At 71.5% G+C, this 56,598-nt stretch carries 49 protein-coding genes and 2 pseudogenes (1 of these 51 only partly in view); 26 read left to right on the top strand and 25 right to left on the bottom strand.

All coding sequences use genetic code 11. The features are described 5' to 3' along the window. From ABH931_RS20570 to ABH931_RS20560, 3 genes are all read left to right on the top strand, one after another. Positions 1 to 757 carry the 3' portion of a carbohydrate ABC transporter permease gene (locus ABH931_RS20570; protein WP_370115285.1) on the top strand. Its footprint begins 92 nt before the window's first position, so the window shows 757 of its 849 coding nt (coding positions 93-849); the start codon falls outside the window, past its left edge; it ends in the stop codon at positions 755 to 757. Beyond that, on the top strand, positions 754 to 2,076 hold the full coding sequence (locus ABH931_RS20565) for an alpha-L-fucosidase (protein WP_370115283.1): 1,323 nt from the start codon (positions 754 to 756) through the stop codon (positions 2,074 to 2,076). The genes ABH931_RS20570 and ABH931_RS20565 overlap by 4 nt, the downstream gene beginning before the upstream one ends. A 577-nt stretch (positions 2,077 to 2,653) precedes the next feature. Further along, complete coding sequence (locus tag ABH931_RS20560; RefSeq protein ID WP_370115281.1) at positions 2,654 to 3,367, top strand: endonuclease domain-containing protein; 714 nt, start codon at positions 2,654 to 2,656, stop codon at positions 3,365 to 3,367. Between the two features lie 72 nt (positions 3,368 to 3,439). Here ABH931_RS20560 and ABH931_RS20555 read toward each other — a convergent pair whose 3' ends face one another. Together ABH931_RS20555 and ABH931_RS20550 are read right to left on the bottom strand one after the other, a co-directional pair. Beyond that, entirely contained in the window at positions 3,440 to 3,751 is a 312-nt protein-coding gene (locus ABH931_RS20555) for an SCO5918 family protein (protein WP_370115279.1), read from the bottom strand. Positions 3,752 to 3,880: 129 nt separating this feature from the next. Continuing rightward, on the bottom strand, positions 3,881 to 4,084 hold the full coding sequence (locus tag ABH931_RS20550; RefSeq protein ID WP_370115277.1) for a cold-shock protein: 204 nt from the start codon (positions 4,082 to 4,084) through the stop codon (positions 3,881 to 3,883). A gap of 604 nt (positions 4,085 to 4,688) precedes the next feature. Here ABH931_RS20550 and ABH931_RS20545 point away from each other — a divergent pair. Further along, the gene (locus ABH931_RS20545; protein WP_370115275.1) at positions 4,689 to 4,952 is read left to right on the top strand and encodes a hypothetical protein; all 264 of its coding nucleotides are present in this window, start codon (positions 4,689 to 4,691) and stop codon (positions 4,950 to 4,952) included. Positions 4,953 to 5,247: 295 nt separating this feature from the next. Here ABH931_RS20545 and htpG read toward each other — a convergent pair whose 3' ends face one another. From htpG to ABH931_RS20530, 3 genes are all read right to left on the bottom strand, one after another. Next, positions 5,248 to 7,194 carry a molecular chaperone HtpG gene (gene htpG, locus ABH931_RS20540; protein ID WP_370115273.1) on the bottom strand — a complete coding sequence of 649 codons (1,947 nt, stop codon included), beginning with the start codon at positions 7,192 to 7,194 and terminating at the stop codon, positions 5,248 to 5,250. Positions 7,195 to 7,316: 122 nt separating this feature from the next. Beyond that, positions 7,317 to 7,778 (bottom strand): hypothetical protein, encoded by a 462-nt coding sequence (locus ABH931_RS20535; RefSeq protein ID WP_370115272.1) that lies wholly within the window; start codon positions 7,776 to 7,778, stop codon positions 7,317 to 7,319. Between the two features lie 82 nt (positions 7,779 to 7,860). After that, positions 7,861 to 8,541 carry a type III effector protein gene (locus ABH931_RS20530; RefSeq protein WP_370115270.1) on the bottom strand — a complete coding sequence of 227 codons (681 nt, stop codon included), beginning with the start codon at positions 8,539 to 8,541 and terminating at the stop codon, positions 7,861 to 7,863. A gap of 123 nt (positions 8,542 to 8,664) precedes the next feature. On the opposite strand from ABH931_RS20530, the gene ABH931_RS20525 reads away from it, so the two are divergent. From ABH931_RS20525 to ABH931_RS20510, 4 genes and pseudogenes are all read left to right on the top strand, one after another. Beyond that, positions 8,665 to 8,808, top strand: a complete 144-nt coding sequence (locus ABH931_RS20525; protein WP_370115268.1) for a hypothetical protein — start codon at positions 8,665 to 8,667, stop codon at positions 8,806 to 8,808. A 226-nt stretch (positions 8,809 to 9,034) separates the two neighbouring features. After that, positions 9,035 to 9,250: pseudogene (locus ABH931_RS20520) on the top strand (Hsp20/alpha crystallin family protein); the annotation flags it as partial. A 170-nt stretch (positions 9,251 to 9,420) separates the two neighbouring features. Next, positions 9,421 to 9,768: a PRC-barrel domain-containing protein gene (locus tag ABH931_RS20515; protein ID WP_370115266.1), complete on the top strand. Its 348-nt coding sequence runs from the start codon at positions 9,421 to 9,423 to the stop codon at positions 9,766 to 9,768. Positions 9,769 to 9,808: 40 nt separating this feature from the next. Further along, positions 9,809 to 9,976 (top strand): hypothetical protein, encoded by a 168-nt coding sequence (locus ABH931_RS20510; RefSeq protein ID WP_370115264.1) that lies wholly within the window; start codon positions 9,809 to 9,811, stop codon positions 9,974 to 9,976. A gap of 137 nt (positions 9,977 to 10,113) precedes the next feature. On the opposite strand, the gene ABH931_RS20505 is transcribed toward ABH931_RS20510, so the two are convergent. Then, positions 10,114 to 10,494 carry a hypothetical protein gene (locus tag ABH931_RS20505; protein WP_370115262.1) on the bottom strand — a complete coding sequence of 127 codons (381 nt, stop codon included), beginning with the start codon at positions 10,492 to 10,494 and terminating at the stop codon, positions 10,114 to 10,116. Positions 10,495 to 11,512: 1,018 nt separating this feature from the next. Between ABH931_RS20505 and ABH931_RS20500 the strand changes: the two genes are divergently transcribed. Further along, positions 11,513 to 11,794 (top strand): MerR family transcriptional regulator, encoded by a 282-nt coding sequence (locus ABH931_RS20500; protein WP_370115436.1) that lies wholly within the window; start codon positions 11,513 to 11,515, stop codon positions 11,792 to 11,794. 609 nt (positions 11,795 to 12,403) lie between these two features. Continuing rightward, positions 12,404 to 12,634 carry an anti-sigma factor gene (locus tag ABH931_RS20495; protein WP_370115260.1) on the top strand — a complete coding sequence of 77 codons (231 nt, stop codon included), beginning with the start codon at positions 12,404 to 12,406 and terminating at the stop codon, positions 12,632 to 12,634. A 10-nt stretch (positions 12,635 to 12,644) separates the two neighbouring features. On the opposite strand, the gene ABH931_RS20490 is transcribed toward ABH931_RS20495, so the two are convergent. From ABH931_RS20490 to ABH931_RS20475, 4 genes are all read right to left on the bottom strand, one after another. Further along, on the bottom strand, positions 12,645 to 12,887 hold the full coding sequence (locus tag ABH931_RS20490) for an anti-sigma factor (RefSeq protein ID WP_370115258.1): 243 nt from the start codon (positions 12,885 to 12,887) through the stop codon (positions 12,645 to 12,647). After that, positions 12,884 to 13,549 carry an RNA polymerase sigma factor gene (locus ABH931_RS20485; RefSeq protein ID WP_370115256.1) on the bottom strand — a complete coding sequence of 222 codons (666 nt, stop codon included), beginning with the start codon at positions 13,547 to 13,549 and terminating at the stop codon, positions 12,884 to 12,886. The genes ABH931_RS20490 and ABH931_RS20485 overlap by 4 nt, the downstream gene beginning before the upstream one ends. A 193-nt stretch (positions 13,550 to 13,742) precedes the next feature. Further along, entirely contained in the window at positions 13,743 to 14,840 is a 1,098-nt protein-coding gene (locus ABH931_RS20480) for a hypothetical protein (RefSeq protein ID WP_370115255.1), read from the bottom strand. 149 nt (positions 14,841 to 14,989) lie between these two features. Beyond that, complete coding sequence (locus ABH931_RS20475; protein ID WP_370115434.1) at positions 14,990 to 16,507, bottom strand: ricin-type beta-trefoil lectin domain protein; 1,518 nt, start codon at positions 16,505 to 16,507, stop codon at positions 14,990 to 14,992. A gap of 328 nt (positions 16,508 to 16,835) precedes the next feature. On the opposite strand from ABH931_RS20475, the gene ABH931_RS20470 reads away from it, so the two are divergent. The 7 genes from ABH931_RS20470 to ABH931_RS20440 are packed head-to-tail and all read left to right on the top strand — an operon-like array spanning position 16,836 to position 25,536. Then, positions 16,836 to 17,132 (top strand): WXG100 family type VII secretion target, encoded by a 297-nt coding sequence (locus ABH931_RS20470; RefSeq protein WP_370115253.1) that lies wholly within the window; start codon positions 16,836 to 16,838, stop codon positions 17,130 to 17,132. Positions 17,133 to 17,163: 31 nt separating this feature from the next. Further along, entirely contained in the window at positions 17,164 to 21,600 is a 4,437-nt protein-coding gene (locus tag ABH931_RS20465) for an FtsK/SpoIIIE domain-containing protein (RefSeq protein WP_370115251.1), read from the top strand. Beyond that, entirely contained in the window at positions 21,600 to 21,878 is a 279-nt protein-coding gene (locus ABH931_RS20460) for a hypothetical protein (RefSeq protein WP_370115249.1), read from the top strand. Before ABH931_RS20465 ends, ABH931_RS20460 begins: the two co-directional genes overlap by 1 nt. A 21-nt stretch (positions 21,879 to 21,899) precedes the next feature. Then, on the top strand, positions 21,900 to 23,327 hold the full coding sequence (locus ABH931_RS20455; protein ID WP_370115247.1) for a WXG100 family type VII secretion target: 1,428 nt from the start codon (positions 21,900 to 21,902) through the stop codon (positions 23,325 to 23,327). A 17-nt stretch (positions 23,328 to 23,344) separates the two neighbouring features. Then, positions 23,345 to 24,118 (top strand): hypothetical protein, encoded by a 774-nt coding sequence (locus ABH931_RS20450; protein WP_370115245.1) that lies wholly within the window; start codon positions 23,345 to 23,347, stop codon positions 24,116 to 24,118. Beyond that, entirely contained in the window at positions 24,115 to 24,792 is a 678-nt protein-coding gene (locus ABH931_RS20445; protein ID WP_370115244.1) for a hypothetical protein, read from the top strand. Before ABH931_RS20450 ends, ABH931_RS20445 begins: the two co-directional genes overlap by 4 nt. Positions 24,793 to 24,816: 24 nt before the next feature. After that, the gene (locus ABH931_RS20440) at positions 24,817 to 25,536 is read left to right on the top strand and encodes a response regulator transcription factor (protein WP_370115243.1); all 720 of its coding nucleotides are present in this window, start codon (positions 24,817 to 24,819) and stop codon (positions 25,534 to 25,536) included. Here the strand turns inward: ABH931_RS20440 and ABH931_RS20435 are convergent. The 9 genes and pseudogenes from ABH931_RS20435 to ABH931_RS20395 all read right to left on the bottom strand — a co-directional run bounded on the left by ABH931_RS20435 (position 25,463) and on the right by ABH931_RS20395 (position 35,946). Further along, on the bottom strand, positions 25,463 to 28,354 hold the full coding sequence (locus ABH931_RS20435) for a BTAD domain-containing putative transcriptional regulator (RefSeq protein ID WP_370115241.1): 2,892 nt from the start codon (positions 28,352 to 28,354) through the stop codon (positions 25,463 to 25,465). The two genes, ABH931_RS20440 and ABH931_RS20435, sit on opposite strands and share 74 nt — an antisense overlap. A 191-nt stretch (positions 28,355 to 28,545) precedes the next feature. Then, on the bottom strand, positions 28,546 to 29,493 hold the full coding sequence (locus ABH931_RS20430) for a carbohydrate kinase (protein ID WP_370115239.1): 948 nt from the start codon (positions 29,491 to 29,493) through the stop codon (positions 28,546 to 28,548). A 17-nt stretch (positions 29,494 to 29,510) separates the two neighbouring features. Beyond that, on the bottom strand, positions 29,511 to 30,500 hold the full coding sequence (locus ABH931_RS20425; RefSeq protein WP_370115237.1) for a zinc-dependent alcohol dehydrogenase family protein: 990 nt from the start codon (positions 30,498 to 30,500) through the stop codon (positions 29,511 to 29,513). Beyond that, complete coding sequence (locus ABH931_RS20420; protein ID WP_370115235.1) at positions 30,497 to 31,333, bottom strand: carbohydrate ABC transporter permease; 837 nt, start codon at positions 31,331 to 31,333, stop codon at positions 30,497 to 30,499. The genes ABH931_RS20425 and ABH931_RS20420 overlap by 4 nt, the downstream gene beginning before the upstream one ends. Continuing rightward, a complete protein-coding gene (locus tag ABH931_RS20415) occupies positions 31,330 to 32,163 on the bottom strand; it encodes a carbohydrate ABC transporter permease (RefSeq protein WP_370115432.1) in 834 nt (277 codons plus the stop codon). The genes ABH931_RS20420 and ABH931_RS20415 overlap by 4 nt, the downstream gene beginning before the upstream one ends. A gap of 276 nt (positions 32,164 to 32,439) precedes the next feature. Further along, the gene (locus ABH931_RS20410) at positions 32,440 to 33,822 is read right to left on the bottom strand and encodes a sugar ABC transporter substrate-binding protein (protein ID WP_370115233.1); all 1,383 of its coding nucleotides are present in this window, start codon (positions 33,820 to 33,822) and stop codon (positions 32,440 to 32,442) included. Positions 33,823 to 33,967: 145 nt separating this feature from the next. Then, a complete protein-coding gene (locus ABH931_RS20405) occupies positions 33,968 to 34,729 on the bottom strand; it encodes a DeoR/GlpR family DNA-binding transcription regulator (RefSeq protein WP_370115232.1) in 762 nt (253 codons plus the stop codon). Positions 34,730 to 35,066: 337 nt separating this feature from the next. Next, a pseudogene (locus ABH931_RS20400) lies at positions 35,067 to 35,300 on the bottom strand (metallopeptidase TldD-related protein); the annotation flags it as partial. Between the two features lie 52 nt (positions 35,301 to 35,352). Continuing rightward, a complete protein-coding gene (locus ABH931_RS20395; RefSeq protein WP_370115230.1) occupies positions 35,353 to 35,946 on the bottom strand; it encodes a TetR/AcrR family transcriptional regulator in 594 nt (197 codons plus the stop codon). A gap of 124 nt (positions 35,947 to 36,070) precedes the next feature. Here ABH931_RS20395 and ABH931_RS20390 point away from each other — a divergent pair, with 124 nt between their 5' ends. After that, entirely contained in the window at positions 36,071 to 37,180 is a 1,110-nt protein-coding gene (locus ABH931_RS20390) for an FAD-dependent oxidoreductase (protein WP_370115228.1), read from the top strand. 21 nt (positions 37,181 to 37,201) lie between these two features. Here the strand turns inward: ABH931_RS20390 and ABH931_RS20385 are convergent, their stop codons facing one another. Then, positions 37,202 to 38,110 carry a LysR family transcriptional regulator gene (locus tag ABH931_RS20385; protein WP_370115226.1) on the bottom strand — a complete coding sequence of 303 codons (909 nt, stop codon included), beginning with the start codon at positions 38,108 to 38,110 and terminating at the stop codon, positions 37,202 to 37,204. Between the two features lie 136 nt (positions 38,111 to 38,246). Here ABH931_RS20385 and ABH931_RS20380 point away from each other — a divergent pair, with 136 nt between their 5' ends. Both ABH931_RS20380 and ABH931_RS20375 read left to right on the top strand, forming a co-directional pair. After that, positions 38,247 to 39,065 carry an inositol monophosphatase gene (locus ABH931_RS20380; RefSeq protein WP_370115224.1) on the top strand — a complete coding sequence of 273 codons (819 nt, stop codon included), beginning with the start codon at positions 38,247 to 38,249 and terminating at the stop codon, positions 39,063 to 39,065. 42 nt (positions 39,066 to 39,107) lie between these two features. Next, on the top strand, positions 39,108 to 39,704 hold the full coding sequence (locus ABH931_RS20375) for an NADPH-dependent F420 reductase (RefSeq protein WP_370115222.1): 597 nt from the start codon (positions 39,108 to 39,110) through the stop codon (positions 39,702 to 39,704). Between the two features lie 180 nt (positions 39,705 to 39,884). Here ABH931_RS20375 and ABH931_RS20370 read toward each other — a convergent pair whose 3' ends face one another. After that, positions 39,885 to 41,003 (bottom strand): fatty acid desaturase, encoded by a 1,119-nt coding sequence (locus ABH931_RS20370; protein ID WP_370115220.1) that lies wholly within the window; start codon positions 41,001 to 41,003, stop codon positions 39,885 to 39,887. Positions 41,004 to 41,010: 7 nt separating this feature from the next. Next, positions 41,011 to 42,066 carry a ferredoxin reductase gene (locus ABH931_RS20365; protein WP_370115218.1) on the bottom strand — a complete coding sequence of 352 codons (1,056 nt, stop codon included), beginning with the start codon at positions 42,064 to 42,066 and terminating at the stop codon, positions 41,011 to 41,013. An 87-nt stretch (positions 42,067 to 42,153) separates the two neighbouring features. Here ABH931_RS20365 and ABH931_RS20360 point away from each other — a divergent pair, with 87 nt between their 5' ends. Beyond that, positions 42,154 to 43,293 (top strand): PucR family transcriptional regulator, encoded by a 1,140-nt coding sequence (locus ABH931_RS20360; RefSeq protein WP_370115217.1) that lies wholly within the window; start codon positions 42,154 to 42,156, stop codon positions 43,291 to 43,293. Between the two features lie 101 nt (positions 43,294 to 43,394). Here the strand turns inward: ABH931_RS20360 and ABH931_RS20355 are convergent, their stop codons facing one another. From ABH931_RS20355 to ABH931_RS20345, 3 genes are all read right to left on the bottom strand, one after another. After that, the gene (locus tag ABH931_RS20355; RefSeq protein WP_370115215.1) at positions 43,395 to 44,522 is read right to left on the bottom strand and encodes a flavin-dependent monooxygenase; all 1,128 of its coding nucleotides are present in this window, start codon (positions 44,520 to 44,522) and stop codon (positions 43,395 to 43,397) included. 328 nt (positions 44,523 to 44,850) lie between these two features. Further along, complete coding sequence (locus ABH931_RS20350; RefSeq protein WP_370115213.1) at positions 44,851 to 47,385, bottom strand: glycoside hydrolase N-terminal domain-containing protein; 2,535 nt, start codon at positions 47,383 to 47,385, stop codon at positions 44,851 to 44,853. A 39-nt stretch (positions 47,386 to 47,424) separates the two neighbouring features. Beyond that, positions 47,425 to 48,432 (bottom strand): LacI family DNA-binding transcriptional regulator, encoded by a 1,008-nt coding sequence (locus ABH931_RS20345; protein WP_370115211.1) that lies wholly within the window; start codon positions 48,430 to 48,432, stop codon positions 47,425 to 47,427. Between the two features lie 298 nt (positions 48,433 to 48,730). On the opposite strand from ABH931_RS20345, the gene ABH931_RS20340 reads away from it, so the two are divergent. From ABH931_RS20340 to ABH931_RS20320, 5 genes are all read left to right on the top strand, one after another. Further along, entirely contained in the window at positions 48,731 to 50,035 is a 1,305-nt protein-coding gene (locus ABH931_RS20340; RefSeq protein ID WP_370115209.1) for an ABC transporter substrate-binding protein, read from the top strand. Between the two features lie 2 nt (positions 50,036 to 50,037). Then, on the top strand, positions 50,038 to 51,033 hold the full coding sequence (locus tag ABH931_RS20335) for a carbohydrate ABC transporter permease (RefSeq protein WP_370115207.1): 996 nt from the start codon (positions 50,038 to 50,040) through the stop codon (positions 51,031 to 51,033). Between the two features lie 89 nt (positions 51,034 to 51,122). After that, entirely contained in the window at positions 51,123 to 51,917 is a 795-nt protein-coding gene (locus ABH931_RS20330; protein WP_370115205.1) for a carbohydrate ABC transporter permease, read from the top strand. Continuing rightward, positions 51,914 to 53,800 (top strand): DUF5107 domain-containing protein, encoded by a 1,887-nt coding sequence (locus tag ABH931_RS20325; RefSeq protein WP_370115203.1) that lies wholly within the window; start codon positions 51,914 to 51,916, stop codon positions 53,798 to 53,800. Before ABH931_RS20330 ends, ABH931_RS20325 begins: the two co-directional genes overlap by 4 nt. A gap of 113 nt (positions 53,801 to 53,913) precedes the next feature. Then, positions 53,914 to 56,406 (top strand): RICIN domain-containing protein, encoded by a 2,493-nt coding sequence (locus ABH931_RS20320; RefSeq protein WP_370115201.1) that lies wholly within the window; start codon positions 53,914 to 53,916, stop codon positions 56,404 to 56,406. Positions 56,407 to 56,598 lie beyond the last annotated feature (192 nt).

Genomic DNA, 56,598 nt, shown 5'->3' with positions numbered 1-56,598 from the left:
CGGCGCCGCCCTGTGGCTCTTTCCGCTGATCAGCACGTTCCGCCAGTCCGTGCAGTACGGCGGACTGCACAACTACCTGACGGTGCTCACCACCGACTACAACGGCGTCAACCTGGTCCGCGCCTTCGGCAACAGCCTGCTGATCGCCGCGCTGACCGTCACCCTCACCTGCGGCGTCGCCGCGCTGGCGGCCTACGCCTTCGCCAAGCTCGATTTCCCCGGCCGCGAGACGCTCTACCACGCGGCACTGTTGCTGCTCGCCGTGCCCGCGGTCGCGATCATGGTGCCGGTGTACTGGATCACCGGCAACCTCGGCCTGTTCAACTCCCCGGTGGGGGTGGCGCTGCCGGAGGTCGTGCTCACCCTGCCGTTCGCGGTGCTGTTGCTGCGCAACTACGCTGACGGCATCCCGAACGAGCTGATCGAGGCCGCCCGCGTCGACGGCGCCGGACACGGCCGCATCTTCCGGCACGTCTTCCTGCCGCTGTGCCGGCCCGCGTTGGTCAATCTCGCGGCGCTGTGCGTGGTCTGGTCGGTGCAGGACTTCCTCTTCCCCTCGATGCTGCTCAACGACGCGGGCCAGACCACGGCCGCGCAGGCCGTGCAGACCATCAAGGGCGCGTTCGCGCCGACGCCCTTGCAGACCTCGCAGTACTTCGCCGCACTCATGCTGCTGGCGGTGCCCGCCATCGTCATCGTCGTCGTCGGGCTCAGGTTCATCACGCAGGGCATCACCGCAGGGGGAGTCAAGGAATGACCACCACACAGACGCAGCCGGACACGGCCGGCAGCGCCACCGACGCCTCGTGGTTCCGGGGCCTGGGCCTGGGTGTCTTCCTCCACTGGGGACATGCCAGCACCCGTGGCTGGGAACTGTCCTGGCAGATGACCGGCGGCGTGCTCCGGCAGGAGCCGGCCCTGGAGCCGGTCAGCTGCAACGAGTACTTCGACAACGCCGCGAGTTTCGACCCGCAGCGCTTCGACCCGACCGCCTGGGCCGATCTCGCCTGGCGTGCGGGCGCCCGGTACATGGTGTTCACCGCCAAACACCACGACGGCTTCGCCATGTTCGACACCGGCCTCTCCGACTACTCCGTCACCAAGCACGCGCCGTTCGGACGCGACGTCACCCGCGAGATCGTGGACGCCTTCCGGGCGCGCGGCTTCCGGATCGGGCTCTACTTCTCCATCATCGACTGGCACCACCCCGACTACCCTCGCTACACCGACGAGACCATCACCAAGCCGTACGTGATCGGCAGCTACCCGCGTGTCTCTCCCGACAAGTGGGAGCGCTACCGGGCCTTCATGCTGGGCCAGCTGGACGAACTGCTCACCGGCTACGGCGACATCGACATCGTCTGGCTGGACGGCGAGTTCGAGCACACCGAGGAGGAGTGGCGCTTCGACGAGATCCGCGCCCGCATCCGCGCACGTCAGCCCCGCGCCCTGGTCAACGACCGCTGCCTCGGCCACGGCGACTTCACCACCCCCGAGCAGCAACTTCCCATGGTCCCCCCGCAACAGCCTTGGGAGACCTGCCTCACCATGAACAGCAGCTGGGGGTACCATCCCGAGGACGACACCTGGAAATCGCCAGCACTGCTCCTGCACACCCTCATCGAAGCCGTATCCATGGGCGGCAATCTGCTCCTCAACGTCGGCCCGACCGGCGGCGGCGAGTTCCCGCCCGAGGCCGTCGAACGGCTGGAGACCATCGCCGACTGGCTGGAGCGCAACGCCGAGAGCGTCCAGGGCACGGAACCTGGCCTGACCCTGTGGCAGTTCCACGGCCCCTCCACCCGCCGCACCCGCCCCGACGGCAGCACCCGCATCTACCTGCACCTGGTCACCCGCCCGTACGAGCGCGTCACCGTCCGCGGGCTGCCGGTGTCAATGATCGAGCGAGTCACCCTGCCGGCAGAGGGGAACGATCTCCCCTGGAGCGTCCAGCCACGCCTCAAGGACGTCCACTCCGGCACGGACAACCCCACCGGCGAGCTGCACATCGACATCCGTGGGACCACGCTCGACCCGCTGTGCACGGTAGTCGCCGTCGATCTGCGGAGTTGCTGACGTTCCGGCGTGGCGGCCGACAGAGCTGTCAAGGACGGCAGTATGTCCGCGCTCGGCCTCGATGCGGACGACGTGGAGCTACCGCGATTGGGTGGGAGACGCGACGAACGGTCGATTCTCCACCACCGCGCAAACGGTCCGGTGACGGCTTCGAGGTCCGGCCGCTCCCGGTCTTGGGTGGCCGGACCCTTCGCGTGACCTGGCCTGCAACGGTCTCCGGCCGGATCCGCCATGCCATCTGTTCGGTGAACGTGGTGTCCTGGCAAGCCACGTCCTTGACCTGTCCGGTGAGCCGGCCGTTCCGGATCCTGTACGCCCGTTGTTGTGTGAACTGGAAGTTCCCTGACCACCTCCGGCGGTCAGGGTCGAGGAGCGGCGTGTGCGCAGGTCAGGGGGCACTTTCACAGCTGGACCATTCTCCCTGTTGATACCGGTGCATACCGGACTGTACGTGGTGCCGTGACGGCCTGGTGACGGCCTGAGTCTTCTGAGGTCGGCCGACCGCCGTCAAGCCTGAACTCGTCGAGTTCCGGCGAACGGACCGGCATGACCCTTTTGGGTTCTGTAGCGTGTCGGCATGCCGCACCGTGTCTCCTCGCCTCCCTCGCCGCGCCTGTACGAGGGGGAGTTGGAGGGCCATGTGTACGCGGTGCTCAGCAAGAAGCGCAGCTCCTCCTTGGAGGTGTCCAGGTGGCTGTGCGCCGTGTGCCAGGAAACACCCGCCCTCGTGCTCGACCACTGTCACGAACACGGCTACGTCCGTGCCCCGGTCTGCCAGTCCTGCAACACCCGCGAGCGGCCGAACTACCTCTACAGCAACGACGTACACGTCACCAGCCGCTATGCGCACCTCTTCGGTACCCACGCCGAGCACTGGCTGCGGCACTGGCATCGCTGCCCCGGCTGCCGCTCCCGCACCACACTGCCGCTCCCGCACCTGGCCGCGCTCACCGCACGCCTGGTCGGGGAACCACTGCGCCCCAGGCACCGCGACACTTCCAGTTCCCGCGGTCGCAAGCCATGTGGCGAGCTGCGCGCCTCCTGGAGCGGCAGTCCCACCGCTCCCGGCTCCTGCGTGATCACCGTCGGCGTGGACTTCTGCCCGAGCGGGGAACACCGCACGCTGGCGCAGATCCCCTACCGCGAGGCCGTCGACGGGTTCCGTACGTGGCTGACCGAGACGGCGCCCGTCGTGGCTGCCGTGGCCGGCCCCGGCCGCCACGACCATGTGCCCGCCCAGTTCCGGCCCGTCGTCGCGGACACCAGCAGCGAGGACCAGGCGCTCTTCTGACGTCCTTGCCCCGCCCTCTCCGGGCTGACGGCGCCGGAGAGCCTGGAGTTGAGGCTCCCGCCGGTCCGTCGGTCAGACGGTCGCAGCGGAGCCGAGCATTGCGGAGGCGTGTTGGAGCGGGCTGGGGATACGCCTGGGCGCGGCGGTCTGGGTCAGGCCGTGGCAGGTGAAGCCGAGCTGGGTCATGGCCCGAAGGATTTCAGCGGCGGTGAAATCGCGGCGGTCTTGGCGGGTGATGACCTGGCCGACCTGCTTGGCAGGGTAGGTGTGGCGGCCGATGACCACGGACTCGCCGATGACCTGCTCAGGCTTGACACCCTTCATGGAGTCCAGGACGCCGCTCTTGGTGAGGTCGAACGCGAAGCGGGCGATGACACAGCGCATGATGCCTCACAGAGAAAAGAAGGAGGAGGAAGTTCCGCCGCGATGAAGCGGTTCAGCGGGCAACGGCGATGATGCCAAGCGCGCTTTCTTGTTCGTCGAAGACAGGCATGAGATCCTCGGCACGGGCCATCAGGCGAGGACGATGTTCTCGGCCGTCGGGCCCCTTTGGCTCTTCGCGATGTCGAAGGTGACCTTCTGGCCTTCGAGTAGCTCGTGGAGGCCTTGGGTGGCGATGTTCGAAAAGTGGGCGAACACGTCGGCGCCGCCACCGTCTTGCTCGATGAAGCCGAACCCCTTGGCCGCGTTGAACCACTTCACGGTGCCGGATGCCATGCCGAATCTCCTTGGGGCAGTACACCAGCATCCGCACAGCACGAACACCGTGTCGCCGCGATGATGCCCCGCCCGGAAATGACCCGGCAATATAAGGCGCACTCCTGTGACACGGAGGCCGGTTGGAGGCGCTTGAGATTTTGGGAACCACGACTGCAACTGAAATCGACACTAGCACGCCGCATCAGTCTGTGACCGTTCACGTATCGCCGCGTGTTCACTGCGGCAAAATCCTCAGCTCGCCGCGCGTCAAACCCGTATCTCGCGGCCATAGATTCTGTGCCGGGAGCGCAGAAAACTCAGGCAAGGTGATGCTTCACCACTAGAAGAAATCCGTGCCGGCCGGTCCCCGCGCGCACAGGCCGCCGACATTACGGGCCGGCTGCGCAGCGCGTTGGCCGCCGTCTTCCAGGTGGGGCGGCCTCGCTCAGGCCCTCGAGATGCCGGGCCGTTGCGGCGGCGGGAGGGCGCGGCAGTGTGGCGCGACCGGTCCCGGGCGGCGGATCGATCGGGAGCGGAACCGCGCCGACGCGGACCCCCAGTGGATCAGCTGCCTGTGTGAACTGCGTTCGAGCGCAAGCGATTTCGTCTAATCTGTGGCGCTATGGCTAACAGCAATTGGTCCGTGCGCTACACCAATGTCGACGTCGCCATCGACCCGAACGCCCCGGTTCCCCTGGGTGGCAAACTGGTCTCCAGCCTCACCTCGGCGATGGCCGACGCGTCTGCGTCGCAGTGGATCTTCGAGATCGACGGCGAGCCCGTCGCCACATTCGAGGAGTTCCAAAGGCTCTACGTTGAGGCTCCCACGGTCGGGCCGGCCGAGTTCATCGCTCGCGCCCCGGGCGTGGTTGTCGAATCCGCGTAGGACAACGTGGCCGTGGCACGACCGGCGGCGCCGGGCGGGGCGACGTTGGGCGGCGTCGTCGATGCGGTCGGCCAGGGTGCGGTTCTTGCGGTCGGTGTACTCGTACACGCTTGAGGTCTGCGTGGTCGGTCGGGGGACCGTCGGCGGTGGCCGGTTCCGTTCTGGGTGCCGGAAACAGGAGTTGGGTTGGTGCTGCGGGCCGACGTGGCCAGGTGGGCGCCCACGGCGTCTGGCCCGTAGCAGGGGTGTCGGGCTCGGGGAGTGGGTGCGGCCGGCCGCACCCACTCCGCGGGGGTTACAGGGCTTTGGTGAGGCGTTCGGTCAGGAGGCGGGTGAACCGGGCGGGGTCGGGCAGGTCGCCGCCTTCGGCGAGCAGGGCGCTGCCGTGGACGAGTTCGGCGGTCTCCGCGAGCGCGGGGCCGTCGGGGTTGGCCTGGTGGGCCTGGCGCAGGGCGGTGATGAGGGGGTGGGTGGGGTTGAGTTCGAGGATCCGCTTCACGCTGGGCAGGTCCTGGCCCATGGCGCGGTACATCTTCTCCAGGGTGGGGGTGAGGTCGTGGGCGTCGCCGACCAGGCAGGCGGCGGAGGTGGTGAGCCGGGTGGAGAGGCGGACCCTCTTGACGTGCTCGGCCAGGGTGGTCTGAAGCCAGGTCAGCAGCTGAGCGAAGTCCTGCTCCTGCTGGGCCCTGGCGGCCTTCGCCTCGTCACCGTCGGTGTCGGTGTTGTTGTCGAGGTCGACCTGGCCCTTGGCGATGGACTGGAAGGGGTGGCCGTCGAAGGCGGGGACCTGGCCGGTCCAGACCTCGTCGACGGGGTCGGTGAGGATGAGGACCTCGTAGCCCTCGGCAGTGAAGGCCTCCATGTGTGGGGAGTTCTCCACCATGGCGCGGTTCTCGCCGGTCAGGTAGTAGATGGTGCCCTGGCCGTCCTTCATGCGGGAGACGTACTCGCGCAGCGTGGTCGTCTTCCGCGGGTCGTGGGTGGAGTGGGCGGAGACCAGCTCCAGGAGCGCGTCGGTGTTGTCGCGGTCCTCGATCAGGCCTTCCTTGATGACGCGGCCGAACTGGTCCCACAGCGTCGCGTACGCGTCGGTGCGGGTGGCCTGCATGCTCTTGATGGCGGCGAGCACCTTCTTGACGAGGCGTCGGCGCACGGCGGTGATCTGCCGGTCGTGCTGGAGGATCTCGCGGGAGACGTTGAGGGACAGGTCGTGGGCGTCGACGACGCCCTTGACGAAGCGCAGGTAGTTGGGCATCAGCGCGTCGCAGTCGTCCATGATGAACACGCGCTTGACGTACAGCTGGACCCCGCGCTTGGTCTCTCGGGAGAACAGGTCGAAGGGGGCGTGGGCGGGCAGGAACAGCAGTGCCTCGTACTCGAAGGTGCCCTCGGCGCGCATGTGGACGGTCTCGGCCGGGGGCTGCCAGTCGTGGCTGATCTGCTGGTAGAACTCGCTGTACTCGGCCTCGGTCACCTCGTTGCGCGGGCGGGCCCACAGGGCCTTCATCGAGTTCAGCGTCTCCAACTCGTCCGTGACCTCACCGTCGGCCTCGTCGCCGTCGGCTACGGCCTCGGTGTTGGTGGGCTCGGTGGCCATGCGGATGGGCCAGCGGATGAAGTCGGAGTACTGCTTGACGATCTGGCGGATCTTCCAGCGGGCCAGGTGGTCGCCGAGCCCGTCCTCGCTGTCCTCGGCCTTGAGGTGCAGGGTGACGGTGGTGCCGACCGGCAGACCGTCGGCCTCGGCGACGGTGTAGGTGCCCTCGCCGTCGGACTCCCACAGCGTGCCCTGCTCGGTGCCGGCGCGGCGGGTGTGGAGGGTGACCTTGTCGGCGACCATGAACGCGGAGTAGAAGCCGACGCCGAACTGTCCGATCAGGTGCTGGGCCGCGTCCGCGTCCTTGGCCTCCTTGATCTTGGCGAGCAGGGCGGCGGTGCCGGACTTGGCGATGGTGCCGATCAGGTCGACGACGTCGTCGCGGGTCATGCCGATGCCGTTGTCCCGGACCGTCAGGGTGCGGGCGTCCTGGTCGACATCGAGGGTGATGTGCAGGTCGGAGGTGTCGACGCCGAGGCCGGTGTCGGTGAGGGATTCCAGGCGGAGCTTGTCGAGGGCGTCGGAGGCGTTGGAGATCAGCTCGCGCAGGAAGATGTCCTTGTTCGAGTAGATCGAGTGGATCACCAGCTGCAGCAGCTGGCGGGTCTCCGCCTGGAACTCCAGCGTCTCGGTCGTGGCGGCCACGGAACGTGTCTCCTTCGGGCAAGGGGTGGACAGGGTGCGGGTCGGGTCAAGCAGCGAGCTTCGGGCGCCGCCACCTGTGGGCTGAACTGTTCAGCCTGCAGTGGCGCCTGGCCCATGGGTGTTCAGACGTGGCTGAGGGGTTGGTAGGGCTGCTCGGGTCTGGTGTGGCCGGGGCGGGCTGTGCCGTAGCAGGACAGGAACAGCTTCCAGCCGTCGCGGCATTCCAGGGTTGCTCCGTAGCGGACCGCGGGTGGGTTCGGGCGGACGCTGTACCGGTCGGCGCGGACGACTCCGCCGGACGGATCGTCCGCGCAGGCGGCGGTGGCGACCAGGGCCTGCTCGACGTGGGCCACGGCGACCGAGGATCCCGTCAGGTCCGGCACTTCCGTGGCGTCGACGCTGTCGTCGGCCTTGGTGGGGGCGGGGCCGCTCGCGCCAGTGATGGTCCACCACACTCGGCCGCCCCCGGTCAGGGTGACGATCAGTCCGTAGGGGCTGTCGTCGTCACGCTTGCCGGCGTCGGTGATGCCCGGGATGGCGGGAGCGCGCTCGATGAGCAACTGCTGGAGGTCGGCTGGAGTCATGGGCGTGGGAGGGGTCGGGGACGGCAGGGCCGTCACGGATCAGGGTGTGACCGGGGCTGTCAGTTGCAGGCGGCCGTGGCCGTCATGGGCCCGGTGGGGTGCGGCGCTGCCGATCGCTGTGGGCGCGCAGGTGGTCGGTGTGGGCGGTGAGTTCGTCCAGGCGACCCGCGATTTTCGGGTGGGCCGCTTCGAGGTGGGCTCGGGCTTCGGCGAGCGGGGCCAGCAGGCGGGCGGGGTCGTTGTCGCCCAGGGCGTCCAGGAGACGCTCTACGGCCGGGGCAGCGCTGGTGCTGAGGTCCTCCAGGGCGCCGATCTGTCCGGCCAGGCGGCGCAGATCGGCGGCGTTGTCGCGGGCCCAGCCGGTCACCGCGCGGTCGGCGGCGCGCTGGTCTCGGGCGGCCTGGACGCGCTGCTCACCCGTGCTGCCGGCGCTGGTGCCCGCGGCCTGGTTGGGGCGTAGGCGCAGGTAGCGGCGTTCAGCGGCCTGGCGGCTCTGGACACCGAGGGGTTCGGCGAGATCGGCCCAGGTGGCGCCGGCGGTGCGGGCGGTCTCGATCAGGCCGCTCTCCCAGCCGGCGAGTTCCTCGCGGACGTGCCGCAGCAGCATCAGCGCCGCCAGGGCCTGTCGGGGGTCGTCGTGGGCGGCAGCGTCGGGGGGTGCGTGGCGGGCGGTGCGGGCGGCGGCGTCCATCATCCCCAGCGCCGCGGCGGCGGCCAGGAAGGAGACCGGTCTCGCCTCGCCGGTGTGATCGTGCGCGTCCATGGTGGTCACTCTTTCGCTGACGGCATGTTTGTCATCGTCTTGACGACATGCTACAGCGGTTTCCGTTTGCACCGCACCGGTGTGGCGCAGCGAGAAATCCCCGTGGACCGGAGGTGTCCGAGGATGTTCATGCGCACTGCGGTGACCCGCCAGGTGAACCCCACGGTCCGACAGGACCGGCCGGATTCCCGGTCCCATTCGGCACCGATCCCGGTGGACGCCTGGCGCGACGGTGACCGGTACGTCATCGCGCTCGACCTGTGGTGATCGACCTGTCCGGTGCGACTTCGGCGATTGCCGCGTGCTCGGGGCACTGAAAGCCGCCTGGGATCTCGCCGCCGAGCTCGCCGCCTGCGGCCGGTGCTGCACGGCACCCCGGCCCACTGTCGTCCATCAAGCGACAGTCAGATGTTGTCACTTTGTGGACGACGTGCTATCACGGGATGCGTGAGCGCGTCGATGTTGCCACTGGATTCGACAAGGAGGCTCGACGATGTTGATGCGCACTGACCCCTTCCGCGAGCTGGACCGGATCACCCAGCAGATGTTCGGCGCCACCGGCACGTGGTCGCGGCCGTCGGCGATGCCCATGGACGGGTGGCGCGACGGCGACACGTTCTACGTCCAGTTCGACCTGCCCGGCAACAGCCCGGACGCGATCGACCTGGACGTCGAGCAGAACGTGCTGACCGTCAAGGCCGAACGCCGCCGCAGCGGACACCCAGCATCACCCGGACGGGTGGAGCGCAGGTCCTTTCGCGCGCGGTGACGACGTCCGACCGCAACCAGACGGCATGATCATCATCATCGGGCCGACGGTCACCGACCAACTTCGGGCGATCACGGCAACCAGGGAAGGGAGGCCCGGCGGTGATTGCGATGGTCGATGTCCGGGAGTGGCGGTTGCACGACGTGGTGGACCGCGACGGCAAGAAGATCGGCACACTGGAGTCCGTCTATGTGGACACCGCCACCGACGAGCCCAGCTTCGGCACTGTCACCGTCGGTCTTCCCACCAGGCACCGCCTGGTCTTCGTGCCGCTGGACGGCGCCCTGGTCGGCCCCGGCTATCTGAAGGTCGCCTTCCCTAAAGCCCAGGTCAAGGATGCACCGGCCATCGACACCGACGGCGTACTGCCCGCCGAACAGGAGCCTGCGGTCTTCGCCCACTACGAACTGCCCTACACGCCCGGCGCGGGCGGCGAACGCCGCCTCGCGCGACGCTGACCCCCGAAGCTGACCAAGCACCACAGGGAAGGCCCAAGCCATGGTCATCGTGCTGCTGCTCATCCTGGCCGCCGTCGCGCTCGGCATCATCGGCGCGGTCGTCAAGGGCCTGTTCTACCTGCTCATCATCGGCGTGGCCGTCTTCCTCGCCGCGCTGCTCCTGGGCGCACTCAAAGTCCGCCGAGGCGCGCGGCGTCCCAGTCGCTGACCACCGCCCCGGCCGCGTTCCACCGCGCGCGGCCTGCACCAGTCCGGTGGAGGGCCGGCCCTCTCCTCCACCAGGTCTTCGCCAGGACCGGGCCAACGGGCCACACCGTGGCCAGTTGGCCCGGTCCTGGCGTGCGGTCACTGGTCGGAGTAGCTGAGGTCTCCGACGGTCCAGCTGTTGATGTCGGCGATGCGGATGCGGTACATGCCGCCGGTGTGGGGCAGCCCGTAGCTGCCCTGGAGGATGCGTGCCAGGTGAAGGTGGAGGTGGGTCGGCCGTCCGCTCTCGTCCCGGTCGGCGGCGTGGTGCGCCTCGGCGGCGGCGAAAGGCGCGGAGAACGGCTTGAGGTGTTCCGATGCTTCGAGGACCTCGGCGACGCGCTCGCGCCACAGGCTTTCCGGGGCGAGCCTGCCGGTGATCACGGCGCCGGGGACGACCACGGTGAGGGGCATCTGGTTGCTGTGCTCGGACTCCACCATTGCGGCGATGTCGGCGAGCAGCCCATCGGGTTTCGACATGGCGCCAGATTATTGCGCCGCACCAGCGCGCCTCGCAGGACCCCGTGGGCCCTCGTGTCCGCCCCGGCGACCGCGGCGCGGACAGTGGAGACCCTTGCGGGAGCCGTTGCCTGCTGAGCCAAACCGAGGCGCCGGTCGCTCTCGCCCCGGGCGCAGCACCGCGTGGTCCTGCCGGCGTGCGCCTGCCTGCGCCTGCCTGCCTGCCTGCCTGCCCGCCTGCGCCCGCGGGACAGGAAGTTAGCTCTTCCAGGGGCAACGCAAAATCTATGCTCGCCGGAGTAGACATGGCTCTCGTTGGCGGTTAGTGTTTCTCTCGTAGTCAGCAGTCGGTGATACCCGCCGGACATGAACCGGCGGTCCGCAGGACAGCAGTTCGCATGACGGTCCGGCAGCAGAGCCCCGAAGCCGAGCAAGCGAAGGAAGGGCGACGGAGCTGGCTGTCGGACCGGGCGGCCCGCGGTTTCCAAGGGGCCGCCGCCTGTAGTAGGGAAGTGCCGGCAGTCACAGGAACACAGCAGGGAACCCAGTAAAGGCGCCGGGACTGCGGGCGCGCGTGCTGGGAAGTCCGACAGTCCGGTCGTCGCGGTTGGGCGACCAACGGCGAAAGGCCTCCGCCCCGGTGGCGATCATCGGCCACCGGTCCACGGGCGCAAGCCGGAACGACCAGCAGTACGCAGTTTCCCGTCAGCTACGAGATGAACGAAGGAGGGCGCAGGCGCCATCAGGATCGCCCGGCCGGTGAACACGCGCCCGGGCGGATACCGCAGACCCCAAGGCAAGGACGGTGGTTTCCGGTCACGCTTACGCGATCCCCGCACGCCCCATCCCCCGGGCAGTGCGGAAGAACAGGACCGGCCCAGGCCGGTAGATGGTGATGTTTCCCTTCGGGGCCCCGGGCCGACACAGGTCCCGGGGCCCCTCGACGCGTTCTCGCGAGAACCAGAGAGGTGCAGTGACTCCCACGCCCAGCCCTGACACGGCCGACACCTTCGACGACGACGACTACCCGGCCTACACCATGGGCCGCGCCGCCGAGATGACCGGTACCACCCCCGGATTCCTACGAGCGCTCGGCGAACACCGCCTGATCACCCCACTGCGCTCCGACGGCGGCCACCGCCGCTATTCCCGCTACCAACTACGCCTGGCCATGCGCGCCCGCGACCTGGTCAACCAGGGCACCGCCATCGAGGCCGCCTGCCGCATCGTCATCCTCGAAGACCAGCTCGAAGAAGCCCTCCGCATCAACGAACAACTGCGCCGCGCCGGCACGGGGCAGGAGCCCACCGCCGACACCTAGGGTCCAAAAGCCTGGGGCGTCCCGCGCCCCGGGTCCATGGCGTGCACATCCTGTCCCGGCTGTCCGTTCGGGGTCCACAGAGGACGAGCCCGACAGTAGGAGCGTCCGGCCGAGGTCGCCGTCCGTAGCCTTGCTACGGGCGGGGCAACCGGCAACCGCGACGGTGCTGCACGACAAGGGTCGCCGTCCTGCCGTTCGTTCCCAGCCCACTCATACCATCAGGCAAACAGCGGGGTCCCCGCCGCAACGGGCACGCGAACGGCACGGCCGCCCTGATGTCCCAGGATGATCGTCCACGTCAGCGCGATCCGCGTCGGGTTCCGCCACCGGACCTGGCGGACCTGGTCATCGTCTGCCCCTTCTTCGCCCTCGCTCGCGCGCAGTCCCCGGGCCCAGAGCGACCTGGTCCGCACCCGCCGGGCCTGCCACCATGTCCTCCGGTACCGTGGCGGCGTCGAACTCGGAACCTCGTCCCACCCCGTGGCCCGGCACCGGTCAACCCAGCTCACCGTCGACGTCAGGACCGATGCCGGTGCTGGGCCAACGCTCCGCCGGCGGAACACCGGTACCCTCGTGGCACGGGCCTGCGGCGTGAAGGGATGGGAACGCGTGGACTGCGACGAGTTCGTCGAGTTGGTCACGGACTTCCTTGACGGCGCCCTGCCCGAGGCCGACGAGGCGCGCTTCGTCGAGCACCTCGCTACCTGTGACGGATGCGAGGTGTATCTGGAGCAGTTCCGGCAGACCGTCGACACCCTCGGGGTGCTCCCCGCCGACAGCCTGTCGGAGCAGGCGAAGGGCCGGTTGCTGACCGCCTTCCGTGGATTCCGGCGCGGGTAGCGCCCCCGCCTCAGCGAGACGAGCCGCGGAACGCGGCCAGCAGGATCGTCCTGCGCGCCGGCGGCAGGGCCGTCGGCCGGGGGGCGGGCAGGGCTGCCGGCCCGAGGAGTTGGATGAGCTGCTGATGCTGTTCCAGCAGGGTCCGGCAGGACGGGCACCCGTCGAGGTGGATGACGAGGAGCGTCTCGGATCTCTCGTCCAGCGCGCCGTCGAGGTACGCGGTGACGAGCTCGACGAGCTCGGAGCAGGTCATGGCAGGTCCTGGTGCTGCGTGGTGGCGGTGCTGAAGTAGCTTTCGAGCCTCGCGCGCACCGCGGCTCGGGCCCGGTGCAGGATCACCCGCTGGTTGCCGGGGGAGATGTCCAGCATGTCGCAGACCTCGTCGGAGCCGTGGCCCTCGATGTCACGCAGCGTCACCACGATCCGGTGGCGGTCGGGCAGCGCGGACAGGGCTTCGGCCAGGACGGCGCGGACCTCGGTGTTCAGTGCGGCGTCCTCCGGCAGCGTCCAGGGCTGCGGTCGGTGTCCCGGGTTCCAGTGGCCGGAGTGGGGATCGTCGGAGGGCCGGAACCGTGACGGGTCGACGGTGGGCCCCTCGTCCTCGGGGAGCAGGCTGCTGAACGGCAGGGTGCGGCTCTCCTTGGCGCCCCGGGTCTTGGCGGTGTTCACCAGGATGCGGAACACCCAGGTCCTGAGCGAGGCGCGCCCCTCGAAGCGGGCGAGTCCCTGGATGACGGCGAGCCAGGCCTCCTGCACCACCTCCTCGGCCGTCGCGTTCGTGGACACGAACGACCGGGCCAGCCGCAGCATCGACGGTGACCAGTGGTCCAGGACGAGCCCGAAGGCCGTCTCGTCCCCGCCGCGAAGTCGCTCGACCAGCTCGTCGTCGGGCGGCAGTGGGACGTCGCGTGCCACGAAGGCTCCTCGCGGTCGGGTACAGGGGCGCTCACCGCACGATACCCACCCCGTCTGGTCCTCCGCGTCGGCCGAGGGCTTTCGTAAGAAGTCAAAGACCGCCCGTGGTTTCCCAGTTACTCGCGGTTTCGGCGCGTTGGAAGGGTGTGCCGGGGACGCGGTGACCCGCCGCGGCACACCCGAGCGGGGCCGGCTACCGCGTCACGGCCGCCATGCCGGCCGAGCTCGCCGGGAGCCCGGCGACGGTGACTGTCGGTGCTCCGGGCGTCCCGTCCGCGGCCAGCGGCACGGCGTCGATGCGGCCGTCGCGGTTGTCCAGGATCCACAGCGCGTCGCCGGAGACGGTGGCGTCGCCGACGTGGCCGCCCGGCGTGGTGGCGCTGGCGTCGAGCAGCCGCAGGGATCCGTCGGCGCCGACGGCGTAGGTGGAGACGGTGCCGGACCCGGCGTTCTCGACGTAGGCGGTGCGGCCGTCGGCGCCGACAGCGACCCAGCAGGCGGCTGTCTGCCCGTCAGGGACCGTGGCCGCCGTCTTCCGCAGCGTCCCGTGCGCACTGAACCGGTACGCGCTGGCCGAGCTGGCGCCCGCGCCGGCGCCGACGTTGGAGACGACGGCCGTGCCGCCCCGGCCGAACGCGAACCCGAACGGGGTCTGTCCGGCGGAGGGGACCGACGACGCGGGACCGGGCGCACCGGCGGAGTCGAGCGGCAGCACGTCGAGGGTGCTGGAACCCTTCTCGGTGACCAGCAGCGCGCTTCCGCCCGGCACGACCGCGACCTGCGCCGCCCCGGCCGCCCCGGCGGACAGCGGCTGCCGGCCGAGTGGGATCAGCCGGTTGCCCAGACGCCGGAGGGCGGTCACCGTGCTCTGGCCCAGGACGTAGACGCGGTCGCCGTGGGACGCGACGCTGACCGGCCCCGCGCCGGTGGGCGCGGTGCTCTGCAGGTGGAGGGACCCGTGGCGGTCTATGGAGAACCGCGAGACGGTGTCGGAACCGGCGTTGACGGCGTACAGGGTGCGGCCGTGGTCGGCGACCGTGACCGCGCCCTGCGATCCGAGGCCGCCGCCGTTGCCGAGGCCGCCGGTCGCGAAGCGTCCGACGATCGACCCGTCGGCCCGGTAGGCGAGGATCGCGTTGCCGGTGGCGGCGTTGGTCTCGGTGTAGACCGTGGTGGTGCGCGGACCGTGCGCGGCTGCTGCGGTGGCCGCCCGGGCGGGCGCGGCGACTGCGATCGCGCCGACGGCGCAGGCGGTCACGACGGCGCAGGACAGCGCGTTCTTGGCGTTCAAGGGGAAGCCTCCGATGGCCTCGTGGGTCGATGACGGAGCTTCAGTCCCACGCACAGGCCCATCCGTTACAGGCGGTCGGCGCCGACTTTGAAGCGCGACGTCCGGCCGGTCGGGCCGGAGGCGCGCGTGCCGGCAGGACAACGCCCCTCTCAGCTTCGCTTGAAGACCTCGGAGGGGCGGTGGTCGCAGGGGAAGAGGTGCACGCCCTTTCCGCCCGCCACCTCGCCCAGGCAGAGTTTGGCCTGCTTGGAGTGGATCGTGTCGCCCACGAGCGAGAACTGCTGGGCGGGATTCCCGCTGCACCGGGCGATCTGCACCACCGTGTCGACCTTGGTGGCGCCCCAGGCGGAGTCCATGCAGAGCCCGTCGACGCCGATCGTGCCGTCCGGGGAGAGGGCCCATCGAAGGCTCGGGTCGCCGTCGCAGACCGAGAGGACCAGCGGAGTCCCGTCCGTGCCGACCGAACCGCTGAGGCACAGGCCGGTGGCCGGGTTGCGCAGTGTCGGCTTCGTCGGCGGGACGGCCCCCTGGCTCGCCGTCGTGGCACCTGACGGGTTGCCGGCGGTGGTGCCGCCACCGGGCGGGGCGTTGGTCGACGCCCCCGTGAGAGCCGAGGTCCGGGCCACCGGTGTGGTGGGCGCGGGGGAGCCCCGCAGGGCCAGCGCCACTCCGGTCGCTCCCACCACGCAGGCGATCACGGCGGTCGCGATCACCAGCCACCGTCGCAGGGAGGCGTGCGGCGCCGTCTCTGCGTTCGCGAACCCGGCCCCGTGGCCCGCGAGCGGGGCTCGGCCCACGGGAGGGGTGTCGGCGTCGTCCGTGTCCGCGGCAGGCGTGTCCCAGGTCGTGTCGTCCCGCAGCCGGTGGGCGACGGGCTCGTCCAGGATGCCGGTGTCCACGAACCCGGCCGCGTCGAGGGTGAAGCGCCAGCGCGGGTGCTCCACCCGGCCGACGACGACCACGGACCAGCGTCCGTCGGGATCGTTGGCCAGCGTGTAGACGCGTTCGCGATCCCGGCCGCCGGGCAGCCCGTCCAGCAGCAGCACCCCGCCCGCGTGGTCGGCCAGGGCCGCCTCGGCGTCGGCCAGGGACTGTGCCTCGGTCGATCCGAGCGCGCCTTCCGGGCCCGACCGGAAGCCGACGCGGACCACCCGTACGTCGCGCGACCACGGGCTCGTCCCCAACTCGCCGGTCCAGTCCTGTGCCAGCCTGCGGGCCTGCCGGACATCGCCCTCCAGGCCGATGATGCCGCCGGCCTGGCTGAGGTTGAGCAGCACGAAGCCCTGGCTCGCGCTGCCCAGCGACACCAGTCGCGGGTACGGCTCGGCCAGGGAGTCGTCCACGCCCGCGCTCTGCAGGCGGCGCAGCGGAGCCTGCCAGACCCGGCCGTCGTTCTCGGCGGACCATCCCGTGGGGGGCCGCTCGTCGGGGGTCTTCAGCTGGAGCCGGACGGCCTCCGGGCCGACGACGACCGCGTGCGCCACGGGGAGGCCGCGGTTGTCACGGTCGCAGGCGGTGGCCAGCACCCGCACGATCCGGTCCACGGTCCACAGGCCGTGGTCGGCGCGCGGGGCCGGGCCGGCCGGCGGCGCGCTCCGCCGCGACCGGCGCAGCGGGGCGAGCCAGGTGCCGCGGCGAGGACCGCGGGCAGCGGGTCGGGTCGGCATCGTCACCTTCGACTCCTCGACTTCGGACGGACGGCCGGTGGTGGTCGGCGACCACCCGGCCGGTGTGGCGGCACCCTCCCGACGTGCGGTGACGGCCGCTCGCCCGGTCGGGCCCTGGATGTAGCCAGAACGTTGACCGTCCATCAGAGAGCTGTCAACGCCCGGTCCCTGCGGGCCTTGGGTCCCAGGGCCCAAGGCCCGCAAGCGGGTTCTGGACCGTCCTCGAGCGCCTTCCTAGCATCGGCTGGACCGGTACCGACCACGCACCTGCCGGCGCCGTCCGCGCGAGCCGGGACTTTCGGCGGCAGGACACGAGAAGGGGCACCCCATGGCGAACATGAACGTCACCTACCAGGAGATGTCGGACACCGCGGCGAGGATGCGGAACAACAAGACCGACATCGACGACAAGCTCACCGACTGCAAGAACATCGTCGACAGCCTGACCGGCAACGGCTTCGTCACCGACCAGGCCTCGGGCAGGTTCGACGAGGTGCACACCGAGTTCGTGAACTCGGCCAACCAGGCCATGGAGACGCTGGACCAGCTCTCGACCTGGCTCGACAAGGCCGTGGACGCGATGCGGGAGATGGACACCCAGCTCACCAGCTCGCTCAACAAGTAGGCACACGCAGGCAGCAGAGGGGTTGGCCACCATGCCCATGTTGATCACCATCGCCCGGCACCCCGACTGGTCAGCCGACGTGGTCGTGGACGCCGACCCGGGCACCCTGCTGCGCGACGTCGTCAAGAACCTGCTGGACAGTCTCGACGCGTCCCAGTCCCCGCCGCCCCAGCGGGACGAGGTCGGGGACGCCGTCGAAGACGCCGCCGAGGTCTACCTCGCCGACCAGCGGCTCGACCTCGGCCGGTCGCTGGCCGTCAGCGGGATCCACGACGGCAGCGTGCTGTGGCTGGGGCGCCCCGGTCCCTCCGCCGGCACGCGTTCCGGCCTGGTCACCGTCCGGGCGGTGGCCGGGGCCGGAGCCGGACGGGTCTGGTACCTGGACGCGGGCGAGTACCGAGTCGGGTCCGATCCCCAGTGCCGGATCACCTTGGGAGCCGACCAGCCGCCGGTCGTCGCCGTGGTCAGGGTCTCGCTGGACGCCTCCGTGCGGGTCCGGGCCGTCGCGGCGTCGGGGCTGCTGGACCGCTCCCCGCTCCCGGACCGCGACGTCCGGTGGCGCCCGGCGGTCCAACTGCAGCTGGGGGAGACCGTCCTGGAGGCGCACCCGCTGTTGCGGCCGGACGCCGTGGTCGAACCCTCGGCGGACGGGGAGTACCTGGACTACAACCGGCCTCCTCGGCTGCTGCCGCCGGTCCAGCGCACCGCCTTCCAGCTCCCTACGCCGCCCAAGCCCGCGTCACCGAGCGCGCTGCCATGGCTGGCGGCGGGCCTGCCGGCCGTCTTCGGCGGGTTGATCGCGATGATGACGCACAACCCGATGTTCCTGATGATGGCGGGGATGTCACCGGTCATGGCGATCGGGACCTGGGTCAGCGGCCGACGACAGGGCAAGGTTGGTCACCGGCGGCAGCTGGCCGAGTACCAGGCCCAGCTCGCCGCCACCGAAGCGGAGATCGCGACCGCACTCGACCGGGAACGGCTGGACCGCCGCGCCGCGAGCCCGGACCCGGCCGAGCTGCTGGTCATCGCGACCGGCCCGCGCGCCCGGCTCTGGGAGCGCCGCCGTACCGACCCCGACCACCTCCTGGTCCGCGTGGGCATCGCCGATCTGCCCACCGCGATCGCCGTGGAGGAGACCGAGGGCACCCGCCGTCACCGGGAACTGCGGGCCGCGCCCGACGTCCCCGCCGCCTTCTCCCTCGCGCAGGCGGGCGTGGTCGGCGTGGCCGGACGCGACGAGTGGCCCCGGCGGATGGCGCGTTGGCTGGTCGGGCAGCTGGCCGTGCTGCAGAGCCCGCGCGACGTGCAGCTCTACATCCTGACCGATCCGGCGGGCGAGGCCCTGTGGGAGTGGGCGGCCTGGCTGCCGCACACCCGGCCGCAGTTGGGGCAGCAGGCGCTGGCCCTGGTCGGCGCGGACGCCGAGACGCTCGGCCATCGGGTCGCCGAACTGGTCGAGCTCATCGACGCGCGACAGCAGGCCCGGCTCAACGCCGGATCCGGTGCGGCACTCGCCGACCCCGACGTCGTCGTGGTGCTGGACGGTGCCCGACGGCTGCGCGCGCTGCCAGGTGTGGTGACGGTGCTCCAGGAGGGCCCCGCCGTCGGCGTGTACAGCATCTGCGTGGACGCGGACGAGCGCACCCTGCCGGAGGAGTGCACCACGGTCGTCGTCGGCGGCGAGGCGCGCCCGGCCACACTGCGCCAGCAGCGCGCGGTCCAGATCGACGGCATCCTGCCGGACGAGGTCGCGGCCGACTGGTACGAGGCGACCGGCCGCCGGCTGGCGCCGCTGCGCGACGTCAGCGAGAACCAGGGGGAGAGCGCCCTGCCGGGTTCGGCCCGACTGCTGGAGATCCTCGGTCTGGACGACCCCACCCCGGCGGCGATCGGCGCGCGCTGGCGCTCCTCGGGGCGCGGCACCAAGGCGCTGGTGGGGTACTCGCTGAACGGGCCGTTCGCGCTGGACCTGGTCGGCCACGGTCCGCACGGCCTGGTGGCCGGGACGACCGGCTCGGGCAAGTCGGAGTTCCTGCAGACCCTGGTCGCCTCGCTGGCCGTCGCCAACCGCCCCGACGCGATGACCTTCGTACTGGTCGACTACAAGGGCGGCGCCGCGTTCAAGGACTGCGTCGACCTTCCACACACCGTCGGCCTGGTGACGGACCTGGACACCCATCTCGTCGAGCGGGCGCTGACCTCGCTCGGCGCGGAGCTGACCCACCGCGAGCACCAGCTCGCCGCCGCGGGCGCCAAGGACCTGGAGGACTACCTCGACTACGCCGCCCGCCGTCCCGAACTGCCGCCGATCCCACGACTGCTCATCGTCATCGACGAGTTCGCCTCGATGGCCCGCGAACTGCCCGACTTCGTCAGCGGTCTGGTCAACATCGCGCAGCGGGGACGGTCGCTGGGCATCCACCTGATCCTGGCGACCCAGCGGCCCTCCGGGGTGGTCTCGGCGGAGATCCGCGCGAACACCAATCTGCGCGTCGCGCTACGGGTGACCGACGCGGGGGAGAGCACCGACGTGATCGACGCCCGCGAGGCCGCGAGTATCGCGGCCTCCACGCCGGGGCGTGCCTACGCCCGGCTCGGACACAGCTCGCTGATCCCCTTCCAGACCGGTCGGGTCGGCGGACGCCGCCCCTCGGCCGACCCCGCGGCGGCCGTGGCGGTGCCGTTCCTGCACCCGGTCTCCTGGCTGGAACTGGGCATGCCCGCGCCGCAGCGCCCCCACACCGCGGCCGAGGCGACCGAGGTGACCGACCTGTCGGTGCTGGTCAAGGCGATCAGGCAGGCCGGCGACCTGCTGGGTGTCGCCCCGCAGCGCCGGCCGTGGCTGCCGCCGCTGCCCTTGTCCCCGGTGGTCGAGCTCACCCGCGACGAGGAGCTCGGCACGCACCCGAATCCCAGGTTCTCCTGGGCGGTCCAGGACCTGCCGATGCAGCAGCGCCAGGAGCCGGTGACGGTGGACCTGGCCACCTTCGGACATTTGCACATCATCGGCGCCCCGCGCTCCGGACGCTCCGCGGCGCTGCGGACCTTCGCGGCGGCGGCCGCCGCCGCGGCCGGGGTGGCGGACCTGCACCTGTACGGGCTCGACTGCGGCAACGGCGCGCTGCTGCCGCTGACCCGGCTGCCGCACTGCGGAGCGGTCGTGCAGCGCACGGAGACCGACCGTGCCGTCCGGCTGCTGCGGCGCCTGCACGAGGAGGTGCAGAACCGTCAGCGCCTGCTCGGGGAAGGCGGCTTCGCGGACGTGGCCGAGCAGCGCGCGTCGAGCCCGCAAGCCGAACGCCTTCCGCACCTGGTGCTGCTCCTGGACCGTTGGGAGGGTTTCATGGGCACCCTCGCCGAGTACGACGGCGGGGCACTGACCGAGCTGGTCCAGACCCTCCACCGGGAGGGCGGCAGCGCCGGTGTGCACCTGGTCATCGCCGGGGACCGGATGCTGCTGAGCGGCCGGATGAGCTCGCTGTGCGAGGAGAAGCTGGTACTGCGCCTCTCCGACCGCAGCGACGCCTCGCTGGCCGGACTCAACCCGCGCAAGATCCCGGAGAACCTGCCGCCCGGCCGCGGCTACCGGGCCGGCAGCGCGACCGAGACCCAGGTGGCGCTGGTGGCGGCCGACCCGGCCGGTCCGGCGCAGGTCGCCGCGGTGCACGCGCTGGCGGCCCGGCTCACCGAGCGGGAGGCGGCCGTACCGAGGTCGGCACGGCCCGGCCGGATCGCGGTGCTGCCCACCCAGCTCTCCTTCGACGAGGCCTGGGAGCAGGTGCGGTCGAACGGGACCCCGCCCCCCATGTGGGCGCTGCTCGGCGTGGGCGGCGACGAACTCGATCCCGTCGGCGCCGATCTGCTGGGGGACCAGCCCACCTTCCTGGTCGCCGGACCGTCCCGGTCCGGGCGCAGTACCGCACTGGCCGTCATGGCGGAGTCCCTGCTGCGCGGCGGGACCGAACTGGTCATCGGCACGCCGATGAACTCGCCGCTGCGCGAGTTCGAGGGACGGGCAGGCGTGCGCGGCGTCATCTCGGAGGAGGCGCCCACCGAGGCGCGCTTCGCCGACCTGCTCGACCCGGGCGACGGGCCGGTGGTGCTGCTGGTGGACGACGCCGAGGCCTGGCGCGACCTGTCCTGCCGGGACTGGCTGAAGGCCTTCGTCCGCAGGGCCTCGGGCAGCAGGCGGGGCGTCGTCCTCGGCGGTGACGTCGCGTCGGTGGCGGCGGGCTTCTCGGGCTGGCAGGCAGAGGTCAAGAAGAACCGGCGCGGCGCGCTGCTGTCGCCCCCGAACATGAGCGACGGCGACCTGGTGGGCGTGCGGCTGTCGCGCTCCCAGCTCTGCGCCCGGGTCGTGCCCGGCGCGGCCCTGGTCCACCTGGGCAGCGGCAGCCTGCTCACGGCCCAGATCCCCTCGGCCGCCCCAGCCCCCTCGACCACCTCGACCGGCAAGGAGCAGTGATGGCAGACCTCGTGGTGAAGGACCTGCAGACCCTGGTCAACGACCTCAACGAGCTGATCAGTCAGTTCGAGGGAGCGTTGGACTTCCAGAACGACGACAAGGGTCTGTGGGGACAGCACAACGCCAACCTGTCGATGGGGGACTTCGCCGACAACTGGACGGTCCACCGCGACGCGATGGTCAAGGACATGAAGACCCTCCGCGACAAGGTGACCAAGGTCGACGAGGCCTGGTCGCAGGGGGACCAGAACCTTCTGGGCTCGCTCCAGAACGGCTGACGAAAGGAAGGTCCGGACCGCATGTCCATCAGAAGCCTCGACTGGTCCCCCCTGGGCCTGGACGCGGACCCCGTCCACGCCGACCCCGACGTGGTGGACGCGGCGCAGAAGCGCTACACCCACATCGCCACGACCATCGACGACGCGGTGGCGAAGCTCCAGCAGATCGTCGAAACCAACAGCGACAGCCTCGCCGGCCAGTACGTGGGCGGACTGAAGGACGAGTCGGGCTCGCTCAAGGACCGCCTCGGCAAGGCCGCGGTGCGCTACCACGACGTCGCCACCCAGATCGGGCTGTACGAACCCGATCTGGACCGCGGGCTGAGCGAGACCGCGGGCGCGCTGACCGACGCCGAGGACGCCCGGAACGACCAGACCAAGGCCCAGGCCCTGCCCGACCCGCAGAAGAACCCGGACGGCACCACGTCCCCGGCCGAGCAGCAGAAGGGCGACGACAAGAAGAAGGCGGAGGACGACGCGAACGCCAAGGTCACCGCCGCCCAGACGCGGCTCAACAACGCGCTGGACGCCCTGAACGTGGCCGGCAAACGCTTCGGCGACGCCGTCAACTCCAAGAACTACGACGACGGACTCACCGACTCCTACAAGGACAAGCTCGACGCCGTGATGGCCAAGATCAGCCAGATCTTCGGCATCATCGGGATGATCCTGGGGGTCCTGGCGATCCTGATCCCCGGGGTGGACGTGCTGGTCCTCGCGGGTGTCGTCGCCGGAGCCGTCTCGCTCGTCGCCAACGCCGTGCTCTACCACGACGGCAAGGGGAGCGTCCTGGACGTCGTGCTCGGTGCCCTGGGGCTCGGCCTGGCGGGGCTGGGTGGCCTGGCCTCCGTGATCGGCAAGGGGCTGGCCAACGAGGCCAAGGGCTTCGCCAACCTGTTCGGCCGAGCGCGCCCGAACGTGGCGGGCCAGCCGCTCACGCACAACCCGCCGTTGCTGCAGTTCGGTCCGGACGCGCCGCTCGAGCTGAACCCGATCGGCGGCCCGGCCGGCAGCTCCGTCTTCGTCCAGACCAGGATGGCCCCGCAGGACTTCCCGGTCCCGCAGAACGCCGCCACCGGCTGGACCAACATGTCGGACTGGTTCAACAACCCGGGCACCAACTGGCTGCTGGGCAAGGCCGGTGCGGTCACCCCCGAGTTCGGGTTCTGGCAGTCGGCCGGTATGCAGTTCGGCAAGGCCGGCGAGCTGTGGGGGAGCCTGTTCAGCAACCCGCTGAAGTTCGGCCAGGACTGGGCCGGTGTCGTGGGCGGTTACAGCGGCTTCCGTGACCTGTCGGCCATCCGGGGCGCGATCGGCGACAGCATCTCACCGCTGTGGTTCGTCTGGGGCGGCCTGAACGGCGCCTTCGGCATGGGCGGTCTGATCTACACCGGCGGGCGCCTCCAGGGCTGGATCCCGGCGGTCAACCCGCCCGGAGTGGCCACCTGATGAGTGAGGAGGAGAGGATGAGCGACGAGGACCGGCCGACGCCGGACCGGCTGCCCTGGCACTGGGACTGGGTGCCGCGCGTCGACGCCGGGGAGTCCGTTCACGCGGCGTGGCGCGCGCACCTGGCGGCCCTGTTCGCCGACTGGACCGCCGAGGGACTGGAGGCCGTGCGCGCCGCCTGGGCCGAGCACGTCCGGGCCGCGAGCGCGGGCATCGTGGGACCGGAGCCGCAGTGGCCGGGGGCCGAGTTCCCGCTCACCGCCGACATGGTGGGGCGCGGGGCGGCCGACTGGCTGATGGACCGGGCCCGCCAACTGCCCGCCTGGTCACGACTGGCCTGGGGCGCCGCGTTCGTGGACGGCAGGCCCCGCTGGGCCCCGGTCCCCGTCGTGGTGGAGTTCTGCCGGCCGACGGCCGAGGACCCGAACTACCTGATGGCGCTGGTGGGCGCCGGCGGCCTCGACGGCGACGCCCGGCCACCGGTGGTGGACTACGTGACGACCGCGCTCGGCGACGGGGTGCGGGTCTTCGCCCTGGGCCGGACGCCCGAGGGCGCGGCGTTCGGCCGCGTCGACGCCGCCATGCGCCTGGAGGTGCCGCCGAGCGGCACGGTGGCGGGCGTCGGTTCGGACGTGCTGCTCAGCACACGCGTCTTCGAGATGGGGCTGATGCCGCTGATCGGCACGGGAGTGGAGCAGTTGATGCAGCAACTGGCCGACGAGTGCACCCCCGGCGCGGCGGGCCCGGCCCGCTTCGCCCTGGTCCCCGCCGCAGAGGAGGCGCCCGCGTGATCGACTTCGAACTGATCGTCCCCGACGGCTGGGTGCAGATCCCGACCACCCCGGAGACGGCACGACTGCGCCGCAGGATCATCGAGGAGGTGCTGCGCCACCACCTGCCGGACACACTGCCCCGCGACAAGGCCGGTCCCTGGCGCAGGATGCTGCGCAAGGAGCTCACGGAGGCCACCGACGAGGCCACCCGGCAGGGCGCCCGCTCCGTGCTGTTGCCACTGCGGGAGTTCCGCGGCGTCAAGCTGCCCGGGTCGATGCTGGTGACCGTCGTCGACTCCGGGGACGAGAGCGAGGACTCCGAGCGGCTGCTGGCGTCGATCCTCGGCGACGCCGGAGCCGACGGCTCCTACCGCGAGATCGGCGGGGTGCCGGCGGTCCGGGTCGCCTCGGTGGTCGAGAGCGGCCGGGTCGGCCGCGTTCAGCCGTCCTGGCGGGTCTCCTACTACGTCTCCCACCCGGACGCCCCGGGCGTCTGGGGACTGCTCACCTTCACCGTGCTGACCGACGGGGACGTCGACGCCGAGCCGGTCCAGGCGGTCGTGCTGCTCTTCGACATGATCGTGACGACGCTGCGCTGGGCCGACCGCCCCGACGTCCCGACCGAGGACGAGGTGCTGCTCCAGCTGGGCGATCTGGCCGTGGCGGCTGGAGCGGACGTGAAGAATGCCTGAAGCGGAGGGCGTCATGCTCGGTGCATGACAGTCGTTGCCGCCCCCGTGCCCGGCAGCCCCAGCCGCGTGCGGATCGCCATCACGAGCCCGGACATCCTGGCCCAGATCCGGCAGGCCTTCGCGAGCAGGAACCTGGCGGTGGAGATCGTCAGCCTGCCCTATGTCGAGGTGGCCGTCAGTCCGGCTGCCGGGCCGGGGGCGGGAGGCAGCGCCAGGGTGGCCCCTGCGGCACTGGAGCGGGTGGTGGGCGGTCAGGTCGCCCCGGTGGCCGCCCCCGCACCCCGCCGGCTCTGCGCCGAGTACCGGCTGAGCGTCGTGGGTGCGGGCGTCGATGACGGCCCGCGCCTCGCGACCGAGGCCGCCGTGGACCGACCGCGCCCGGCCGCGGCCCTGCCCCCGGCACGGGACACGGAGCCGGACACCGTCGCGGACGGCGCACGGCGGGTGGCGGAGCTGTCGGAACGTCAGCACGAGGTCATGGCCCTGGTCTCGCGCGGAGCCCGCAACACCGAGATCGCCGAACGGCTGCGGCTCAGCGAGAAGACGGTGAAGAACCACATCAACCGGATCTTCCGGGCGCTGGGCGTCAGTAGCCGGGTCGAGGCGGTGCTGGTGTGGCAACGTCATCGCCCGGCCGCCCGGCCGGTGGTCCCCGCCGCCCGGACAGGCCCTACCCCGCGCGGCGCAGCGGAGCCGCACCGGCCGCAGGCCGGTCGGCGTCCAGGGCCCGCAGGAACTTCCTGACCTCGACGAGCTCTCCTGCGTTCAGCTCCTTCAGGCGGACCATCGCGCGGGTGGCCAGACCACGGGCGGGCCGTCGGCGCGACCCGTCCCGGTGCAGCCGGGCCAGACCGAACAGGGCCAGCGCCTCGTGGTAGCGGTCCCCGCCGGCCTCGCACACCGACAGCGCCTGCCGGAAGCGCCCGAGCGCGCCCTCGTCATGGGCCAGCCCCTGCTCCGCCACCCCCAGGGTGATCAGGATGTCCGCCTCCAGCCGTGGGTCGCCGGCGCGCCGGGCCGCGCGGAGTCCGCCCAGGCCGTGGCGCAACGACTCCTCGAACTCGCCGAGTTCGGCGTGCACCGCGCACAGCACCGCGAGGCAGCCCGCCTCGGACGCCGCCGGTTCCGCGGCACGGTGGGCGAGCTCCAGAGCCTGGCGGGCGTGGTCCAGTGCCGCCTGGTGGTCCTTGGTTTCGCGCAGGGCGGAGGCAAGGGTGCTCAGCAGGCCGGCGCGCAGCCCGGGGTCGCCGAGGGAGTCCGCCAGGCGCAGGCCGCGCTCGAGACCCTGCACCGCTTGACCGTACCGGCCCGACCGGGTCTCGGCCGTGCCCAGACGGTCGAGCAGCAGCACCTGCGCGCGCTGGTTCCCGGTCATCTCCGCGCTGCGCAGGCCGATCCGCAGCGTGTCGACCCACTCCACGGCCTGACCGGCGACGGAGAAGTAGTCGCTGAGCAGGTAGGCGAGCCGCCAGACCTGCTCGTGGCAGCCGAGCCGCTGTGCGGTCAGCAGCAGTGGGTCGACGTTGTCCCGTTCCCGTGCGCACCAGTCGACCAGCGCCTTCCGGTCGGCGAACCGCAGGGGCTCGGGGCCGGTGCCGAGGTCGGCGACGAAGGGGGGCACGCCGTCGGCGCAGCCGTGGTCCGGCGTCAGCGTGCCGACGTACCAACGCAGTACGCGCTCCAGTGCCGCCCGGCGGGACGCGGGCGTCCCGACACCGCGGGACAGTTCCTCGGCGTAGATGCGGGTCAGGTCGTGCATCCGGTAGCCGCCGGCGACGGCCTCCACCAGGTGCTGCGCCGCCAGGCTCCCGAGCGCCGCGGCGGCTGCCGCCGGAGTGACGTCCAGCAGGGCGGCCGCCGTCTGGAGGCGGATCGCCCGCCCGGGGAGGAGTCCGAGCGTGCGAAAGGCGCGGGCCGTCTCGGGGCCGAGCCCCGCGTAGGACCAGGAGAGAATGCCGCGCACGGAGGACAGCTCGTCCTCCGGTAACTGCAGGGTGTCCAGGCGCCGCCGCACGTCCTCGAGTTCGGCGACGAGGTCGGTGATCCGCGACCACGGGCCGGCGGAGGTCACCCGCTCGGAGGCGATACGCAGGGCCAGCGGCAGGTGCCCGCACAGGTCGGCCAGCCGACGGGCCGCCGCGGGTTCGGCGCCGACCCTGGCACCGCCGAACGCGCGGCGGAGCAGGTCCTGCGACTCCTCGGGGGTGAACGGGGAGACGGTGACACGACGGGCCGAGTACCGCACGGCGAGTCCGCTGAGCCGGTTGCGGCTGGTCACCAGGGTGAACGAGGACCCACCGCCCGGCAGCAGGTCCTCGACCTGCTGCGCGGACTCGGCGTTGTCCAGCAGGACGAGCATCCTGCGGTCACGGACGATGCTGCGCCACAGCGAGACCCGGTCCTCCCGGTCGGCGGGGATCACGGCCGCGCCCACGGAGGTGAGCAGGTGGTGCAGCGCGTCGTCGGTCGAGCTGGCGCGGCCACGCGGGCCGAAACCGTGGAGGTTCACGTACACCTGGCCGTCCGGGTAGTCGGGGGCCAGCCGCTCCACGCAGTGCGCCGCCAGCGCGGTCTTGCCGACGCCGCCGACGCCCACGATCATCACGATCCGGGGGCCGGTTCCCCTCCCGGTCACGCTCTCGGCCGACTCGCTCCGGGCGGCGTCCGTCACCTCCTGGACGGCGGCCCGACGGCCGACGAAGACACCTACGCCGTGCGGCAGTTGGGCGGGGCGGACCGGTCCGGCGACGACCGCGTGCGTCACCGGACCCGTGGGGACGAGATACGGAGGCGTGGTGCTGCCCGGCCCCCGGCTGTTCTCGGTCAGGATCGAGGTGTACAGGGCCTGGAGTTCGGCCGACGGGTCGATGCCCAGGTCGTCGGAGAGCAGGGTCCGCAGGCTGTGGTACTGGTTCAGCGCGTCGGCCGTCCGACCGCTGCGGTGCAGCGCCGTGACCAGCAGGGCGCGCAGGTGCTCGTGGTAGGGATGGTCAGGGAGCCGAGCGCGCAACTGGTCGGCCGCCACGGTCGGTCGGCCGAGCTCCAGCAGCAACTCGGCGCGTTCCAGCACCAGTCGGAGCCGAAGGTCGTCCGCCCAGGCGCTGTGCTCGGCGGCGAACGGGCCCGGCAGGCCACCGAGTGCGGAGCCCGGGCGCCAGTGCCCCAGGGCCTCGTCGAGGGCGTCGACGGCCCCGGCCTGGTCCCGTCGCGCGCGGAGCAGCCGGGCCCGGGTCGACAGCCGCTCGACCACGGCGGTGTCGAGGGCCGCAGGGGCGAGGTGCAGCATGTAGCCCGACCCCGAGCTGGTCAGCGGCTCGCCCAGGCCGGCCAGCGCTCGGCGCAGGCCGGAGACGTAGGTGTGCAGGCTTCCGGCTGCCGTGGCGGGTGCGGACTCGCCCCAGACCTGGTCGATCAGGTCGTCCCGGGTGACCGAGCTGTCGGCTCGCAGGGCGAGGACGGCGAAGACCGCGCGCTGCTTCGGCGCGCCGAGGCTGAGCTCGCGCCCGCCGACCCGCGCGCGCAGCGGGCCGAGGGTCTCCACCTGCAGGTGACCGTTCTCCATTCCCGCGTCCCTTCGGGAGGTCGAGTGTGCGTGGTGGGGTGTCACCGTTCCGTGTTCATGGCATGTCTGAGTCAACTGACATGCCACATGTCGATGTCGCCACCCGCGAAGGCCCTGGTCGCTCGGCCCCGAGATCCGGGGTCCGCAGCTCGCGGCCCCGGGCCGACGCGCGGGCGTCCGTCCGGCCCGGGTCAGCTGAGCAGCGTGGCCCGGCTCGGCGGGTCGGCGCCCGGCCGGGCGCAGGTGAGGGCGGCGACGCGGCTCGCGAGAGCCAGGGCCGCAAGGACGGCCGGGCTCGGCCGGTCGGTGCTGGTCGCCTCGTCCAACCGGGCGCGGGCCGAGCCGGCCGGGCCGAGCAGCCCGGCCCGGAGCAGCCCGCTGACGAGTCCGGCCATGAAGGCGTCGCCCGCGCCCACGGTGTCGACGACCTCGGTCGGCACCGCCGGCAAACGGCAGCTCCCGCCCGCCCAGAACGCGACCGCACCCTCGGCGCCGAGGGTGAGCACGACGAGTCGCGGTGCGCCGCGGGCCCAGCGGGCGGCCACCGCCTCCGCCTTCTGACCCGGGAACAGCCAGGCCAGGTCCTCGCTGCTCGCCTTGACCACGTCGGCGGCGGCCACCAGCCGTTCCACCCGCGGCCGTTCCTGCTCCGGTCGCCCCAGCAGGGCGGGCCGCAGGTTCGGGTCGTAGGAGACGGTGACCCTCGCGCGCGCGGCGCCGACGGCCGCCTCCACCCGGGCGGCTCCGGGCGCGAGCGTGGCCGCGATCGAGCCGGTGTGGAGGTGCCCGGCAGCTCCGGTCGCGGCCAGCTCGACCGTCGCGGGCGGCGGCTCCCAGGCGATCTCGAACCGGTAGTCGGCCGAGCCGTCGGCCGCCAGGGTGGCGGTCGCGGTGGAGGTCGCGGCGTCCACGACGGAGCCCTCCGTCAGCGCCACCCCGCTCGCCCGGAGGTGCTCGCGCACGCGCCGCCCGAGGGCGTCGCGCCCCACGCGCGTCGCGAGGCTGACCGGATGGCCGAGCCGGGCCAGTCCGAGTGCGACGTTGGCCGGGCTGCCGCCGGGGGTGGACCGGCTGACTCCGTCGGGGGCGGTCAGGATGTCGGTGAGCGCCTCACCGACGACGAGGACGGGCCCGTCCATGCCGTTCTCCTCGGGGTTCAGGGGGTGACCAGGATCTTGCGGCCCTTGCCTGCCCGGAACTGCTCCAGCGCCGCCGGGTACTCGGTCAGCGGCAGGCGGTCGCTGACGAAGACGGCCGGGTCGAGCACGCCGGTCGCGAAGAGGTCGGCGGCGCGTTCGAAGCTGTGGAGCACCGCCATCGAGCCGGTGATGGTGATCTCCTGGTTGTAGATCCGGTACGGCTCGATGGTCGCGCGGGCGGCGTAGTCGGCCACACCGAACTGCAGGTACGTGCCGCCCCGGCCGACCCGGCCGAGCGCGTCCTGGATGGCGCGTTCGTTCCCGGTCGCGTCGACGACCACGTCCCAGCCGCGCGGCCGTACGATCTCCTCCGCCGAGGTGACGGCGTGGTCGACGCCCAACAACCGGGCGGTGTCCAGTCGTTCGGTGTTGATGTCGACGATGTCGACCGCCGCCGCACCGGTGCGCTTGGCCAGCTCCAGCATCATCAGGCCCATCGTGCCGGACCCGTAGATCAGCACGCTGCCACCCATCCGGCTGTTCAGCACGTCGTAGCCGCGCACCGCGCAGGAGAGCGGCTCGATCAGCGGCGCGTCCTCGGTGCGGACGTGCTCGGGCAGCCGGACGCAGTTGGCCGCCGGGGCGACGGCGTACTCCGCGGCGCCGCCCGGGTGGGTGACCCCGATCGCCGCGTAGCGCTCGCAGAGGTTGTCCCGCCCGAGCCGGCAGTAGTGGCACTCGTGGCAGTAGAGCGAGGGGTCGACCGCGACCCGGTCGCCGAGGGCGAGGCCGCGGACGCCGGCGCCGAGCGCGACCACCTCGCCGGCGAACTCGTGGCCCGGCACGATCGGCAGGGTGGGCGCGAACTCGCCCTGCAGGATGTGCAGATCGGTCCCGCACAGCCCGCACGCGACCACTTTGACCACCACCTCCCCGCGGCCGGGGGCCGGGTCGTCGACGGTCTCGACGCCGACCACGCCCGGTGAGCTGATGACGGCTGCTTTCACTTGACCGCTCCCAGGGAGAGGCCCTGGACGAGTTTGTCCTGGGCGGCGAAACCGGCGAGGAGGACCGGTACGGAGATGCAGACGGCGGCGGCGCACACCTTGGCCAGGAAGAGGCCCTGGCTGGTGACGAAGCTGGTGAGGAAGACGGGCGCGGTGCCTGCGACGACACCGGTCAGCACCCGGGCGAAGAGCAGCTCGTTCCAGCTGAAGATGAAGGAGATCAGCGCCGTGGCGGCGATGCCGGGGGCCGCGACCGGGGCCACGATCCGCCGGAGCGTGGTCAGCAGGCCGGCGCCGTCGATCGAGGCGGCCTCCAGGATCTCGCGTGGTACCTCGGCGAGGAAGGACCGCATCATCCACACCGCGATCGGCAGGTTCATCGAGGTGTAGAGGATGACCAGCAGCCAGATGTTGTCCAGCAGGCCGGTGTTCTGCGCGATCAGGTACACCGGCAGCAGTCCCGCCACCACCGGCAGCATCTTGGTCGACAGGAAGAAGAACATCGCGTCGGACCACTTGCGCACCGGCTTGATCGACAGTGCGTAGGCCGCCGGGATCGACAGGGCCAGCACCAGCAGCGTCGAGGCGACGCTCGCCGTCAGCGAGTTGATCAGCGGCGGCCAGGGGCTGACCCCGGTGTCGGAGCCGAAGAACTCCCGGTAGCCCTGCAGGGTCAGCCCGACGCCGAGGCTCGGCGGGTTGGTCGCCGCGTGCGTCTCGCTGTGCAGCGAGGTCAGCACCATCCAGGCGAAGGGCAGGAAGAACACCAGCCCGCAGAGCCAGGCCAGCAGGCCCAGGACGCGGCCGTTGCGACGGGCGGCCGAGGTGATCACGATTCCTCCCGGAGCAGGGACGAGACGCTCCGCAGGGCGAAGGTGGCCAGCACGATCGAGCAGACCACCACGACGACGCCCTCGGCGGACGCCTGGCCGTAGTCGTGGCCCTCGTAGAAGGTCTCGTAGACGGTGTACGGCAGGTTGGCGGTGCCCAGACTGCCGGAGGTCAGGGTGAAGACGGCGTCGAAGTTCTGCACCACGTAGACGCTGCCGAGCAGCGCGGCGAGCTCCAGGTAGCGGCGCAGGTGCGGGAAGGTGAGGTACCGGAACACCTGCCAGGTGCTCGCCCCGTCCACACGGGCCGCCTCCACGACGTCCATCGGCCGGCTCTGGAGTCCGGCGAGCAGGATCAGCATCATGAACGGCGTCCACTGCCACACCAGTGACGCCTCGACGGACATCAGCGGCAGGCTCGACATCCAGTCCGGCTGCGGCGGGTGGCTGCTGCCGAAGAGGCTCCAGATCCAGGTCAGCGACCCGTTGACGAGCCCGTAGGAGGCGTTGTAGATCGCGTGCTTCCACAGCAGCGCGGACGCCACCGGCACCACCAGGAACGGGGCGATCAGCATCGTGCGCACCACGCCCCGGCCGCGGAACGGCCGGTCCAGCAACAGGGCCAGGCCCAGCCCCAGCACCAGGCTCACCAGGACGACCGAGGCGGTCAGCACCACGGTGGTCACGATGGCCGAGCGCAGCGCCGGATCGGTGAACGCGGCGCGGTAGTTGGCCAGCCCGGCGAAGCCGCGGTCGCCGGGCTCCAGGGCGTTCCATCGCATGAACGAGATCACCAGCGTGCCCACGAACGGCAGTTGGGTGACCACGATCATGAAGACCAGGGCCGGGAGCAGCGGGGCCCTGCGGGCCCAGGCACCCCTGGACCGTCTCGTCGTCGGTGGCGCTCCGCGCCGCGTGGTGGCGCGGGCCCTGCCGCGCCGGGGGATCGAAACTGTGCTCACGGGACTCTCTCCGCTTCTGTCTCAGCGCCCTGTGGGACGGCCCCGGGGCCAGGGTCTGCTCGGAGCAGGCCTGCTCGGAACAGGTCTGCTCGGGCCGGCCGGTGGGCCGGGGCCGTCCGTAGGCGCCGCGGACACTGCCAGGGGCCGTCAGGAGTGCTGGTACTTGGCGGCGACCTTCTGGGCGAGGCCCTGGCTGTTCCGCAGTGCCTGCTCGACGGTGATCTGTCCGGCCACGGCGGCGTTGATCTGCTGCGAGACCTGGGTTCCGAGGTCGGTGAACTCCGGGATGCCGACGAACTGGATGCCCGGAGCCGGCCGCGGCTGGACGCCGGGGTTGTCCGGGTCGGCGGAGTTCAACGCGGTCTCGGTCTGCTGGGCGAAGGCCGAGGCTGCGGAGAGGTACTGCGGGTCGGTGTACGTCGAGGCGCGCTTCGCGGCCGGAACCCGCGACCAGCCCAGGGTGGTTCCGACCAGCTGCTCGTACTGCTTGCTGGACGCCCACGAGATGAACTTCCAGGCGTCGGACTGGTTCCGGCTGGCCTTCTGGACACCCCAGGCCCAGGTGTAGAGCCAGCCGGAGCTCTTGGTCTGGTCCACCGGGGCCGGCACGAATCCGACCTTGCCGGCGACCGGCGAGTCCGAGGCCTCCAGCAGGCCCGCCGCCGAGGTCGCGTCGTACCACATGGCGACCTTGCTCTGTTGCATGTCGTTGAGGCACTCGGCGAATCCGGCCTGCGCCGCTCCTGCCTCGCCGTGGGAGCGGACCAGGTTGACGTAGAAGTTCGTCGCCTTGGTGAAGGCGGGGCTGGTGAGCTGCGCGTTCCAGTCCTTGTCGAACCAGGTGCCGCCCATGGTGTTGACCACCGTGGTCAGCGGCGCCAGCATCTCGCCCCAACCCACCTGTCCCCGCAGGCATATCCCCTTCATGCCGGGCTGCGCCCCGTCCGCCTTGGCCGCGAGGTCGGCGACCTGGTTCCAGGTCGGGTTGGCGGGCATGGTCAGGCCCTTGGCCGCGAAGACGTCCTTGCGGTACATCAGGAACGACGACTCGCCGTAGAACGGCTCGGCGTAGACCTGGCCGTTCACCGTGAGGGACTTCCTGATGTTGGGCAGGATGTCGTTCTGGTCGAAGGCGGTGTCCGATGCCGCCTCGGAGGTCAGCGGGGCGAGCCAGCCGTTCTTGGCGTAGATCGGCGTCTCGTAGTTGCTGATGGACGCCACGTCGTACTGCCCAGCCTGGCTGGAGAAGTCCTGGGTGATCTTGTCGCGGACGTCGTTCTCCGGCAGCACGGTGAAGTTCACCTTGATGCCCGTGGACTTGGTGAAGTTGTCCGCGGTGAGCTTCTGCAGGTCCACCATCTGGGGGTTGTTGACCATCAGCACGTTGATGGAGTGGGCGCCGCCGCCACCTCCGCCGGCGCCGCCCGCGCCGCTGCAGGCGGCCAGGAGGGAACCGCAGAGGACCGCGGTGCCGGTGATGAGGACGCGGCGCCCGCGGGGCCGTCTGTCGGTCCGGCTGCTGTTCGTCATGAGGGTCCTTCCCTTGCGGCTCGCCGGTCCGGGAGGGGACCGGGGGTGGGGGCGCGGATCACATGTGAGCGGTGGTGCGGGCAGGTCGAGTCGACCGCACGGCGTGGCCGTCCGGGCAACCTCGGTGGACGTGGAGAGCGGTCGGTCAGGCCCGGATCATGTGCAGGCCCATCCGTGCGTAGCGGCCGGCCTCACCGCTGGACAGCCCGGTGTCGGTGACGATCGCCTCGAAGTCGGAGACCTCGGCGAAGCGGCAGAAGCTGCTCGCGCCGAACTTGCCGTGGTGTCCGATGAAGATCCGTCTTCGGGACACCTCCAGCGCCTTGGCCTTGACGTCCGCCACGACCGGGTCGGGAGTGGTCAGGCCGTGTTCCCGGGAGATCCCGTTCGCGCCCAGGAAGGCCAGGTCGATCACGAAGCCGGAGAGCATCGCGCAGGCCCAGGAGCCCACGGTCGCCAGGGTCCGGGCGCGGACCCGGCCGCCCAGCAGCAGCACGGTCGTGTTGGCGGAGTCGGCGATCGCGGCGGCCGTGGACAGCGACGCGGTCACCACCGTCAACGGCCGGTCCGTCGGCAGCATGGCGGCCAGGAGCTGGGGCGTGTACCCCTCGTCCACGAAGACGGTCTCCGCCCCGCCGAGCAGCTTGACCGCCTCGGCGGCGATCCGGCGCTTCGCGTCGACGTGGAGCGTCACCCGCTGTGCCAGGCCGGTCTCGAAACCGGCGCTCTCCACCGGGTAGGCGCCACCGTGCGTCCGCCGTACGTGCCCCTGGCGCTCCAACTCGCCGAGGTCCCTGCGGATCGTCTCGGGGGCGACACCCAGGTCGCTCGCGGCGGCGTTCACCACCACGCGGCCCTCCTGCCGGGCGAGGGCCAGGAGCCGCCTCTGCCGTTCCTCCGCCCTCATCCCACCCCGCCTCTCTGCTCTGCCCGTTCGGGCAGTCGGTGCCCGAATCCGCCCGTGTGAGATTTATACAGCCGCTCGCGGACCGTGTGCCCCGCCGTGTCGCGCCTATGCCTGCCCGAATCCTGCCCGTTTCCGGATGTGATCAGCGCAGCTCGCAGGCGTCACTGCTGGTTGGCAATGGACCGTCAAATGCCCGATTCGACATCCGGCTTGCCCGATTCACCGAAAGCGGGCCGAGGTCCGCGACCGCGGTGCGCAGTTGGTCGAGGGTGGCGCGGGTGAGGTCTGCGAGCTCGCCCGGGTCTTCGTCACGAGCGGGATCTGCCCACCGGGTGCAGCCGAGCAGGTAGGTCTGGGGTCCGCCGACGGCCTCCATGGAGCCCCAGAAGTCCGTGGTGGTGCCCTGGTAGGCGAAGTCCTTCACCTGGCCGGCGAGCTTCCCGCTGCGGATCCGGTACGCCCGTTGTCCCGTGAACTGGAAGTTTTAGCGCTGCACGTCGATCGACCAGGAGCGGTCGCCGATGGAGGGGCCGTCCTCGACGCCCGCGATCAGCCCGGCCGTGCCCTGGCCGTCGACGGCCAACGGGACAGTTCACGCACGCTGGAGCTTGTCGCAGGCCGGGTCAGTTGCCCGGATGGCTGGCCGCCCAGCCGTGTTCGAGCAGCGCGAAGGCCTCGTCGGCGGCTCGGCGCGGATCGGCGTGCCGCAGGACGAGGCTGCGGGCCTCAAGGGCGAAACGGGCCAGGGCGGCGCAGCTGACGTCGTCGTCGGGCGCACCCACGGTCTCGGCGATGGCCTTCGCCAGGGCTGCTTCGTGGCGCGTCCACATGCGGTGGGCGTAGTCGCGCAGCGCGGGGGTTTCCTCTACCAGGCGGGTGAAGTCGGCGAACCGCGGGTCCGTGGCATGGATGGCTAGCTGGGCCTGCTTCAGGAGGAGGTGCTCGCGCAGCGCCTGGGGGATCGATCGGCCCGGGGGGCGTTCGCGCACGGCGGCGACGAGTTCTGCTTCCAGGTCGTCGTCCTGGTCGAAGACCAGGGCTTCCTTGCCGGAGAAGTGTTTGAACAGGGTGGTCACCGAGACGTCGGCGGCGTCGGCGACGTCCTTGACGCCGACCTGGTCGTAGCCGCGGTCGAGGAAGAGCTCGAGTGCGGCGTCGGCCAGGGACTGGCGGGTCTGGGCCTTCTTGCGCTCGCGGCGCCCGGTTGGTTCGGTCACTCGCACACCGTACCTCGAAGTGCACTCGCTACAAAAGCGTAGTCATTGCACTTATTGGGCGAGTGTGCTTTCTTGGTGCTGCCGGGTCTCCCGGCGGCTCACTCACCACCCGAGGGACAGTCCCATGAACTCTGCCCGTGATCCCCGCATCGCGATTGTCGGCGCCGGCCTCGGCGGCCTCACCTGCGCCCGGGTCCTGCAACGACACGGCCGCTCCGTCACCGTCTTCGAGCGCGAGGCATCCGCCGACGCCCGGCCGCAGGGCGGCTCCCTCGACATGCATTCCGACACCGGCCAGGCCGCCCTGCGCTCGGCGGGGCTCCTCGACGGGTTCCGCGCCCTCGCGCGCCCGGAAGGAGATGAGTGGCGCGTGCTCGACTTCGCCACCGGCGCCCTCCTGGCGCAGCAGGGGCCGACTCCCGACGGTGGCCGGCCGGAGATCGACCGGGGCCAGCTGCGCGGCCTGCTCCTGGACTCGCTCACCGACGGCACGGTGCGGTGGGACCGTGCCGTCACCGGCGTCACCCCGCTGACGGACGGCACCTGCCGGCTGCTCTTCGGCGACGGCGCCGCCGAGGACTTCGACCTGGTGGTCGGCGCGGACGGCGCCTGGTCCCGCGTGCGCCCGGCGCTGTCGCCGGCCGTACCCCACTACACCGGCGTCACCTTCGTCGAGGTCGGATTCGATGACTGCGACTCCCGCCACCCCGACCTCGCGCGGCTGGTCGGCAACGGATCGATGCTGGCGAAGGGCGCCGGCAGGACCCTGGTCGCCCAGCGCAACAGCAACGGCCACATCCGCGCGTACATCGCGCTCCGCGCACCCAGGGACTGGCATGAGGCCGCCGGCATCGACCCTGGCGACCAGCGGGCTGTGCGGACGCACCTGTTGAGGGTGTTCGACGACTGGGACGAGAGCCTGCGCTCCATACTGCGGGGCGGCGACCACGGGTTCATCCACCGGTCCCTGTTCGTCCTGCCCGCCCCGCACACCTGGGAACACGTTCCCGGCGTCACGCTGCTCGGCGATGCCGCGCACCTGATGCCCCCGGTAGGGCTGGGCGCCAATCTCGCCATGCTCGACGGCGCCGATCTCGCCCAAGCACTGGTCACGGAGTCCAGCGTCGACGACGCCGTCCGCGCCTACGAGAGCATCATGCTGCCGCGCTCGATGGAGGCCGCGACGGGCAGCGCGAAGGGGCTCGACAACCTCGTTCCCGCGAAAACTTCCTGAACCGCGGCCGGACGACGCCGACTACGACGACGCTCCGCTCAAGGTCAGTGCGGTGCGCGCGAGTCCGCGCAGCCAGGCGTGCGCGTGGTCGGTGTCGTAGCGCTGATGCCACGACAGGTACACGGGTGCCGCAGGCAGTTCGAGTGGGAGGGGGAGCACGACCAGGCCGAGGTCGGTGACCGCGCGGCGGGTGGTGGCTTCGGGCACGCAGACCAGCAGATCGGAGTCGCGCGCGAACTCCAGTGCGGCCGCTTCCGTGGGCGCGGTCGCCACCACGCGGCGGGTCAGGCCGAGCCGCGCGAGGGCGTCGTCGAGGGCGTTGCTGAGGTTGCCTCGTCGCGAGACGGTGACGTGCTCGGCGGCGGCGAACCGCTGTGTCGTGACCGTCCTGACGCGGGTGAGGGGGTGCCCCTGCCTCACCACGACGACCAGGTCGGTCTCACCCACGCTCTCGGCACGGATGTCCGGTGCGCCGGGACGGTTGGCGTTCGCCTCGAGATCGACCTGGCCGCGCTGCAACTCGGGGGTGTCGGCACTTGATTCGGCGACGAAGCGCAGACGCACACACGGCGCCTGTGCGCGTACCGCCGCGAGCAGCGCGGGCCCGCTCAGAGCGACCAGCGAGTCGTGCCAGCGGAGGGTGAAGGTGCGCTCCAGAGTTGCCAGGTCCAGCTCGTGGCTCGGTGCCAGCACCCCCTGGACCTGATGCAGCAGCTCGTGCACCTGTGCGCGTACGGCGATCGCATACGGCGTCGGTGTCATCGTGCGGCCGGTGCGCACCAGGATCTGGTCCCCGGTCGTGCGCCGGATCCGGCCCAGGCTCCGGCTCATCGCGGGGGCGGTGACGTGCAGGCGTGCGGCCGCCCCGGTCACGCTGCCCTCCTCCAGCAGCGCGTCGAGCGCCGCCAGCAGGTTCAAGTCCAATTGCATGAGAGTAATCCTAGCCGTGCTTCACATGCATTTGAAGTCAATCAATGGGCTGTATACCGTCGAGACCAGAGCGCCGAACAGAACGAACAGTTCGCCCGACCAGCCTCATCACCTCTTATTCACAGGGGAGTTCACCATGTCCGCAACGCTTCCGACCACTGACGTCGCCACCTTGGACACCGACCTGCTCGCTCGGACCGCGATCGCCGTGCGCGCGGCCGGGTCAGCGCTGCGCGAGCGCTTCGGCGACGTGGTCCGCTACCGGACCCGCGACGACCTGATGCGCGCGCTCGCCGCCAACGACGACACCGCCCTGGCCATCCTGCGCCCGGCCCTCACCCTCCTGCGCCCGCAGGCCGGGTGGGTGGAGGACGAGCTGGACGGCGGGGCGCTGCCGCCCGGCGAATGGTGGGTCGTTGATCCGGCCGAAGGCAACGTCAACCACCTGCACGCGCTGCCGGAGTGGGCGGTCACCGCCACCCTCGTGCGCGACAACCAGCCGGTCCTCACCGTGGTCCACCTGCCGCTGACCGGCGAGACCTACACCGCGCTCACCGGCGCGGGCGCCCACCTCGACGGCCGGCCGCTGCACGTCTCCCCGACCGCGGACCTCGGCCTGGGCATCGTGGCCACCAGCCAGGCCCGGCCGGACGAGGACGAGAAGGTCGTGCGGCGCGTCGGGTCCTCGATCACCGCGATGCTCGTCGACGCGCTCGTCGTGCGCACCGCCGTGCCCGCGACGCTGCACCTGGTGAACGTGGCCGCCGGCCGGATCGACGCCTTCTGGCAGTTCGCCGGCGCCCGCGCGGACCTGCTGCCCGGGGCGCTGCTCGTCACCGAGGCCGGCGGACAGATCTCCGACGCCCAGGGCCGCCCCTGGACCCCGCAGAGCGACAGCCTCCTGGCCGCCGCGCCCGGCATCCACGCCCAGGCCGTCGCCACGCTCTCCCGCTGACCGGACAGCACAACCCGCACCCACGAAAAGGATCACACCGTCATGACCACGATCGCAGTTCTCGGAAACGGCCGCGTCGGCGGCAACCTGGCCACAGCCCTCACCCGGGCCGGGCATCAGGTGACCGTGGCGGACCGCACGCCGGGCGCCGCCGGCGACGCGGCCCGGACAGCCGAGGTCGTCATCAACGCCACGCCGGGCGCCGGCTCGCTGGACCGGCTCGCCGCCCTGCGCGCCGAACTGCAGGGCAAGATCCTCGTCGACGTCTCGAACGCGACCACCGACGGACCGGACGGACTGCCCGCCGACCTGCTCTACCCCGGCTCCAGCCTCGCCGAGCAACTCCAGGAGGCGCTGCCGGAAACACGCGTCGTCAAGACACTGAACACCATGCTCTTCCCGGTGATGACCGCACCGGACATCCTCGCCCAGCCACCGACCGCGTTCCTGTCCGGCGAGGACCCGCAGGCCAAGCAGACCGTCCGCGAACTGCTCACCGACCTCGGCTGGCGCACGGAGTGGATCGCCGACCTCGGCGGGATCCAGACCGCCCGCGCCACAGAAGCCGCGATCCTCTTCGTCCCGCACGTCATCCGGTCCAGCGGATTCACACCCTTCGCGATCTCGATCGCCCGCTGACCCGCACCCACCGCACCACCCCCGGTGCCGGCTCGGGTCGCCGCCGCGACACGGAGCCAGGGCCATGCCCTGTGGGGGCTGCTGGCCTACCTGCTCAACGGCACTCCAGGCCTGGCACGCCGTCACCGGTGGCGGTGCCCAGGGCCGGTACGGCCGAGGGATTCGAACCCCTCCCGGGGATCAGGCCGCGACCAGCTCGTGCTCGCGGTCCGGCGTCTTGACCTTGGGCTTCCTGTTCGGCATTGAGAGCCGAAAGACCTTGTGCCACGCGGAGAACACCTGCTTGGGCAGTGGCCCGGTGACGTACTCCAGCTCGTACTTCTCGAAGAGCGCGCGCACCTTCACCGCGACCTCGGCGTACCGGTTGCTCGGCAGGTCCGGGAACAGGTGGTGCTCGATCTGGTGCGACAGGTTGCCGGTCATGAAGTGCATGGCCTTGCTGCCGCTGATGTTCGCCGAGCCCATCATCTGGCGCAGGTACCACTGGCCGCGCGTCTCGCCCTTGATCGACCGGCGCTCGAAGACCTGTACGCCCTCGGGGAAGTGCCCGCACATGATCACCGAGTGGGTCCAGATGTTGCGGACCAGGTTCGCGGTGAACGTCGCGCCGAGCGTGGTGAGGAACGACGGGCCCGACAGCAGCGGGTGGATCACGTAGTCCTTGAGCACCTGCTTGCGGATCTTGCGGCCCACGGCCCTGACCCGCGTGCGGAACTCCGGGTCCTTGCGGCGGCGCTTGTGCAGGTTCTTACCGAGCTCCAGGTCGTACGCTGCGATGCCGTACTCGAAGAAGCAGGCGTTGAGGAAGTTCCACAGCGGCTGGCCGAGGTGGAACGGGTGCCACTTCTGGTCCTCGTCGACGCGCATGATGCCGTAACCGAGGTCGTTGTCCTTGCCGATGACGTTGGTGTACGTGTGGTGCAGCTCGTTGTGCGAGTGCTTCCACTGATCGGACGGCGAGACGTGATCCCACTCCCAGGTGGTGGAGTGGATCTTCGGGTCCCGCATCCAGTCCCACTGCCCGTGCAGGACGTTGTGGCCGATCTCCATGTTGTCCATGATCTTCGCCACGGACAGGCCGGCGGTGCCGAGCAGCCAAGCGGGCGGGAAGATCGAGAACAGCAGCACGCCCCTGCTGGCCAGTTCGAGCTTGCGCTGCGCCGAGATGACCTTGCGGATGTAGGCGGCGTCCTTCTCGCCGCGGTCGGCGAGCACGTCGTCGCGGATCGCGTCGAGCTCGCGGCCGAGCTCCTCGATCTGCTCCGCGGTCAGGTGGGCGGTGGGGTCGATGGCGGTCAAGGCGCTTCTACCGTTCGATGTCGCAGGGGCCCGCCGCGGCGGACACGCAGGTCTGGATGAGGACGCCCGGCTCGGCCTCGGTGATCTCGCCGGTGCGCAGGTCGCGGACGGCGCCCGCCTTGAGCGGCGTGACGCAGCCGAAGCAGATGCCCATGCGGCACCCGGAGGGCATGAGCACGCCGGCCCCCTCGCCGATGTCCAGCAACGGCGTGGCGCCGTCCGCGTCGACGGTCCTGCCGGTGGCGCTGAAGGTGACCTCGCCGCCTTCGCCGGCGACGACGACGCTGGGGCGGAAGCGTTCGGTGTGGAGGCGCTCTCGGACGCCGTGCCCGGTCCAGTGCGCTTCGGCGGCGTCGAGCAGGCCCGCGGGCCCGCAGGCCCAGGTCTCGCGCTCGGCCCAGTCGGGCACGAGTTCGCCGAGACGGGCGATGTCGAGCCTGCCGTCGGCGTCGGTGTGCACTTCGGTGAGACGCAGCTTCTTGTTCGCGACCAGATCGTGCAGTTCCTTGCGGAAGATCACGTCCTGCGGCCGTGGCGCGCAGTGGACCATGACGGCGTCGTCGAACTCGTTGTCGCGCAGCATGCCCATCACGGGAGTGATGCCGCTGCCGGCCGTCAGGTAGAGCACCTTGGCGGGGTTGGCCTGCGGAAGCACGAAGCCACCGGCCGGCTGCTCGAGCTGGACCAGCGTGCCCGGCGTCGCCCTGCGGACCAGGTGGTTGCTGACCTTCCCACCCGGGATCGCCTTCACGGTGACCGTGACGCGGCCGTCCCGGCGGTCTGTCGGCGACGTGATGGAGTAGGCCCGCCACAGGCGCCTGCCATCGACGTCGACCCCGATCCGCAGGTACTGACCGGGCGTGTGGCCGCGCCAGCCCCGTCCGGGCCTGATCACGACGGTCGCTGCGTCACCCGTCTCGGGGTACACGGCCTCGATGCGTCCACGAAGGTCAGCGCCCGCACGCAGCGGGCTGACCAGGTCGAGGTAGTCCGACGGCAGCAGTGGCGTCGTGACCATCTCCAGCAGTTTCCGCGCCCCGCTGCGAAGGGCTGCACTCGTCATGACTCCAGCTTGCTGCGCCCCAGGGCGTAGAGTCCTGACCGCAGGATGTAAATCTGGGCGACTGAATTGTTCGCAGGGAACAAAAACGTGAGCCATGCCATTCGGAGGGCCAGCGAACTGGCCTTGGACGAGACGACGGTCACCGCACTGCGGGCCGGGCTGAAGACCACCGCCGACGAGGTCGTCCAGGCGATCATCGACGAGGTCCCTTCCTACGCCAACGCCCTTTCGGGCCGCATGGGCGGCACCATCCGCCGAGCCGTCCGGACCGCACTGGGGCACTATCTGGACCTCGCGAGCGGGAACGTCACCAGCGGCGACGCCGGTGAGGCGGCCTACGAGCTGGGCCGTGGCGAGGTGCGCGACGGCCGATCGATGGACGCTCTGCTCAGCGCCTACCGCGTCGGCGCCCGCGTGGCCTGGCGCTGCCTGGCAGCGGGTGCCGTGCCCGCAGGTCTGCCCGCCGCCGAGGTCGCCAAGTTCGCCGAGCTGACCTTCGCCTACATCGACGAGCTCTCCGCTGCGAGCGCCGCGGGCCACGCCGACGAACTGGTCGCCCGGGGCAGGGCCCACGAGCGCCACCTGGAACAGCTGGCCCGCGACCTCCTCGCCGGCGCGAGCCCGGACGTGCTGCTGGCCACTGTTCAACGGGCCGGGTGGCAGCCCCCGGTTTCGCTGACCGCGGTCCTGCTGCCCGCCGCCCAGGCCCGGCCTGCCTACCGCGTGCTCGACCCGGGCACTCTCGTCCTGGACGATCTTCCGGACGCCGCCGGTGTGCTGCTCGTCCCCGATGCCGACCGATCGCACCTCCTGCGGCAGCTGGCCGACCGCACCGCCGTGGTCGGCCCGGCCCGGCCATGGACTCGTGCGTCCGCCTCGTACGCACGAGCCGTACGCGCGCGCACCCTCTCCTCCGACATCCGCGACACGGAGGACCACCTGCCCGAGCTGGTGCTGAGCGCCGACGCGGAGGCGTTCGCAGACCTGCGTGCCCGGGCCCTCGCACCGTTGCGGACCTTGCCTGCCGCGACCGCGCGGCGCCTTGAGGAGACGCTGCGGGCGTGGCTGCTGCACCAGGGCAGGCGGGACGAGGTGGCGGCGGCACTGTTCGTCCATCCCCAGACCGTCCGGTACCGGATGGCACAGCTGCGGGAGTTGTTTCCCGATCTCGGGTCGCCGCAACGGGTCCTCGAGCTGACGCTGGCCGTCGGTCTTCGGCCGGACTGACTTCTCGTCGCGGGAGTGTGGGTCGGGTCGGAGCGCGCGGGGGCCCGGGACCGACGAACAAGGTCCGGGCCCGATCGGACCCCAGAGTGCTGGCCGCGCCGTCAGCGGAAAGCCGGCACCGTGGCGGGCAGGCCCATCAGCACCGCGCCCGCAGCGTCGTACATCATCGGACTGAGGAACGCGTGCGACTGTGGCACGAGGGCATCGCCGAGCAGTTCCTGCAGGGGGTGGCCGGTGAAGATCGGCGCGGTGCCGGACAGGCCGACCACCTTCGCGACCACCTCGGCGGAAGTGCGGGCGAGATGGGCCGCGGAGAGTCGCAGGTGGGCGTTGAGGTCGTCCCGCACGGCCGCCCCGTCGGTCACGCTGTCCCACGCCTCCTCCGCGGCCTCGAAGAAGTAGGCGCGCGCGGATCGCAGCATCGCCTCAGCCTCGGCGACGCCCGCGCGGTAGTACGCCCGGTCGGCGAGCCGGGGTGCAGCGGTGATCCCAACCCGCCCGGCACCGGTCTCCTCGGCGAAGTCGAGCGCGGCCCGTGCGACACCGGCGGAGACGACGGACAGGGCCTGGGCCGCGTAGGCGATCGCGGGGTAGCGGTAGACCGGCTCGTCGATGGTCGGCGTGCCGCCCCTGATGAAGGTGCGCCGCTCCAGCACCGGCACCTCGTCGAGGACCAGATCGAAGGAGCCTGTCGCCCTCATGCCGATGACGTCCCAGTCCTCCACGATCGTGACGTCCGCGGGACGCACCACCACCCCCCGCGGTTTGCCGTTTGTCGAGTCGTCGCCGGGGATGCCGACACAGAGCACCTCGGCGGCCTTACAGCCGCTGCCGAACTTCCACCGTCCGCTGACGGAGAAGCCGTCGGTCGTCCGGCGGGCCTCCTGTACGGGATAGAGCGCGCCGGCGAAGACGACGTCCGGGCCGTCAGCGTAGATCTCCTCGAGCGACTCCAGCGGCAGTGACCCGAGGTAGGTGGTCTGGCAGCCGAAGGCGGCAACCCAGCCGGCCGACCCGTCGACCGTGGAGATCCGCTCGACCAGGCGCAGGAAGTCGGCAGGCCGCATCGGGTCGCCACCGAAGCGCAGCGGCGTCGCTGCCCGGTAGACGCCGATCTCCTTCAGCCGGGCGACGAAGTCGGCCGACACGAACCGCTGCTCGTGGAACTCGGCTCGGCGCCGCCGCAGTTCCTCGAGGACGTCGTCGACGGTGGTCCTGGCTTGGGTCATCGGTGAGCTCCCCGGTCGTCGGCAGTTCTTCGACCATAGAAGGTGAGCGGCCGCGACGAGATCGCCACTCCGCGAAAGGGGAGCAGACTCCGGGGCGGCTTGGTCGAGGCCGGCGTGACGGTGAGCCCCGCCCGGCGCCCACTGGGCGCCGGGCCTCAGGCGATGATCACGTGCCCTTTCTTGCGGTCCCTTTGCGCCCTCATCGACCTCGCAGGACACGCGCGGGGGCTGTTGTGGCGCGAGTTGCCCTCATGCCCGCCATCGACCCAGGCGCCTGCACCGGCGCCCAGGACTGCGACAGCGGCTCGGCGTGCCCGGTGGGCGGTGGTCACGTTTGCGCGTGGAGGCGGTAGGTTGCCCGCGCTTCCGCTCGGAAGGTGAGTGTGCCTCGCTCGGCACACCCGTCCAGGCTCAGGCCGAGTGGCTCTCCGCTGTCGCTCACGACGGTGATGCCCTTCGCGTCGCCCGGCAGCAGCACGCGCAGCTCGACCGGGCGTGCGCAGTGCAGCCGGGCCCGCTCCAGCCGGCCGTCGCGCCAGCTCAGGTCGACGGTGACGCCGCCCCGCGCCCGCAGGCCGGTGACGTGGCCCGAGGGCCAGGCGGACGGCAGAGCCGGGAGCAGGCGCAGCACGCCGTTGTGGCTCTGGAGCAGCATCTCGGCGATCGCTGCGGTCGCGCCGAAGTTGGCGTCGATCTGGAAGATCCGCGGCGGGTGGAGCCCGAGGAGGTTGGGCGCGCTGAAGTGCGTCTGCAACCGCCTGACGTGCCGGTGTGCGAGCTCCGCGTCGCCCAGGCGGGCGGCGAGGGCGGTGACCCAGGCGGTGGTCCAGCCGGTCTGGGCGGCGTCGTGGTCGAGGCGGCGCCGCAGCGAGCGGCGGGCCGGGGTGACGAGGTCGGGCGCCGTGACGGGGTCGACGGCGCCGCCGGGGAAGAGGCCGTAGAGGAGGGACAGGTGCCGGTGGCCGGGGTCCTCCTCGGGGAGGTCCTCCCACCACTCCAGCAGGCGCCCGTCCTCCCGGCTGGTCACGGGGGGTCGCAGGCGCGTCCGCGCCTGGTCGCAAGCGGCGGCGAAGTCCGCGTCGACGCCCAGGGTGCGGGCGGCGGTCGCGGTGTTGGCCAGCAGCTCGGTGGCGAGCCAGTAGTCCAGCGTCGTCTGCGCGGAGACGGCGGCGAGGCTCCCGTCCGGGAGGCGGAAGTGGTGCTCCGGTGAGGTCGAGGGGCAGGTGACGAGGTGGCCGTCGCCGTCCGGGGTGAGGAAGTCGAGCAGGAACGTGGCGGCGCCGCGCATCAGCGGGTAGGCGCGTTCGGCGAGGTACGAGGCGTCCCCGCCGAACAGGAACCGCTCCCAGAGGTGGGCGCAGAGCCAGACGCCCGCCATCGGCCAGCTGGCCCAACTCGGGGAGCCCGCGACCGGATTGGTCACCCGCCACACGTCGAGGTTGTGATGGGTCGTCCAGCCGCCGGTGCCGTAGTAGCGGTCGGCGGTGCGCCGGCCCATCTCGGCGGCGTCCGCTATCAGGTCGAACAGCGGCTCGTGGCACGGGGCGAGACCTGTGGTCTCGGCATGCCAGTAGTTCATCTGGAGGTTGATGTTGGTGGTCCAGTTGGCGTTCCAGGGCGGGGCCACCTCGGTGTTCCAGATGCCCTGCAGGTTGGCGGCCTGCGTGCCGGGGCGGGACGAGGCGATCAGCAGGTAGCGGCCGTAGGCGAACTGCAGCGCGGCCAGCCCCGGATCCTCCGCTCCGGCGCGGACGGCCTCCAGCCGCTCGTCCGTCGGCAGCGCGGCCTGGGTGTCCTGGCCGTCTTGGCCGGCTTGGGCGGCTGGAGTGGCCTGGTCGCTCCTGCCGTCGTAGTCGTGGTGCAACGACAGTACCGAGGCGCGGAACAGCGCCCGGTGGTCCGCGACGTGCTCGGCGCGCAGGTCCGCGAAGGGCCGGGCCGCGGCGGCGTCGAGCAGGCGTCCGATCTCCTCCAGCGGGCCCTCGTCCGGCCCGGCCGGGGGCTGGTCGTAGCCGCGGAACCCGGTGGCGACGGCCGTCAGCAGCAGCGCCTCGTCCGCGCCGCGCACGGTGAACGAGCCGTCGGCGGCGGCCTGGACCGCGCCGCCCGTGGTGAGGATCCGCAGCCCTGCCGCGAAGCCCGTGCCCGCGTCGTCGCGGTAGGTGGCCGGGTCCTCCTCGCCGAAGGCGACGTGCGCGGGCGCGCGGCCGGAGACGGTGAGCAGCGGGACGGTGGGAACGGCGGGAACGCGGGTGACGTCGTGGTGCGCGTTCGGGTGCGGGGTGCTGAACCGGGCCGTCAGGTCGAGGCCGCCCGGCTTCGACGCGGTGACCCGGGTGACCAGCACACCTGCCGGAGCGGAGACGAAGGACTCCCGGACGGTCTCCACCGCGCCGAGGCGGTGGCGCACGAGGTGCACGGCCGTGTCCAGGTCCAGCTCGCGGGTGTAGCCGGAGGCGGCGTCGGCGACCGTGCCGTCCCCGAAGGCCAGGTGCAGCGTGGCGACCGGCTGGTAGGCCTCGGTGAAGGGACCCTGCATCTGCTCGGCGAGCTTCTCGGCGCGGGCGTAGTCGCGGTCCTCCAGCACGGCCGCCCGCAGCTCCGCCAGGTGGTGGGCGGCGCCCTCGCGGTCGTTCGGGCCGGGGCCGCCGGACCACAGGGTGTCCGCGTTGAGGTCGATCGTCTCCCCGGCCGGGGCCGCGGCGCCGAGGCCCCCTCCGTGGAGCATCGCGCCGAGGCGGCCGTTGCCCAGGGGCAGGGCTTCGAGGAAGCCGGTCGCCGGTCGGCGGTACCACAGCCGGGGCCGCGCCGCGTCGGTGCCGGCCCTTCGGTGGTCGGGAGGCGGGGTGGGGGCCGACGACAACGACGTTGTCCTCTCGGGGAGTTGGTGGGGCAGGGGGACTCAGCCCGCGTGCGGCGGGACCGGTCCGGTGCTCTCACGGACGATCAGCCGGGGGCGGAGCAGCTGCAACGAGTTGACCGGTGTGCCCGACTTGGTGACCTCGCGCAGGAGCAACTCCACGGCCTGGCGGCCCATTTCGCGCTTGGGGATGGACACGCTGGTGAGGGCGGGCCGGGTGAGCCGGACCTCGGGGTTGTCGTCGTGCCCGACGATCGACAGGTCCTCGGGCACGGACCGGCCGAGCGCACGGGCGGCCTCCAGGGCGCCCAGTGCGAGGGCGTCGTAGGTGGTGAACAGGGCCGTCGGGCGCGGCTCGGCGGTCAGCGCCGCGGTGGCGGCGGCGAATCCGCCGCGCGGGGTGGGCTCGTCGGCCATGAACACGGCGCTGTCCGGGACCTCGATCCCGTCCTCGGCGAACGCGCGGCGCAGGCCGTCGACGCGGATCCGGTGCACCGGGCTGGCCAGGACCGCGACGCGCTCGTGGCCGAGGTCGCGCAGATGGCGACCGGCCAGATAGCCCGCCCGTTCGTAGTCGATGGTGACCACGGGGTAGCTCTCCGGCACGCCCGTCTCCCAGGCGCAGAGCACGACCGGGAAGCGGGCCTCCAGCAGCGGCAGGTGGTCGATCAGGTCCCGGTCCCCGGCCACCAGCAGGCCGTCGACGTTGCGGCTGGTCAGCCCGGCGAACTGGTGCCGGGCGCGCTCGCCGTCCAGGCGGGTGGTGCACAGCAGCAGGTGGTAGCCGTGCTCCTGGAGGACGTCCTCGACCTCCTCCACGATCTCCGCGTAGAAGGCTCCGGAGACCGTCGGCACGAACAGCCCCACCGTCATCGTGGTGCCGGTGGCCAGCGACCGGGCGACCAGGTTCGGGGTGTACCCGAGCTCGTCGATCGCCGCCCGCACACGGGCGGCCGTCGCGGGCCGCACCTGGACGCGACCGCTGATCACGTTGGAGACGGTCTGCTTCGTGACGCCGGCCCGCTCGGCCACGTCCTGCATCGTCACCATGACACTCCCCGTCGCTCCTGCCCGAGTTCTTTGACCGATCAAACGCCGACGCCCAGAAACGTAGGCTCGGGCCCCTGGGCTGTCAAGCAATGGCCGCCTGTTGGTCCGAGGCAAGCCCCAGCTTACGCGGCCTACAGGGCCGATCTGTCGGGTCCGCCCGAAGAAGTCGGATCGAGCTCCCTCTTGTTTTACCGCTCCAAAAGACCCTACTGTTCCGACCCATCCGGAGACCGCGGTGTGCGGACTGACCGGTCACCTGTGGTGTGGGCGCGGTGCGCCCCGGAGGAGGAACCACGTCATGGACAGCAGAAGGACGGCAACGCGCCTGGTCGGTGTGGCGACGGCGGTGGCTCTGGCGTTCGGAGCGAGCGCGTGCGGCAGCAGCGGGGGCTCGTCGGCCGGGGGCACCTCGGCCGGTGGGAGCTTCAGCTACTGGTCGATGTGGCGCGCGGACGAGCCGCAGGCGCAGGTGCTGAAGCAGGCGGCCGCCGACTTCACCGCGCAGACCGGGATCAAGGTGAACATCGACTTCGTCGGCCGCGACATCGCCAAGAAGATGGGCCCCGCGATCGCCGCGAACAAGGCGCCGGACCTGTGGGACGAGTCGAACGACAACGTCTACGGCATCACCGCCGCCGCCGGCCAGGCGCTCGACCTCTCCCCGGTGCTGTCGATGCAGGTACCGGGCGAGAACGTGCCGGTGTCGCAGGTCATCCCGTCGAAGTACTTCGACTCGCTGACCAGGGACCCCTCGGGGGCGAACCACTACACGATCCCCTACGAGGTCGCCACCAACGCCATGTTCTTCAACGCGGCGGACCCGGCGGTCTCCGCCGCGATGCCGAGCGCGCCGGCCGACTGGGCCGGACTGCTCAAGGTCTGCGCGACGCTCAAGGCCAAGGGCAAGGCCTGCATCGCGTCCGAGGGCGAGGACCCCTGGACCAACGAGCTCTACTTCGACTACCTGCTCAGCGGCGCCGGGGTGAACTTCGCCAAGCTCGCCCAGGACAGGTCCGGTGCCTCCTGGGACGACCCGGCCGTCCTCAAGGCGGCGCAGGAGGTGGACCAGCTGGTCTCGGACGGCTACCTCATCCCCGGCTACGACGCGACCAAGTACCCCGCGCAGGAGACCAACTGGGCGAGCGGCAAGGCCGCGTTCTACATGGACGGGAACTACGTGACCTCCGAGGTCGCCAAGGAGATCCCGGCCACCTGGAAGATGTCCGCGATGCTGCCGCCGACCGCGCAGACCCCGGACGTGACCCTCTTCGGCTTCGCCATCCCCAAGCGGGCCCAGAACGCCTCCGCCGCCGAGAAGTTCATCGCGTTCTTCATGCAGAAGAAGGAGATGGGCGGGATCTCCACCGTCGCGGGCAACATCACCCCGCGCGCCGACATCGCGGCCCCGCCGCAGCTGGCCGACGCCCAGAAGCTGCTCGCGGCGCCGACGGTCCGGCCCTACTTCGACGGCGTGGCCGGCGACTGGTCGCCCAAGGTGCTGGACCAGAACTACCTGGACATGTGGCACGGCAAGCTCACGCCCGGGCAGTTCGTGGCCAAGTGCAAGGCCGCGCAGGTCACCTACTGGCAGACGCAGGGCTGACCGTGGCGACCCCGACCACGAGCGCCACCACGGCCACCACCGCTGTGCGGACCCCGCCCCGGACGAGCCGCGTCCGGGGCGGGGCACCCCGCCCGGGCAAGGGCGGCGTCGGTCCGCTGGAACGGCAGCGGCGCCGGACGTTCTGGCCCTTCACCGCGCCCGCGCTGACCGTCTACGCGGTGCTGTTCCTGGCCCCCGTCGGCTTCGCGATGTACACCAGCCTGTTCCGCTGGGACGGCATGTCGCCCATGCAGTGGCGCGGCCTGTCGAACTACGTGCTGCTCTTCGAGAACCCGTACTTCCGCACCGCGATGCTCAACACCCTCGAACTGATGCTGGTGGGCGGCTCGATCACCTTCCTGATCAGCTTCGCGCTGACGCTGGTGCTGCGGGAGATGCGGGCGCGGCTCTTCGCCCGTTCCGTGCTGTTCTTCCCCTCACTGGTCAACGGCATGGTCTTCGGCATCGCGGCGGGCTTCCTGTTCTCCCCGTCCGGGCCGGTCAACCAGGCGCTGGAGTTCCTCGGGGTGACCACGCCGCCCAAGTGGCTCTCCACGGACAACCTGCTGCCGATGATCCTGGGCACCCTGGTGTGGACCGCGACCGGCTACTACACCTCGATCATCATGGCCGCGGTCGACCAGATCCCCGGCTACCTCTACGAGGCCGCGGAGCTCGACGGCGCCAACGCCTTCCAGCGGTTCCGGCACGTCACGCTGCCCTGCGCCTGGGACGTGATCTCGGTGTGCGCGGTGCTGTGGACGGTCAGCTCGGTCAAGATCTTCGAGCTGATCCTGCTCTTCGGTGGCAGCACCAACCGCTTTCCGCCGGTCAACAGTTGGAACACCGCCCTGTTCGTCTACGCCGAGGCCTTCCCGCAGGGCACGGTGCCGAGGCTCGGCACGGCCACCGCCGCGGCGCTGATCAGCCTCGCCATGGTCACCCTCGTCACCGTGCTGCTGCGCAGGCTGATGCGCCGCGATCCGATCGAGTACTGAGAAAGGCACCACCAGTGCGCACCCGACTGCGAACCAGACCGCGAAGCAGACAGCACCAGGCCGGCGCGGCCGTACGGATCGGGACGGCCGTGGTCTGGCTCGTCGTCGTGGCCGATCTGCTGCTGGTCGCGTGGATCTTCGTCACCTCGCTGCGCGGCGGCCCCGACATCCTCCGGCACAACTTCGGCCTGCCGCTGCGCCCCGAGTTCGGCAACTACGGCGTGGCACTCGACCAGGGCGGCTTCGCCCGGGCCGCGCTCAACAGCGTGATGGTCGCCGTCGGTTCGTCGCTCGTCGCGATCGCCCTCGCGGCGCCCTGCGCCTACGCACTGGCCCGGCGCCGGTCGCGCACGTCCTCGGCGCTGACGATGACCTTCGCGATGGGCCTGGGCGTGCCCGGGCAGGTGCTGGTCGTCCCGCTGTTCGTGGGGCTGGCCAAGGTGAACCTGGTCGACGACGACCTCGGCCTCGGCCTGGTCTACGTCGGCCTGGCCATGCCGTTCACCGTCTTCCTGCTCACCGGGTTCTTCAGCTCCGTCCCCGCCGCGCTGGAGGAGGCGGCCGTCCTGGACGGCGCCGGGCCGCTGCGCACCTTCGTCCAGGTGGTGCTGCCCGTCGCCCGAGGCGGCCTGGTCACCGCGTTCCTGCTGCAGTTCATCACCAACTGGAACGAGACCCTCTTCGCGATCGTGCTGACGAACAGCCAGGACAAGGTCACCCTGCCGGTGGCCCTCTCCGAGTTCGTCGCATCGCAGCAGTTCAACGGCATGGACTACGGAACGATGTTCGCCGGAGTCTGCATCATCCTCGCCCCGATGATCGCGCTCTTCTCCTGGATGGGGAGCCGGATCGTCCAGGGCATGACCGTAGGGATCGGCAAATGACCTCCTCACTGCGCAAGGACCTGCTGCGGATCGAGGGGGCCGCCGACCCGGGACCGGGAGTGCTGCCGATTCTGCACGGCATCCCCTCGCTGCCCGTCGACGGCGCCGGCGTCGACGACGAGATGCGCCGCAACCTCGCCTACGGCGCCCCTCACTCGCTGCTGCCCTACACCCGCCAGAGCGACTACGACCGGCTCCGCACCGAGCGTGAACTGCCCACCGTCGTGCTGGAGAACGAGACGCTGACCGCGACGTTCCTGCCCTCGCTCGGCGGCCGTCTGTGGTCGCTGGTGCACCGGCCGACCGGCCGCGAACTGCTGCACCGCAATCCCGTCCTCCAGCCCGCCAACCTCGCCCTGCGGGACGCGTGGCTGGCCGGGGGAGTGGAGTGGAACCTCGGCACCACCGGCCACTGGCCGCTCACCTGCGAACCCCTGCACGCCGCCCGGGTCACCGCCGCCGACGGCACCCCCGTGCTGCGCATGTACGCGTTCGAGCGGCTGCGCCGCGTGGTGCTGCGGATCGACGCCTGGCTGCCCAGCGGCTCGCCCGTGCTCTACGTCCACGTGCGGCTGCACAACCCCGCCGCCCAGGAGACGCCGGTCTACTGGTGGTCCAACATCGCCGTCCCCGAACAGGCGGACACGCGCGTCCTCGGCCCGGCCGACCACGCCTTCTACTCCGACTACGTCAGCGAGCTGCGCCGCATCCCCTTCCCCGACCTGGACGGCGCGGACCGCAGCTACCCGGGACGGGTGGAGCGCGCCGCCGACTTCTTCCTCGACCTGCCCTCCCGGGAACGGCGCTGGATCGCCGCGCTGGACAAGACCGGCGCCGGACTTGTGCAGACCTCCACCGACCGGCTGCGCGGCCGCAAGCTGTTCTGCTGGGGCACGGCCACCGGCGGGAAGCACTGGCAGGAGTGGCTCTCCGGTCCGGAGAGCGGCTACCTGGAGATCCAGGCGGGCCTGGCCCGCACCCAGCTGGAGCACCTGCCCATGCCCGCCGGGGCCACCTGGTCCTGGACCGAGGCCTACGGGATGCTCCAGGCCGATCCCGAGTCCGTGCACGGCAGTTGGACCCAGGCGCGCGGAGCCGCGGCCGACGCCCTGCACCGGCTGGTCACGCCCGAGGAGCTCGACGGCGCACTCGCCTGGGCGGGCGAGCTGGGCGAGGCCGAGGAGATGCTGGCCGAGGGCTCCGGCTGGGCGGCCCTGGAGGTGGAGGCGGGCACCCTCCCGTCCTCGCCGTGGCTGCCCTTCGGCTGCCCGGGCGCCGAACAGCAGCCCTGGCGTGAGCTGCTGACCACCGGTGCGCTGCCGGTCAGCGACCCGCCCGCGGCTCCCGTCACCGGAGCCCACTGGCGGCAGCGGCTGGAGGAGCGGGCTGCGGACTGGCACGCCCGCTACCACCTCGGCCTGCTCCGCCTGGCCGACGGTGACCGGGACGGCGCCCGCGTGGCCTTCGAAGGCTCCCTCGACCAGGAGCGCACCCCCTGGGCGCTGCGGGCGCTCGCCGCCCTCACCCCGGAGGCGGACCAGGCCGCCGACCTGATGGCCGAGGCCCACCGGCTCCGGCCGGAGCTGCTGGAGCTGACGATCGAGGCGCTCCAGGCGCTGCTGCGCGCGGACCGGGCCGCCGGCGCGCTCGCGCTCGTCGAGACGCTGCCGGCCGCGGCCCGCGCCCACGGGCGGATCCGCCTGGCCGAGGCCACCGCCGCCCACTCCCTCGGCGACGACGACCGGGTGCGGCGGCTGCTGGCCGAGGGCATCAGGGTCGACAACATGCGCGAGGGCGAGCTGTCGCTCGACACGCTGTGGCGCGCCGTCCACCCGGGCCTGCCGCTCCCGGCGGCCTACGACTTCCGCATGTCGGAAGCCTGAGACAGGCCCTCCTCGCGCCGCCACCCACGGCACGGGGAGGCGCCGCCCCACCCACGGGCGGGGTGACGGGGCCTGCCGCAGGGGCGGCCCCGACCGAAGAAGAAGGAGTCACTGTGTCAGCTGCTCGCAGGAGAGTGCTCGGCGCGGTCACGGCCCTGGCCATGGCCCTGGCCGGCGCCGGCACTCTCGGAACAGCCCACGCCGCGGCGGATCCCTCCTCCGCCACCTACACCGTCACCGTCGGTTCGACCGGGTCGTTCGGTTTCCCCGACGACACCCCGGCCGGCGTCTACCTCGACAAGGACGGCAGCTTCCACTTCCAGGAGTCGCACTCGCTCTACGGCGCGACGGACGGCCGGTCGTGGAGCTTCTACACCGGAACCGACCTCGGCTCCGCGAGCGCCGACACGGCGCTCGACAACGCGGTCAACCCCGCGAACTCCCAGGACAGCAACGCCAACACCACCTGGCGCTGCAACAACAGCCCCACCGGGCTGACGTCCACCGCCGCCCCGTCGGGGTCGGGCTACGCCCAGAAGAACTACTGCGACCTGGTCGGGGTCTGGGTCGACCCGGACACCGGCGACTGGCACGGCCTGGTCCACAACGAGTTCACCCCGCAGCCCTTCGGCGACGGCCTGCACTACGACGCCATCGACGAGGCGGTCTCCCACGACCAGGGCCACACCTGGACCATCTCCGGCCACGCCATCACCTCGCCCTACAGCACCACCCGGGGTGACACCACCGCCTTCCCCAACCAGACCTACGACTACGGTGACGGCGACCCGCGCCTGTTCGTCGACGCGGCCTCCGGCTACTTCTACGTCTACTACGGCTCCCGGATCGTCCCCAAGGGCGGAGTCGGCGGCAGCAACGGCGGCCTGGCCCACGTCGCACGCGCGCCAATCTCCGGCAAGATGGCGGCCGGGACCTGGCAGAAGTGGTACAACGGCGCCTGGACCCAGCCCGGCGTGGGCGGCCTGGAGAGCAACATGGTCCCGGCCACCACCGCCCAGCCCAGCGGCTACACGCCGACCTCCAAGGACTACAGCCCCGCGAACACCGGCACCGTGGACCAGCAGGTCACGGCGGGAGTGCTGCCGTCCAAGTCGCCGCTGTTCATCATGAACATCGCCTACGACGCCTATCTCGGCCTCTACATCGGCGAACCCGAGGTCGTCTCCGGTACCGCCCCGCAGCAGTTCTACGTCACCGACAACCTGGCCACCCAGAAGTGGTACCTGGCCGGCGACACCGGCGGCTACACCTCCGGCTCCTGGTACCGCTGGTTCCTGGACGGCGCCAACCTCACCAGCTCGACCCTCGTCGGCAGGAGCTTCCGCTCCTACTGCTCGATCTCCTGCCACAGCTCGGACGGCGAGTACGCCGACGTGACCGTGGGCTCCTCGGCCCCGGCCGCGTCGCCGTTCGACCCGACCAGGACCTACCGGATCGCCAGCGGTGACGGGCGGCTCCTCGCGCAGGTCTCCGGCAGCAGCGCGACCACCGCCGAGGCCGCCGCGACCGGCTCGGCCCTGGAGGACTGGACCTTCGTCGCCAACGGTGACGGCTCCTACCAGGTGATCGACGCCGGCAGCGGCCGGCTCCTCGGGGTCGACTCCACCAGCACGGCCAACCGTGCCTGGGGCACCAGGCCGACCGTGACTGCGCCGGGCGCCAACGGGCCGACGGTGGGCCAGCAGTGGTTCGTCCTGCCCGACACCTCCCCTGTCACCGGGGTGGCGGACGGCAGCTACCGCCTGGTCAACCGCTACAGCGGCCTGGTCGTCGGCCTGACCGCCGCGGGCGGCGGCACCGCCGAGACCAGCCCGGCCCGCGCCTGGACCGACACCAGCGGGAGCAGCGTGGGCGGTGGCCGCACCGCCGCCCAGCAGACGCTGACCATGACCGCGGTCGGCTCCGTCTCCGGCACCGTCACCGTGGGAGCGGTCGGCACCCAGAGCTGGACCGTGAGCACCAGCGCCAACCTCCAGGTCTCCGCCTCGTCCTCGACCGGCGCGACGCTCGCCTACGCGGCCACCGGACTCCCGGCGGGCCTGACGATCAGCTCCTCGACCGGTCTGATCACCGGCGCCCCGACCAGCACGGGCAGCGGCAGCGCGGTCGTCACCGTCACGGCGGGAGCGGCCTCCGGGCAGACCTCGTTCTCCTGGACGGTGGGCGCCGGGGCGAGCCTGAACGGCACCCACACGCTGGTCGCGAGCGGCGTGGCGCTGGACGACCCGGGCCGCAGCATGAGCACGGGTACCCAGCTCATCACCTGGACCCCGAGCGGCAGCACCAACCAGCAGTGGCAGTTCACCCAGCAGTCCGACGGTTCCTACCAGATCGTCAGTGCCCAGTCCGGACTGTGCATGGACGACAACGGCGGCTTCACCGCCCCCGGCACCGCCGTCATCCAGTGGACCTGCACCGGCTCGGCCAACCAGCACTGGCAGCTGACCAAGCTCGCAAGCGGCCGGTACACCGTCACCAACGTCCACACCGGCCTGCTGCTCACCACCGCCTCGACCACCCCCGGCGCTCTGGTCACCCAGCAGTCCGACAGCGGCTCCTCGCTCCAGCAGTGGACGCTCTCCTGAGCGGGCGCTGACCCCAGGACCACCCGGTCCGCGGTGACGCCGTGGGGGCGTCACGGACCGGGTGCGCCGTGGGGGGGGCCCCCCCCCCCCGCCCCCCCCCCCCCCCCCCCCGGCCCCCCCCCCCCGGGGGGGGCCCCCCCCCGGGCGGGGTCCAAAACCGACCCACCCGGGCGGCCGGTTACCCCCCGGCCC

The organism is Streptacidiphilus sp. MAP12-33 (assembly GCF_041261265.1).
Taxonomy (GTDB): Bacteria; Actinomycetota; Actinomycetes; order Streptomycetales; family Streptomycetaceae; genus Streptacidiphilus.
This window is presented reverse-complemented; position numbering and strand designations above follow the sequence as displayed.

Coding starts and splice junctions, on each gene's coding strand:
- ABH931_RS20565 (WP_370115283.1), top strand. CDS start 754: ATGACCACCACACAGACGCAGCCGGACACGGCCGGCAGCGCCACCGAC.
- ABH931_RS20560 (WP_370115281.1), top strand. CDS start 2,654: ATGCCGCACCGTGTCTCCTCGCCTCCCTCGCCGCGCCTGTACGAGGGG.
- ABH931_RS20555 (WP_370115279.1), bottom strand. CDS start 3,751: ATGCGCTGTGTCATCGCCCGCTTCGCGTTCGACCTCACCAAGAGCGGC.
- ABH931_RS20550 (WP_370115277.1), bottom strand. CDS start 4,084: ATGGCATCCGGCACCGTGAAGTGGTTCAACGCGGCCAAGGGGTTCGGC.
- ABH931_RS20545 (WP_370115275.1), top strand. CDS start 4,689: ATGGCTAACAGCAATTGGTCCGTGCGCTACACCAATGTCGACGTCGCC.
- ABH931_RS20535 (WP_370115272.1), bottom strand. CDS start 7,778: ATGACTCCAGCCGACCTCCAGCAGTTGCTCATCGAGCGCGCTCCCGCC.
- ABH931_RS20530 (WP_370115270.1), bottom strand. CDS start 8,541: ATGGACGCGCACGATCACACCGGCGAGGCGAGACCGGTCTCCTTCCTG.
- ABH931_RS20525 (WP_370115268.1), top strand. CDS start 8,665: ATGTTCATGCGCACTGCGGTGACCCGCCAGGTGAACCCCACGGTCCGA.
- ABH931_RS20515 (WP_370115266.1), top strand. CDS start 9,421: ATGGTCGATGTCCGGGAGTGGCGGTTGCACGACGTGGTGGACCGCGAC.
- ABH931_RS20510 (WP_370115264.1), top strand. CDS start 9,809: ATGGTCATCGTGCTGCTGCTCATCCTGGCCGCCGTCGCGCTCGGCATC.
- ABH931_RS20505 (WP_370115262.1), bottom strand. CDS start 10,494: ATGTCGAAACCCGATGGGCTGCTCGCCGACATCGCCGCAATGGTGGAG.
- ABH931_RS20500 (WP_370115436.1), top strand. CDS start 11,513: ATGGGCCGCGCCGCCGAGATGACCGGTACCACCCCCGGATTCCTACGA.
- ABH931_RS20490 (WP_370115258.1), bottom strand. CDS start 12,887: ATGACCTGCTCCGAGCTCGTCGAGCTCGTCACCGCGTACCTCGACGGC.
- ABH931_RS20475 (WP_370115434.1), bottom strand. CDS start 16,507: ATGCCGACCCGACCCGCTGCCCGCGGTCCTCGCCGCGGCACCTGGCTC.
- ABH931_RS20470 (WP_370115253.1), top strand. CDS start 16,836: ATGGCGAACATGAACGTCACCTACCAGGAGATGTCGGACACCGCGGCG.
- ABH931_RS20465 (WP_370115251.1), top strand. CDS start 17,164: ATGCCCATGTTGATCACCATCGCCCGGCACCCCGACTGGTCAGCCGAC.
- ABH931_RS20460 (WP_370115249.1), top strand. CDS start 21,600: ATGGCAGACCTCGTGGTGAAGGACCTGCAGACCCTGGTCAACGACCTC.
- ABH931_RS20455 (WP_370115247.1), top strand. CDS start 21,900: ATGTCCATCAGAAGCCTCGACTGGTCCCCCCTGGGCCTGGACGCGGAC.
- ABH931_RS20450 (WP_370115245.1), top strand. CDS start 23,345: ATGAGCGACGAGGACCGGCCGACGCCGGACCGGCTGCCCTGGCACTGG.
- ABH931_RS20440 (WP_370115243.1), top strand. CDS start 24,817: ATGACAGTCGTTGCCGCCCCCGTGCCCGGCAGCCCCAGCCGCGTGCGG.
- ABH931_RS20435 (WP_370115241.1), bottom strand. CDS start 28,354: ATGGAGAACGGTCACCTGCAGGTGGAGACCCTCGGCCCGCTGCGCGCG.
- ABH931_RS20430 (WP_370115239.1), bottom strand. CDS start 29,493: ATGGACGGGCCCGTCCTCGTCGTCGGTGAGGCGCTCACCGACATCCTG.
- ABH931_RS20415 (WP_370115432.1), bottom strand. CDS start 32,163: ATGATCGTGGTCACCCAACTGCCGTTCGTGGGCACGCTGGTGATCTCG.
- ABH931_RS20410 (WP_370115233.1), bottom strand. CDS start 33,822: ATGACGAACAGCAGCCGGACCGACAGACGGCCCCGCGGGCGCCGCGTC.
- ABH931_RS20405 (WP_370115232.1), bottom strand. CDS start 34,729: ATGAGGGCGGAGGAACGGCAGAGGCGGCTCCTGGCCCTCGCCCGGCAG.
- ABH931_RS20390 (WP_370115228.1), top strand. CDS start 36,071: ATGAACTCTGCCCGTGATCCCCGCATCGCGATTGTCGGCGCCGGCCTC.
- ABH931_RS20385 (WP_370115226.1), bottom strand. CDS start 38,110: ATGCAATTGGACTTGAACCTGCTGGCGGCGCTCGACGCGCTGCTGGAG.
- ABH931_RS20380 (WP_370115224.1), top strand. CDS start 38,247: ATGTCCGCAACGCTTCCGACCACTGACGTCGCCACCTTGGACACCGAC.
- ABH931_RS20375 (WP_370115222.1), top strand. CDS start 39,108: ATGACCACGATCGCAGTTCTCGGAAACGGCCGCGTCGGCGGCAACCTG.
- ABH931_RS20365 (WP_370115218.1), bottom strand. CDS start 42,066: ATGACGAGTGCAGCCCTTCGCAGCGGGGCGCGGAAACTGCTGGAGATG.
- ABH931_RS20355 (WP_370115215.1), bottom strand. CDS start 44,522: ATGACCCAAGCCAGGACCACCGTCGACGACGTCCTCGAGGAACTGCGG.
- ABH931_RS20345 (WP_370115211.1), bottom strand. CDS start 48,432: ATGGTGACGATGCAGGACGTGGCCGAGCGGGCCGGCGTCACGAAGCAG.
- ABH931_RS20340 (WP_370115209.1), top strand. CDS start 48,731: ATGGACAGCAGAAGGACGGCAACGCGCCTGGTCGGTGTGGCGACGGCG.
- ABH931_RS20325 (WP_370115203.1), top strand. CDS start 51,914: ATGACCTCCTCACTGCGCAAGGACCTGCTGCGGATCGAGGGGGCCGCC.